Raw genomic sequence first — 56,636 nt, forward strand, 5'->3', positions numbered from 1 at the left:
CCTGCTCGGCACGAGCGTCGTGGTCGCCGCGCTGGTCCTGAACCGCTTCGACTGGAACCCCCAGGACGTGCTCAGGGCCGCCCAGCACGGCAGCGGCACGGGCCCCGCCTTCCTTCAGCAGGGCCTACAGCTGGGCACCTCGGCCGTGGACCGGCTGGACTTCATCGGTCTCCAGATCACCGTGGTCCTCGGCGTGGCCTGTCTGCCCCACATCACCATGCGTCTGTACTCCGCGCACGACGTGCCGGCCGTGCGTCGCTCGATGTCGTGGGCGGTCGGCACGGTCACCACCTTCTGCCTGCTCGTGATCATCGTGGGGACCGGAGCGGCGGCGCTGGTGGGGTCGCGGTCCATCACCGCGGCCGACGCCCACGGCAGGACGGCGCTGCTCATGCTGTCGCAGGTGCTCGGCGGGGCCCACGGCTCCGCGGGCGTGACGATGCTCTACTCGGCCGTGGCGGGCATGGTGTTCATCACCCTGCTGTCCTCGGTCGCCGGAATGACCCTGGCCGCGGCCTCCTCGCTCGCCCACGACCTGTTCGCCCACGCGGTGCGGCGGGGACAGGGGGAGCCGCAAACAGAGATGACGGTGGCGGCGTGGACGAGCGTGGCCGTGGGAACCGTGGCCATCGGGCTCTCCACCCTGGTCCAGGACTGGGACGTCGCCGTGCTGACCACTCTGGCCGTCTGCATCGGGGCGTCCGCGGTGGCCCCCGCGCTGACCTACTCCTTGTTCTGGAAAGGATTCACGCGCACCGGCCTGCTTGCCACCCTCTACGGCGGTACGGCCTGCGCGGTGGTGCTGATGGTCTTCTCCAAGGCCGTCTCGGGCACGCCGTCCGCCGTCTTCCCGAACACCGACTTCCACTGGTTCCCCATGCAGTCCACCGGACTGATCTCCATCCCGTTCGGTTACCTGGCGGGCTGGCTGGGCAGCCGTCTGGACCACCGGCGCCGCGCCGCGGACAGCCGGCAGAGCCGGCAGCTCTACGAGGAGAGCGAGGCACGCCTGCTCGCCGCCGCCGAGTGACCGGGCACGCCGCCGGGAACCGGCCACCCCATGGGTCTGCGACGGTCAGGTGAACGTGCCGGCCAGTGGTTGTTCGGTCCACACGGTCTTGCCGTCGCGCGTGTAGCGGGTGCCCCAGCGTTCGGACATCTGGGCCACCAGGAACAGGCCGCGCCCGCCCTCGTCGGTGGTACGGGCGCGGCGCAGGTGGGGTGCGGTGTGGCTGCTGTCGCTGACCTCGCACACCAGAAACCGTTCGCGAACCAGCCGCAGGGTCGCGGGGCCACTGGCGTACCGGTAGGCGTTGGTGACCAGTTCGCTGACGATCAACTCGGTACTGAACACCAGGTGTTCGAGAGCCCATTCGGACAGCTTGGCCGAGACCAGTGCGCGGGCCCGGGCGGCGACGGCAGGCTCCAGCGGCAGCTGCCAGGAGGCGACGTCGTCCGGTGGCAGCATGCGGGTGCGGGCGATCAGCAGCACGATGTCGTCGCTGGGGCGCGCGGGCACGAGCGCGTCGACCACCGCCTGGCAGGTCCGTTCCAGCGCGTCCGCCGGACGGGTGAGCGCCGCGCACAGCCTCGTCAGGCCGATGTCCGCGTCGATGCCGCGTTCGCCGATGACTCCGTTGGTGTACAGGCTCAGCAGGCTGCCCTCGGGCAGGTCGATCTCCCGGGCCTCGAACGGCAGGCCGCCCAGGCCCAGCGGTGGGCCGGCGGGCAGGTCGAGCAGGGCCGGGTGCCCGTCCGGAGCGGTCACCACCGGTGGCGGGTGGCCGGCGCGGGCCGCGGAACACCGCCCGGAGACCGGGTCGTACACGGCGTACACACAGGTGGCACCCACGACCTGCTCACCCACGGGCCGTTCGCCGGATGCTTCCTGCTCGGCCGCCAGCAGGGTGACCAGGTCGTCCAGGCGGGCCAGGACCTCGTCCGGTTCCAGGTCGAGGCTGGCGAGCGTGTGCACGGCGGCCCGCAGCCGGCCCATCGTGGCAGCGGCATGGATGCCGCGCCCCACCACGTCACCGACGACGAGGGCGACCCGGGCCCCGGACAGCGGAATGACGTCGAACCAGTCGCCGCCCAGGCCCGGGGCCGCGCTGGCCGGCAGGTAGCGCAGGGCCACCTCGACGGCCGACTGGTCCGGAACCGCCCGGGGCAGAAGGCTGCTCTGCAGGGTGAACGCGGTCTGCTGCTGCTGGGTGAAGCGTCGGGCGTTGTCGACGGCGACGGCGGCGCGCGAGCCGAGTTCCTGGGCGAGGGTGAGGTCGTCCGCCTCGAAGGGATCGGGGCGGCGCGAACGCCACAGGGTCAGCACGCCGAGCACCAGGCCGCGTGCGGCGAGGGGGACCACGATCAGCGAGTGGGCGCCCAGGTCCGGGGCTCGCGCCCCCTGGCGGCTTGCGGCGGAGAACGAGTCGGGCGGCAGGACCGGCTCCAGGACGGGCCGTCCTTCGGCCAGGCACAGCGCCTGGGGCGAGTCCGGCGGGAACTCCACCGGCGCGCCCTCGGGATGGGGCGGACCAGGTTGCTGCGGGCCGACGCCGCAGGTCCCCACGCGCACCACGGGTCCTCCCAGTGCCTGGGCTGGTTCGGCACCGCGTGTCACCGGCTGCAGCAGGTCCACGGACGCGTGGTCGGCGAGGTGGGGCACCATCACCTCGGCGAGTTCCCGGGCGGTCTCCCCCACGTCGAGCGTGGTTCCGATACGGCTGCCCGCCTGGTCGAGGAGCGCGAGCCGGCGCTGGGCCCGGTGGCGCTCGGTGATGTCCTCGATCATCTCGGCCACGCCCAGGACGCGGCCGGAGGGATCCTCCATCCGGAAGGACGAGACCAACGCGACCCGCTCTCGTGCCGGATCCCGCTCGAGGCGGGCGAACTGCTCGGAGTAGATCAGCGGTCTGCCCGTCTCCATCACCTGGCGTACCCGCTCCACGGCTCTGCGCGCGTCGTCCGGCAGGAGCATGCGGCCGGTCGGCAGCCCCCGAAAGTCGGATGCCGGGACGCCCGTGAAGCGTTCGATGGCTCGGTTGACCCGCAGAAGCCTCAGGTCGGGGCCGTGGACGACCAGGCCGATCGGGGACTGCCGGTACAGCCCGTCGAGGATCGCGCGGTCCCTCTGCCACTCCAGGACGTCGGCCGCGAGCGCCCCGGCGACCAGCCACTCACGGACCCCGTCGGCGCGGGAGAACGCGTGGACCGTGAGCCCCGCTTCCACACAACGTCCGTCGCGGTGCCGCACCGTGAGCACCCCGGACCAGCCGCCGGCTCTCCGGCAACGCGCCGCAGCCTCCCGGACGGAGCGGTCGCGCGGATCGGCCAGGATCCCGGATGCCGGGCGACCGACCACGGCCGGCCCCGGATGGCCGAGCAGGTCCTCGGCCGCCCGGCTCCATCCGACGACGGCACCCCGGTCGTCGAGCACCGCCAGCGGGGCGAACGGGTCGTCGTGGCCTGCGCTGAACTCCGTCATCCGCATCTCCACCGCTGGTGACCTGGTGATACGCGTAAGCCTAATGAACACGGTGCGGACGTGCCCGCGCCCGCCGCGGCGCATGGCGTGGCGGGCGCGGTGATCGTTCCGTTACGGCTCACTTCGCGACGGGGCCGAACTCCTTACGGGTGTCGACCGGCTTGCCGAACAACTGCCACCGCTCGCCCTTGAACCGCATCAGCTGCATGGCCTCGATCGGGAAGGCGTCGTCGGGTCCGGTGGAGAGGGTGACCCCGGGCAGCAGCATGTCCACCTTGACGTCCTTGAGGTCGCGCACCGCGTCCCGCAGCCCCTCCCTGGTCGGGCACTTCATCGTGTCCAGGGCCCTGTGCAGGCTGGAGGCGACGGCCCAGCCGTAGGCGTTGAACTGGTTGGCCGGGTCGCTGTCGGGCGCGTACGTGCGCAGCGCCTCCTTGTACGTCTTCACCTCCGGGTCGCCGGCCCACTGCGGGTCGGCGGGGTCCTTGAAGTAGGTCGCCGAGACGACGCCCTGCACGTTCCTGAACCCGACGGGCTTGAGCACGGCGGCGGACGACGCCACGTTGTTGACGATGTGCAGCGGGTTCCACCTGGTGTTCCTGGCGTCGGCGGCGAGTGCCTGGCTGCCGAACTTGGGCGTGGTGATGTCGAGCAGCACGTCCGCCTCGGAGCGGGCGAGGCTCGTCATCTGCGCCGAGACGGACGGGTCGGTGACCTCGTAGCTCTCCTCGGCGACGACCTTGACGCCGCTGCCGGCGACGGCCTGCTTGAATCCGCCGAGCAGGTCCTTGCCGAAGTCGTCGTTCTGGTAGAGGACCGCCACCTTGGCGTCGGGCCTGGCGTCCTTGAGGTACTTGGCGTACACCCGGGCCTCTGCCACGTAGTTGGGCTGCCAGCCGATGGTCCAGGGGTGCTTGTCGTCCGTGCCCCAGACGGAGGCGCCCGTGGCGACGAAGGGCTGCGGCACCTTCTGCTGGTTGAGGTAGTCCCACACGGCTGCCGTGGACGGGGTGCCCAGACTCTGGAACACGGCGAAGACCTTCTCCCGCTCGACCAGTCTGCGAGCCTCCTCGACCGCCTTGGGCGGCTGGTAGCCGTCGTCGCGGACGACGAACTCGACCTTGCGGCCGTCTATGCCGCCCTTGTCGTTGACGTAACTGAAGTAGGCGGCCACGCCCTTGCTGATCGTGCCGTACGCGGAGGCCGGCCCCGACAGCGGGTAGATCCCGCCCAGCTTGATGGTCTTGTCGGTGATGCCGGTGGTCTGCTGGCCCTTGCAGGCGCCGCCGGCGGCGCTGTCCTGGGCGTCCTGGCCTCGCTGGCTGCTGCAGGCGGAGGCGGTGAGCAGAGCGGCGGTCGCGGCCGCGGCCGCCCGCAGAGCGGTCGTCTTGCGCATGTGCTTCATTCCTTTTCCGTGCGGGGCGGTGCGCCCACGGGCTCGACATCGGCGACTGCGGGGTCCGCGGGGGTGGGGGTCGCGGAGGGCCCGCGACGGGCTTGGGGCTGCGGCTCCTCTTCGGCCGCGGATGCCGAATTCGGCTCCTGGTCGGCCGCGGAGGCGGATGCCGGCTTCGGCTCCTGGTCGGCCACAGCGGCGGACGAGGGCTTCGGCTCCCCTTCGGGTGCCGGTCCGGCTTCGGGCGTGCGGTCGGCGGCGGTCGTGGTCGTGCGGGGCAGGCGACGGGTGACCGCGCCCAGGACACGGCCCGGCAGACCGGCCAGTCCCGTCGGGGCCACGAACATCACGATGATGATCAGCAGGCCGAACACGACTCCGGGTGCCGCCTCGCTCACGTCCTGGGACACGCTCGGCACGTACATCACGAACGCCCCGCCCAGCAGGGGCCCGTACAGCGAGCCGAGCCCCCCGACCACCAGGCCGGCCAGCAGCGTGATGGACAGCACGAAGCTGAAGGAGTCGGGCGAGACGAAGCCGATCACCCAGGTGTACAGACACCCGGCGACACCCGCGAACATCGCGCTCCACGCGAAGGCCAGGGTCTTGTGCAGCGACAGCTGTACGCCCATGACCTCGGCGGCGGTCTCGTTGTCCCGCACGGCGAGCAGTGCCCGGCCGGCCCGGGACCCGAGCAGGTTGCGGGCGAGCAGCAGGACCACCGCGGTCACGGCGAGGACGACGAAGTACATCCACTGGTCCTCGGCCAGCCCGCTCCACACGGGCGGCCGCAACTTGTCCACGGTCAGCCCCATGGAACCGCCCGTCACCGGTTCGAGCCGCTTGAGCAGCGGCGGCAGGAACACCGCGAACGAGAGTGTGACCAGGGCCAGGTACAGCCCCCGCAACCGCAGCGCGGGAACTCCGAACCCGAGGCCCAGCAGGAAGCATCCGGCGGCCGCGACCGGCAGCGTGGCCAGGTGGCCGGTGCCGTACCGGTCGAGCATGACCGCCGCCGTGTAGGCGCCCGCCGCGAAGAAGGCGCCGTGCCCGAGCGAGATCTGCCCGCCGAAGCCGACCAGCAGGTTCAGGCCGGACAGCGCCACGGCGTACACGAGCACCATGGTCAGCTGGAAGACCTGGAAGGGGGCGAAGTAGAACGGTGCGCCGACGGCGACCGCCGCGGCGAGCAGCGGGGTGAGCGCGGCCCGCAGCCGCCGGGCGCGATCCGTGCCGAGGGTTGCGACCATCGTGCTCATGCGCGCTCCACCGCCGCCCGTCCGAACAGGCCCTGGGGCCGCGCCAGCAGCACCGCCAGGATGATCACCAGGGGGACGCCCACCTTCAGGTCGGCACCGATCACGTCCACGTACGCCCCGGTCAGCGTCTCGGCGACGCCCACGAACAGGCCGCCGACGACCGCGCCGGCCGGGCTGTCGAAGCCGCCCAGGGTGGCCGCGGCGAACGCGTAGATCAGCACCCCGCCCATCATGTTGGGCTCCAGGAACAGCAGCGGCGCGACGAGCACGCCCGACACGGCGCCGACCGTCGCGGCCAGCCCCCAGCCGAGCATCAGCACCCGGCCCACGCGGATGCCCGACAGCCGTGCGGAGGCCGGGTTGCAGGCGACCGCCCGCATCACCAGCCCGATGGAGGTGTGCTGGAACAGCAGGTACAGCAGGCCCATCACGACGGCCACCACGCCGATGATCCCGAGCGTCGACCAGTCCACGCGTACCCCGGCCAGGTCGAGCCCGCCGTCGGGGAAGGGCTGCGGGAAGTCCTTCACGGTGAACGACCAGATCAGGCCGGCCAGCGCGTTGACGAAGACGAACAGGCCGACCGTGACGATGACCACCGTCAGCTCGGGTGCGCCCTGCACGGGGCGGATGACGATCCGCTCGACCAGCATGCCGCCGGCGAAGGACACCGCGAGGGTGACCGGCAGCGCCAGCCAGAACGGCATCCCGGACGCCACCAGTTGCCAGGCGACGTAGGTCGAGAGCATGGCCAGCTCGCCCTGCGCGAAGTTGACGATCCCGGTGAACCGGTGGATCAGCACCAGGGCCAGCGCCAGGCTGGCGTACACCGCCCCGGAGCCCAGCCCTTCCGCCACTTGCTGGAGAAGATCGGTCACGGCGCTCACCCGCCCTTCCGGGAGAGGACGGAGACACCGAGGTACACCTCGGCGACCTGCCCGTCCTCACGGATCCGCGCGGCCGGTCCGGACAGCACCAGGCGGCCGGCCTCCAGTACGTGCGCCCGGTGCGCGATGTCCAGCGCGAGCTGGGCGTTCTGTTCGACGACGACCACGGTGGTGCGTTCCTCCTCGTTGACGGCACGGACGAGCTCGAACAGTTCGCGGGTGACGAGCGGCGCGAGCCCCAGGGACGGCTCGTCCAGGAGCAGCAGCGAGGGCCGCAGCATCAGCGCCCTGCCGATGGCGAGCATCTGCTGCTCCCCGCCGCTGAGGCTGCCGGCGGCCTGGCGGAACCGCTGACGCAGCTTGGGGAAGTAGCCGTAGATGCGCTCCAGGTCGGCCGCCACCGCCGCACGCTCGGCGCGGCCCCGCCTCGGGCCGGAGCGCAGGTGCGCACCGATGCGCAGGTTCTCCTCGACGGTCAGGTCGTTGAAGGTGCCCCGGCCCTCGGGAACGTGCGCCACGCCGAGCCGGGCGGCCTGCTCGGGCGAGCGGCCCAGCAGTTGTGCGCCGTTCAGGGTGACCGAGCCGCGGCCACGGACCATGCCGCACAGCGCCCGCAGCGTCGTGGTCTTGCCGGCGCCGTTGGGTCCGAGGATCGCGCACACCTCGCCTCGGGCGACGGAGAAGTCGAGGCCCTGCAGCACCCGGGCCTGGCCGTATCCGGCGTGCAGGCCGGACACCTTGAGGAAGTCCGGCTCGGCACTCGCCGTGGTCTCGGTGCGCTCGGTGGTGGGCTCGCTCACGCGGCCACCCCCAGGTACGCCTCGACGACCGCCGGGTCGCGCTGGATCTCCTCCGGCGAGCCCTCGGCGATGGTGCGCCCGAAGTCCAGACACACGATCTTGTCGCACAGGCCCATCACGAACCCCATGTGGTGTTCGACCACCACGAGCGTGAGGTCGAACTCCTGGCGCACCGAGCGGACCAGATCCGCGAATTGGTCGACCTCGCCGTGGCTGAGCCCGTTGACGGGTTCGTCGAGCAGCAGCAGCCGCGGCCGTACCGCGAGCGCCCGGGCGAGTTCGACGCGTTTGAGCGTGCCGAACGGCAGTCCGGAGGCGGGGCGGTCGGCGACGTCCGCCAGGCCGAGCCGCCCCAGCAGGTCGTCCGCGTGGTCACGTAGTTCTCTCTCCTCCCGCCGCACGCGGGGCAGCCGGAGCGCCGCGGCGAGGTGTCCGGTGCGCCCCCGGCTGTGGGCGCCGACCATGACGTTCTCCCGGACCGTGAGCCGCGGGAACAGGCCGAGGTTCTGGAAGGTGCGGGCGATGCCGCGCCCGGCCACGGCGTGCGGCGCGAGGGCGAGCAGGTCCTCACCCTCGAACCGCACCGTTCCCGCAGCGGGGGCGCAGCGCCTGGTGAGGCAGTTGAACAAGGTGGTCTTGCCGGCTCCGTTCGGTCCGATGAGCCCTACGGCGGTGCCCGGCTCGACGGTGAATGCGACACCGTCCAGTGCCGTGATCCCGCCGAAACGCACGGTGATACCGTCGACCGCGAGCATGGGTGACGCCCCTTCCGACGTGCTGGGGGGTGGGCGAGCGTCACAGTAGGTGGGGGCGTTGCGGGCACACATTGGGTGCGGGCACCCAACTTCCCTGTCGTCGGCTTGTGCGCCGCGCACAGGGGGCGGCAGATGTCTCACACCGGGCCTGTTGACGGAGCACGAGGCGGACGGCGACGATCGGCGTCATGCCTCACGGTGCCGCCCTGAGCACTCCCCCGCTGACCGAACCCCTCCGCCGGGAGCGGCGGCGGATCCTGCACGCCGTCCACGACCGGGTCGAGGAGGTGGCGGAGACCGCCGTCGAGGTGATGCGCGCGGAGATCCCGTCGTACGCGTTACAGGACGAGCGGTTCTTCGACGACGTGCGGGACCAGGTACTGGAGCACTACCGGATGCAGCTGGCGGCGCTGGCCGGCGACCGCGACATCGCCCCCGAGGACCTGGTCTTCAGCCGCGCGGCAGCCATGCGCAGGGCACGCGCGGGGTTCGCTCTGGAGGACTGGATCAGCGCTTTCCGGGTCGGCCGGCAGGTGCTGTGGGACGCGCTGCTGGACTGCGCGGGCACGTCCGCCGAGGCCCAGCAGGCCGCACTGTCCCTGGTCACCCCGCTGATGCGGTACGTCGACTACGCCAGCACCCATGCGGCGCAGGCCTATGTCGAGTACCAGCAGCACGTGGTGGCGGACGCGGACCGGGAGCGCCGGGATCTGCTGGACCAGCTCCTGTCCGGCGGGGCACCGACCCGCGGTCCGCTGTTCGCGGCGGCGCAGGCGTACGGCATCGGACCACGCTCGCCGATGATGGCGGTCGTGGCGGTGTGCGTCGGTGACACCCGCACCGGGGACCTCACCTCGGCCGAGCACGGGTACGCCGCCAGCGCGTCGATCAGCGTCGCCGGGCCCTGGGCCGGCCGAACCCTGGTCGTCGTGCGCCACGACGAGGTGGTGGCCGTGCCCGTGGTCCGGGCCGGCATGAACGCGGACGACATCTGCGCCCACTTCGAGGCCGTGCAGCGGCGGCTCGCGCGCGACGGAACCATGCTCTCCATGGGCATCAGCACGATCACCCGGGGCGCGTCCGAACTGCCACGCGCCTACCAGGAGGCGCGGGCCGCCCTCGACCTGGTGCCCGACGGGGGCGGGGTGGCGGCACTGCCGCGGCTGTCCCCGTTCGACTACCTGGCCCTGCGCGCCGACGACCTCGCCCGCCAACTCGTCGATCCCCGCGTCCGGTCGCTGCTGGAGGAGGACCACCGACGCGGCGACACCCTGGCCGACACCATACGGGCCTTCGCGGAGGCCGACCTCAATCTGCGGCTGGCCGCCGAACGGCTGCGGGTACACCACAACACGGCGCACTACCGGCTGCGCCGCATCGAGGAACGATCCGGCCGCAATCCGCGCCGGATCGCCGACCTCCTGGAACTACTGGTCGCCCTCGCCATCCGCGACGGGGCCACAGAAGGCGGGGACAGCCAGTGAGCGGCATCGTGGAGTCGGCCGGGACCGAGCCGGCGCGTCAACTGCCGGACGGTCAGGGCGGCGTGGGCCTGCCGGAGGGGAACGCCGCGCAGTACCCGACACTCAGGCGCGCGCTGCTGGACGCGGCGCTGGAGGTGTTCACCGAGCGCGGTTACACCGATGCCGGTCTCACCGAGATCGCGGCGCGCTCCGGCATCCCGGTGGGCAGCCTCTTCCAGCACTACGGCGGTAAGCGCGGGCTCTATCTCGCCCTGTGGGAGGAGTTCCGGGAGGAGCAGGAGCGCAGGACCGCGGCCACGCTGGCCGCCGAGCGCGGCCGCGGCGTGGCCGACCCCGTCGCCCTGTTCGTGGCGGGAGCCAGGGCGTACCTGGAGGGTGTCTGGGACAACCGGCGGCTCGGCAGACTCCTCGTGGAGGACGACTCCCCGGCGGGGTTCGACGCGCTGCGCCGCCAGTGGGACCGCGCCTGGGTACGGCGCAACGCCCGGCTCCTGGAGGTCGACGAGCGGCATCGCGCCGGCCGGGTCCGGGTGAGCGTGCTGACCACCGTCATCGGAGGGGCGGCGCGCGAGCTGGGCGACTGCGGCGACGAGACGGAGGCCCGGGAGATCGTGGACGAGGTGTGCGGCATCCTCATCCATCTGACGGCACCGCCTTCCACCTCACGCATGCCCTAGGTGTCGACACCCGTCCCCGGAACCCGACGCGTCCGGTTCCGGCTCGTCGGCACGGCCAACACCCGTGGCGCACCGGCCACTTCGGTCTCGTGCGGTGTGCCGTCTCTATTCGGTCATTCCCCTTCCGGCCGGTGGACACGGAATTCCCTGAATGGAACGCTCCCTACAGAGCGCGCACGGTTCACACTCCATCGCATTCCACCCCCCTGCTCCGGCCCGCCGCGCCGCTCCCGAGTCCCTTCCCCTTCCTCACCGAGAGGAGTCCCCGGATGGGCGTGCGAACCAGCCCCGCGGTACTCGTCATCGTCCTCGCCACGGCAGCGGCACTCGCCGCCCCCACAGCCGCAGCCGCCGCGCCCGCAGCCGCCGGGCCCGCGGAGTTCACGGTGGACACCGTGTCGGACGGGGTCGACGCCGACCCGTCGGACGGCCGGTGCCGCACCGCGTCGGGCGCGTGCAGCCTGCGCGCCGCGGTGATGGCCGCCAACGACCGCCCGGGCAGCACCATCACGCTGCCTCCGGGCCGCTACCGGCTGACCGTTCCCCCCGACCCCCGCCTGATCCTCGGCGACCACCCCGACCCGACCACGGGCGACCTGAACGTCCAGGCACCCACCACGATCCGCGGCTCGGGCGCGCGGGCCACCGTCGTCGACGCCAACCACCTGGACCGCGCCTTCCGCATGCAGGCGGACACCCGGCTGTCCGATCTGACGATCACCGGCGGAGTGGCCAGGGAGCGCGAACTGCCCTTCACCGACACCGGGGGCGGCGGCATCGCCAACGGACACCACATGACGCTGCGACGGGTCGCCGTGACCGGGAACTCGGCCGGCTACGGTGGCGGCGTCTTCAACGTCCCCGACTCGCACCTGGATCTGGTCGACAGCACCGTCAGCGGGAACAGCGCGGGCGAGGCCGGGGGCATCAGGTTCGACGACAGCGGCACCGTGACCAACTCGACGGTCGCCGGCAACCGGGTGACCGATCCCGGCGACCGCCCCGGCAGCCTCGCCGGCTACGGCGGCGGGATCGACATCCGCGGCCTGGGAGCCGTGGAGATCCTCAACTCGACCATCACCGGGAACAGTTCGAGCGACGGCGGAGGCGGCATCAACATCGCTCCCGCCTACCTCGACAGCCTGCCCTCCCCGATCCCCGACGTCCTCGACCTCCCGCTGGGGCGGCTGACGTTGCGCAACTCCATCGTCGCCGGCAACACCGTCGACGGCGAGGCCGCCGACTGCAAGAAGGCCTTCGCCACGATCGCGTCGGGCGGCCACAACATCGACGGTGACGGAAGTTGCCGGCTCACCGCCGCGGGCGACCTGCCCAGCCGTGCCCCGCTGACCGGGTCGCTCGCGGACAACGGCGGCCCTACGGACACCGTCGCCCTGTTGCCGGGCAGCCCCGCCCTGGACGCGGCGGACGGCTGCCCGGCCACCGATCAGCGCGGTGTCGCCCGCCCCATGGACGCCGCCTGCGACATCGGCGCGTACGAGCACACGCCATGACCACACCGCTGGCACCGGCATCATGGGAGACGCGATGAGCACGCCGAGTCCGCGCACCACCCTGACCCGCGCCCTGACCGCGGTCGTCGCCCTGCTGCTGTCCGCCCTCGCCGTTCCCCCGCTCCCGGCCCGGGCCGGTGCCGCTCACGACTCCCCGGTCGTGCGCACCGACCGCGGCTGGGTGCGCGGCGCGGCCGGCCCCGACGGCGGCCGGGTCTTCCAGGGCATCCCCTTCGCCGCCCCACCGACGGGCAGTCTTCGCTGGCGTCCCCCGCGCTCCGCCGCGCGATGGTCCGGCGTGCGGGACGCCACCGTACCGGCCCACCCCTGTCCCCAGCCACCGCTGACCCTGCTCCCCGACGGCGTCCCGTCCTGCCCGGCGAGTCCAACCGCACCGGCAGCACGACGGAGGACTGTCTGTACCTCAACGTGCGGACGCCCGCCCGCACCGGCGGCCGGCCCCTTCCGGTGCTGGTGTGGCTGCACGGCGGCGGCAACGCCTACGGCGCGGGCAGCGACTACGACGGTACGGCGCTGACCGCGCGCGGCCTGGTCGTCGTGACCGTCAACTACCGCCTGGGAGCGCTGGGGTTCCTCGCCCACCCCGCCCTGTCGGCCGAGAGCGGGGACCACGCCTCCGGCGACTACGGACTGATGGACCAGCAGGCCGCGCTGCGCTGGGTCCGGCGCAACATCGGCGCCTTCGGCGGCGACCGCGACCGGGTGACCCTCGGCGGCCAGTCCGCCGGATCGGCGGACACGTGTGCGCACATCGCCTCACCGACCGCCAAGGGCCTGTTCCAGCGGGCGATCCAGCAGAGCGGGAGCTGTGCCTCGGACGGCGGCCTGACACCGCTCGCGCTCGGCGCGGCCGAGCAGAGGGGAAGGGATTTCGCGGCCTCGGTCGGCTGCGCCGACCCGGCGACCGCGGCGGCCTGCCTGCGGGCCCTGTCTCCCACCGCGCTCCTCCGCGGCACCGGGACCGGTGCAGCCTCCTTGTGGGGCCCGAACACCGGGCCCCGGATCCTCCCGCGCCCTCCGCACAGGGCATGGGCCGAGGGACGAGTGAACGCGGTCCCGACACTGAGCGGCAGCACCCATGACGAGTACCGGTACTTCACCGCCCTGTACGTTGATCTGCTCGGCGGCGGTCCGCTGACCGCCGGCTCGTACGCCGCGCTGATCGAGGGCCAGTACGGCGGCCGCGCGGCTGCCGTCCTGGACGCGTATCCGGCCTCGGCGTATCCGTCCCCGAACCTGGCCTATTCCGCGGTCGACACCGACCAGCGGTTCGCCTGCCCCGCACGGTCCGACAGCCGGCTGTACGGCAGCCGGGCTCCCGTCTACGCCTACGAGTTCCACGACCCGCAGGCACCACCGTTCATCCCGGCACCGCACACACCGCAGGGTGCGTTCCACGCCTCTGAACTGGCCTATCTCTTTCCCATGGGCTCCTTGCCCCTGACGCCCGCCCAGCAGCGGCTGTCCGGCACGATGACCGCCTACTGGGCCCGTTTCACGGCCACCGGCGACCCCAATGGGCCCCGCACTCCCACCTGGCCTCGCTACACGGCCGATGGAGACCGCGTCCAGGTACTGGCTCCGGACCGGGTCGCACCGACCACCGGCTTCGCCACCGACCACCACTGCGTGTTCTGGCAGCCGTCCCCCGCTTCCCGGGCAGCCGTGCGCTGACACGGTCTGCCCACGGCTGCCACGAAAGCCTCAGCCGGGGACCCGGCGGCCCTCTCCGGTCTCACCGGAGGTTCCGCGCGCCAGGACGTCGTGGTGGGCCGCGAGCGCCAGCAGGGCGACGCGCAACGGCCCGGTCTCCAGGACGGCGTCCGGTTCGAACCAGCGGGCGACGGCTGTGCCACTGGCCATCCGGAGGGTGAAGCGCGCCAGTTCGTCGGCGACCTCCGGGTGGTCATGCAGACCGAAGACGGCGCTCAGCGCGTCCCGGGCCCAGGTCAGCAGCGCGTCGCGGTAGTGGTGCACCTCGGCCACGGCCGCGGCGCCGGCGTCCTGCTGGACCGTGCCCAGCCCCAACAGCAGCTTCACTCCGCGCGGATGGCGCTGGAACGCGGCCTCGACCTCCGCGAGGAAGGCGTCCAGGCGCTGCGCGACATCGACGCCGGGCACCTCAGCCGGGGGCAGGGCTGCCAGCAGCGTGGTCCTGGCGCGCTCCAGCACCGCGACGTAGATGCCGTCCTTGCTGCCGAAGTGCCAGTAGAGGGAACTGGCCGGCAGGCCGCACTCGGCGGAGATCATGGAGATGGACGTGGCGGCATAGCCGTACCGCGCCATCAGTTCGCCGGCGGTGTCGAGAATCGCGTCACGGGACCGTGCGCCGCGGTCCTGTGCCGGTGCCTGGGTCATGCAGCCGACTCTAGGCGACACACGGCGGTCCGCTCAGCCGATCCCCCGCGATGCGGAGCCACGGGTGATCACCGCCGGGACTTCCCGGAGTCCGGGACGGCCCTCAGCAACGTGTCGAGCACCGAGTCCAGACAGCGCCTGCCGTCCTCGCCGGCCGAAAGTGTCTTCCGCTTCGCCCCTGACGCAAGGAAGCTGAGGCGGCGTCGCAACAGTGGCCCGGCTGGAGACCGATGCCGGCTCCTTGTCTGAACGGGAGCGCGTCGCCAAGGAGTTGCCCGCCGTCGATGACCATGGTCTCGCCGGTGATCCAGCTCGCGGCGTCCGAGACGAGGAAGGCGACCGCCGAGGCGATGTCGGCGGGCTCCCGATGCGCCCGAGTGCCGAGCACCACTTGTCCTCCTCCGTCGCACCGGGCCGTCAAATGCCAGCGCGGCGGCGCCGCCGACCCGCACCAGCCGCGATTGAGCCCTTCCATAGGCGAGACCGGGCTACGCCTGCCCGCAACGCGCACACGGACGTGCGCACGTTGCGGGCCACGGCACCGGGCGCGCGAGTGGACAGCGCGAAGAGTGCCGGTAAAGCGGCCGGACCGCGGGACTGATCGACTCAGCCGCCGCTCTTGCGCCTGAACGACCGCTGGTTCGCAGCCGGGCCGTGCGCCGCACGCACCTTCGACGCATCCGGGTTGGCGGCAACATCGGCCGCGTCCGCCTGCGCACCGCGCTTGCGCGCCAGGGCTTCACGGAACTTGCGCTTGAGGTCGTAGTTGCCGTCGCTGTCCGGCGCCACAGCGGACGTCTCGGGAGCAGTCGGCTCCGAACCTTCCGTGGTTGCGGGCTCTGCGGTCATGGTGACCTCCTGGGTTCGGGGGGGCGGGCAAGCACAGCTTGTCATGCCGGGCCTGGTGCGGGGCGCGGCTTCGGGCCGGGCCGAGGGTGGTCGATCCCGTGGCCAGGAGATTCCCTGCCAGGGCAACGGCTCTCACCCGTTGCGGCGCACGAGGGCGGCCTTGCGGGCCGCGGCGAGCTTGCGGGCCTCGCCGGCCTTGCGGGACTTGGCGCCGGCACCGCGGGAGGGGTCCTTGGTGGTGCCGAGGCCGCGGAAGGGAGCGTTGGTGTTCTTGGGCCGCTGGACGGCGGGCCCGCCGTCCAGCGGGATGCCGGAGGGAGCCTTGGCGCCGGTGATCCGGCTCAGCTCCGCCTCGCCCGAGCGCACCTTGGTGACGGTCGGTTCGATGCCGGCCCCGGCCAGCATTCGGCTCGTCTCGCGGCGCTGGCCCGCCAGCACGAGCGTGACCACGCTGCCGGACTCACCGGCGCGGGCTGTGCGGCCGGCCCGGTGCACATAGTCCTTGGGGTCGGTGGGCGGGTCGACGTTGACCACGAGATCAAGGTCGTCGATGTGCAGGCCACGGGCCGCGACGTTGGTCGCCACCAGAACGGTCATCTGGCCGTTCTTGAACTGCGCCAGGGTCCGTGTGCGCTGTGGCTGGGACTTGCCGCTGTGCAGGGCCCCGGCGTGCACCCCGCTGGCCCGCAGATGCCGGGTGAGCTGGTCGACGGCGTGCTTGGTGTCGAGGAACAGCAGGACGCGGCCGTCGCGGGCGGCGATCTCCGTGGTGACGGCGTAGCGGTCAGGGCCGTGGACGACCAGAACGTGGTGCTCCATCGTCGAGGCGGTGCCCGCGGACGGGTCGATCGAGTGGACGACGGGCTCATGGAGGTAGCGGCGGACGAGCTGATCGACGTCGTGATCGAGGGTGGCCGAGAAGAGCATCCGCTGACCGTCGGGGTGTACCTGGTCGAGCACGTCGACAACCTGCGGCAGGAATCCCAAGTCGGACATCTGGTCGGCCTCGTCCAGCACGGTGATCCTCACCCGTGCCAGGCGGCAGGCGTTGCGCTCGATCAGGTCGTGCAGACGTCCGGGGGTGGCGACGACCACCTCGGCTCCCTGGCGCAGCGCGGCGACCTGCCGGCCGATGGACATGCCGCCGACGACCGTGGTCATCCGCAGCCGCAGTGCCTCGGCGTACGGCGCCAGCGCCTGGGTGACCTGTTGGGCCAGCTCCCGGGTGGGCACAAGGATCAGAGCGAGGGGTTGCTTGGGTTCGGCGCGCCGCCCGGCCGTACGTGTCAGCAGCGGCAGGCCGAAGGCGAGCGTCTTGCCCGATCCGGTGCGCCCGCGCCCCAGGACGTCGCGCCCCTTCAGGGCATCGGGCAGTGTGGCGGCCTGGATCGGAAAGGGTTCACGCACCCCCAGTCCGCTCAGTGTCCGCAGCACCTCCACCGGCAGTTCCAAGCCGGCGAAGGAGACGGCCGAGGGCAGCGCCGGAGTCGTGGCTCGGAACCGGGCGGGACCGCCGTGAGCGATGCCGGAGCCATCGGGATGCTTCATGAACAGCCTTCCGCAGGGAAACGTACCGAGGAAGGCCCGGCAGGATGGAACGGCCCACGCACAAACGGAACCGAACAGGCAGAATCGCCCACCGTGACGACCACGCAAACGCGCAACCCTAACACAGGGACGGACTGAGGCTTGGCACCGTCGACTCTGGTCCAGCGACACGTGGTTTCGGGAGGTCGGGGTCCAGGATGCGTGCCGCCTTCGTGATACTCCCGGACACCAGATGCCGGTAGGGGCGATATGTCTCCTCGAAGAAAAGCTGCTGCACGCGTCGGCGAGCCTGCAGATCCGGGCGTGCCCGGTGCCGGTGGCGGCGAGGATGCACGGCCACGCCAAGGGCGGCGGCACGGAGATCGCGGTCAGCGACCATGGCTGGGCCGGCGCTCTGCGGGACGCGACGCGGTGGAACAGCGCACGTCCTGTCTGCGCGGGGCCGGCGTAGGACTCCGCCCGCCCGCCGCAACCCGCCATCGGGTTCGGCTTGCGTCGGAAATCGGCAGGTGCAGAAGGACCGCCCCTTCTCTCACGTCTGTCATGCGGAGTGCTCTGCGTGTTTCATGGAAAGTGTGGTCTGCCGTGCACGGCCACACGGACGCGGCACAGCGCATTTTCCAGCCGGTGTGCGCCATGGCGCGCTGAAGGAACACCGATACAGGAAGAAGGACGGGCATGTCCGGCAGTGAAAGCGAGAATCCAGCAATCCCTTCACCGACACCCACGCCGGCTCGGCGGCCCAGGACGATCCGGGACTGGTGGCCGAATCAGCTGGACCTTCAGGTTCTCCACCAGCACTCGCCCCGATCCAATCCGATGGACGAGGACTTCGACTACGCCGAAGAGTTCGCGACCCTCGACGTCGACGCGCTGAAGCGTGACGTCTTCGAGGTGATGACGGCATCCCAGGACTGGTGGCCCGCCGACTACGGTCACTACGGGCCGCTCTTCATCCGGATGAGCTGGCACGCCGCGGGAACGTACCGCATCGAGGACGGCCGCGGCGGTGGCGGCAGCGGCGCACAGCGCTTCGCCCCCCTCAACAGTTGGCCGGACAACGCGAGCCTGGACAAGGCGCGCCGTCTGCTCTGGCCGGTCAAACAGAAGTACGGCCGGAAAATCTCCTGGGCCGATCTTCTGGTCTTCGCCGGAAACTGCGCCATGGAATCCATGGGGTTCAAGACGTTCGGCTTCGGTTTCGGGCGAGAGGACATCTGGGAGCCCGAGGAGATCTTCTGGGGCCCCGAGGACACATGGCTCGGAGATGAGCGCTACAGCGGCGACAGGGAACTCACCGGTCCTTTCGCCGCCGTACAGATGGGACTGATCTACGTCAATCCGGAGGGGCCCAACGGAAACCCGGACCCGATGGCTGCCGCCCGGGACATCCGAGAGACGTTCGGGCGCATGGCGATGAACGACGAGGAGACGGTCGCACTCATCGTCGGCGGCCACACCTTCGGCAAGTGTCATGGCGCGGTCGACGCCAGTTGTATCGGCCCGGAACCCGAGGCCGCCCCCATCGAGCAGCAGGGCCTCGGCTGGCGGAACACCTACGGCAGCGGCACGGGCCCTCACGCGCTCACCAGCGGTCTGGAGGGCGCATGGACCACTGAGCCGACCAAGTGGGACAACGGGTACCTGGACAATCTCTACGGGTACGAGTGGGAGCTGACGAGCAGCCCCGCCGGCGCCCACCAGTGGACTCCCTCGGATCCCGCGGCCAGGAACACCGTACGCGACGCCCATGATCCGTCGAAGCGGCACGCCCCCATGATGCTGACGACGGACCTCGCGCTGAAGGTGGACCCGGTCTACGGCCCGATCACCAAGAGGTTCCACGAGAGCCCGGACGAGCTCACGGTGGCGTTCGGCAAGGCGTGGTACAAACTGCTGCACCGCGACATGGGACCCCTCTCGCGTTACCTCGGCCCGTGGATTCCCGAGCCGCAGCTGTGGCAGGACCCCGTTCCCGCCGTCGAGCACGAACTGGTCGGGGACGAGGACATCGCTGCCCTCAAGGGCGGAATCCTCGCCTCGGGCCTTTCGATCTCCCAGCTGGTCACCACCGCGTGGGCCTCAGCGGCGAGCTTCCGCGGCACCGACAAGCGCGGTGGCGCGAACGGAGCACGCATCCGGCTCGCGCCGCAGAAGGACTGGGAGCTCAACGACCTCCCCGAGGTGACCGAGGTCCTGCGCACGCTCGAGCGGATCCAGCAGGACTTCAACCTCTCCCGGACCGGTGGAACGCGGGTCTCCCTCGCCGACCTGATCGTCCTCGGCGGGTGCGCGGCCGTCGAGCAGGCCGCGAGGAACGCCGGGTACGACGTCCCGGTTCCGTTCGCACCGGGGCGCACGGACGCCTCGCAGGAGCAGACCGACGCGGCGGCGTTCGCCGTGCTGGAGCCCAAGGCGGATGCCTTCCGCAACCACCTTCCGGCGGGCGAGAAGCTGTCGCCGGAGACCCTCATGCTGGACCGCGCCAACCTGCTGACGCTGACCGCTCCCGAGATGACGGTGCTGATCGGCGGCATGCGGGCCCTGAACACCGGCTTCAAGGGATGCCCCCACGGTGTCTTCACCCATCGGCCGGGAATCCTGACCAACGACTTCTTCGTCAACCTGCTCGACATGGGCACGGAGTGGAAGGCGTCGGCCACGGACGAGAACGTGTTCGAAGGCCGGGATCGCGCCACCGGCGAGGTCAAGTGGACCGCCACCGCCGTCGACCTGATCTTCGGTGCGCACTCCCAGCTCCGGGCCGTCTCGGAGGTCTACGCGTCCCGGGACGCGGGAGAGAAGTTCGCACGTGACTTCGTGGCAGCGTGGAACAAGGTGATGAATCTCGACCGGTTCGACCTCGCCTGAGCCAGGTGCGCGTTCAATCAGCGAGCCTTTTGAGCGCCGGCCACCGTCATGCGAGTAGCGCCGAAAATACCGCGCGGAAATCGTCTTGACAGGTTTATTGTGCGAACCACCTGAGATAGTCTGTAGATGCCATGATCTGGGAAATACTTGTCCTGGGTTTCGTACTCAGTCTCGACAATTTCCGGGTATCGATCGCGCTCGGCACCGTTCCATTCGGTTGGAAGCGCGCGGTGCAGGTGGCGCTGGCTTTCGGGCTGTGGGACGCGGTCATGCCCCTGGTCGGGCTGCTGATCGGTCACCAGATCGGGGAGTCCGTCGGGGCCGTCGCCGATGTGGTGGGCGCGGCCGCGCTCGGCGGGTACGGCCTCTACCTCGTCATCTCCTCCCTCCGGAAGCCGGAGCCGGACGAGTTGGACCACCCGTGGGCGCTGTTCGGCATCCCGTTGACGCTGAGCCTGGACAACTTGTTCGCCGGGGCGAGCCTGGGGGTTCTCGGACTCTCGCCGTGGTTCTCGGCCGCCGCCTTCGGTGCCATGACGGCGGTGTTGTCGCTGGTCGGGCTTCAGCTCGGACGGGCCGCGGCGCGCCTCATCAGGATCCGCTCGGACCTGCTGAGCGGGGTCACCTTGATCATCGCCGCTGCGGCGCTGCCGTTGTGGTTCGGCGACTGACCCGCTCCGCCGGGAGGCGGGGCGGCCTACGGGGCGGGGAACAGTGGAAGACCGCCGATCCGCGGGTCAGCCCGGGCGGCCCCGACCGCCCGGGCGAGCGGCTCGTGACCGGGCGACAGGGGGCGGACCGGGTCGGTGCGGGCGGGGGACCAGCGGAAGACCATCGTCCCGCGAGTCGGCGTTGGCGGCCTCGACCGCCCGGGCGACCAGGTCGTGGTCGGGCGACAGGTAACAGACCGGGTCGGTGCGGGCGGCGTCGCCGGTGAGCAGGAACGCCTGGCAGCGGCACCCGCCGAAGTCCACCTCCCGCCGGGGGCAGCTCCGGCAGGGTTCCGGCATCCAGTCGGTCCCGCGGAACGCGGTCATCACGGGGGCCTCGGCCCAGATCCGCTCCAGCGGGTCCTCCCGCACACTGGCCCGCGGCAACGGCAGGGACTGGGCGGCCGGGCAGGGCAGGACGTCGCCGTTCGGCGTCACGGTCAGCAGCCGGGAGGCCCAGCCACCCATGCAGGGCTTCGGGTAGCGGCTGTAGTAGTCGGGGATGACGTAGATGATGTCCATACGGTCCCGCAACCGCTCGCCGTTGGCCCGTACGACGGCCTCGGCCGCCTCGAGCTGGGCCCGGCTCGGCAGCAGCGCGGCACGGTTCCGCCAGGCCCAGCCGTAGTACTGGGTGTTGGCCAGCTCCACCCGGTCCGCGCCCACCTCCTCGGCCAGAGCGAGCACCTCGGCGACGCGGTCGATGTTGTGCCGGTGCAGCACCACGTTCATGGTGAGCGGCCAGCCCAGCTCCTTGACCACGCCCATCGCCTCGATCTTGCGTCGGAACGACGGGATCCCGGCGATCCGGTCGGACGCGGTCGCTTCGTCAGCCTGGATGCTGATCTGCACGTGGTCCAGGCCGGCGGCCCGCAGTCGCTCGGCCCTCGGACGCGAGAACCCGAGGGCGCTGGTGATGAGGTTGGTGTAGAGGCCCAGGGCATGGGCGTGCGTCACGAGCTCCACCAGGTCCCGCCGCAGCAGCGGCTCCCCGCCGGACAGGTGGCACTGGAGAACCCCCAGCTCCTCGGCCTCGGTCAGCACCCGCAGCCACTCGTCGGTGGTCAGCTCGTCCTGGTAGTCGGCCAGGTTCAGTGGGTTGGAGCAGTACGGGCAGGCCAGCGGGCAGCGGTAGGTCAGCTCGGCGAGCAGCCCGAAGGGGCTATCCATCGGTGAGCTCCATCCAGCGCCGGGCGACGAGCCGGGCCAGGAACTGCCGGACCTCGTCGTCGGGCACGGTCTCATAGCGCGCGCCCAGTTCGGCCACGATCTCGGCCACGGTGTGGTGCCCGTCGCACAGTTCGAGGATGGCCGCGCCGCTGCCGTTCAGAACCACCACCGTCTCGGGGTGCAGCAGGACCTTACGCTGCCTGGTCCGGCAGAAGGTGAGCCGGACGTGGGCCGCCAACCGGGGCCGGTGCGAGCCCGACACCTCGACGCCGGGCCGGGTCGTGCTGGTGGTCTGGGTCGTTCCGGTGGGGGTCGGGTCCATGGTGGTCACTCCCGGTAGGCCTGGTCGATGGAGTCCATCAGGCTCCACAGGACGTCGCACTTGAACGACAGCGCGTCGACGGCGCGTGCCTGGGACTCGGCGGAGAGGCAGTGCGCGGTGACCACCTCGAGGGCGTGCTCGCTGTCACGGGGGGCCTGTTCCAGGCGGGCGCGGAAGTAGGCAAGGCCCTCGGGATCGATCCACGGGTACCACCGCTCGAACGCGGCGAGCCGCGCCGCCATCAGGTCGGGCGCGAACAGCTCGGTGAGCGAGGACGCCACCGCCTCCACCCACGGGCGGGTCCGGGCGAAGTTCACGTAGGCGTCGACGGCGAACCGCACCCCGGGTAGCAGGTGCCGGTGGTCCCGGACCTCCTCACGGGTCAGCCCGGCGGCCTCCCCGAGGCGCAGCCACGCCTCGATGCCGCCCTCGCCCGCGGCAGTGCCGTCGTGCTCGACGATCCGTCGGATCCAGCGGCGACGGACCTCGAGGTCGGGGCAGTTGGAAAGGATCGCGGCGTCCTTGCGGGGGATGTTCTCCTGGTAGTAGAAGCGGTTGGCCACCCAGCCCCGGATCTGCCGGCGGCTCAGCCGGCCGGCGTTCATCCGGACGTGGAACGGGTGCTGGTCGTGGTATCGCCGCGAGTGGGAACGCAACGTCTCGACGAAGCCGTCGGCGCCGGTCGTGGTGGTCGTCGTCGTCACGGCTCTACACCCCCCGGCCCAGCACTCGCAGCAACACCTCGGCACTCCGTTCACCGTTCATCGAGGGCCCGGGTCCGTCGCCGGCCCGGCCGTCCGTGGGCCCCCCGAGCCGTCGGGCGGCGCCGGACCGGGTCCGGCGCCGCCCCACATCCGCTAGTCCTCCAACCGAGCGAGGTACATGGTCACCTCGGCCGCGACTGCGATCTCGTCGAACTCGGGCGTCTCCCACACAGCGAGCTGAGACTCCATGGATTCACCTCCTCTCTGCCGGGATCACGGCAGGCTCTGGTCACGCGCTACGACGGTTCCGGGAGGGCGAAGGCGATCAGGGCGCTTCCGTGCCCCGCGCCGAGCATGCCGGGGAGGAATCCCTCGGCCCATCCGCCCCAGCCGACCGGCACGGCCACGTACTGCCTGCCGTCGACCATGTAGGTGGTCGGGCTGCTGTGGTGGCCGCTTCCGCACTGGAACTGCCACAGCAGCTCCCCGGTGCGGGCGTCGAGCGCGTTGAACTCCCCGGAGGCCTCGCCGGCGAACACCAGGTCACCGCCGGTGACTAGCGTCGAGGCACACATCGGGAGTTCGTTGCGCCAGCGCCACTTCTCCTCGCCGCCCGCGTCGAACGCGCTGACGGACCCGGCCATGTCCTCGATGTCCACCTGCACGCCCGCGCCCCAGTAGGGAATGCTCTCCTTGAACTCCCGGCGCCGCCGGGTGGCCGTGGCACCGGTGTCCTGGACCGGGACGTAGAAGAGCCCGGTCTTCGGGCTGTAGGACGCATGGGTCCATTCCTTGGCACCGGCCGGACCCGGGTAGAAGTGGACCGGTTCTCCCTCCTTGTCCGGGTACACCTTCGCCGTCACCTGTCCGTCCCTCGTGATCGCGCCCCATGTGATGCGGTCGACGAAGGGAGTGATCGAAACCCTCTCGCCGTTCGTGCGGTCGAGGACGAAGAAGTAGCCGTTCTTGTCGAAGTGCCCGAGCAGTTTGCGCCCGTCCTGCTCGAACAGGATGCACTCGGCGATGCTGTCGTAGTCCCACACGTCGTGCGGGGTGCACTGGTAGTGCCAGCGGATCTGACCGCTGTCCGCGTCCACGGCGATGATGCTGTCGGTGAAGAGGTTGTCGCCCTCGCGGACCGCTCCGTCGAAGTCGGGCGCCGGGTTGCCGGTGCCCACGTACAGCAGGTTCGTCTCCGGGTCGAAGGTGCCGGTGACCCAGCAGTTCGCCCCGCCCCGTGCCCAGGCCTCGCCGTCGGCGGGCCAGGTCTCCGAGCCGGGTTCCCCGGGCTTGGGCACCGTGTAGCAGCGCCACTGGTGCTCTCCGGTTTCGAGATCGAACGCGTCCAGGTGGCCGCGTACGCCGAACTCGCCGCCGGAACTTCCGACGATGACCATGTTCTTCACGACCAGCGGGGCGAGCGTGGCGCTCTCCCCGGCTCGGACGTCTCCGTAGGTCTTGTCCCAGACCCGCTTGCCCGTGGTGGCGTCGAGCGCGAGCACGCGGGCATTCGCCGTGACGAAGAAGACCTTCCCCTGAGCCACGGCGACCCCACGGTTCACGTTCCCGCAGCACAAGGACACGTCGAAGGGGACCGCGTGCTTGTACCGCCAGATCTCCACACCCGTCTTCGCGTCGAGGGCCCAGACCCAGCCGTCCCAGCCGGAGAGGAACATGACCCCGTCGACGACGATCGGGGCGGCCTCGAACGAGTAGGTCGACGCGCCCGCGATCAGGCCGGTCGTGCCGGCCTGGAAGACCCAGGCGGGGACCATGCGCTTGACGTTGTCCGTGTTGATCTGGTCCAGCGGGCTGTACCGCTGCCCGTTGTAGGCGCCGTAGTAGGTGAGCCAGTTATGGGGTTCCTCGCGGGCATTGAGTATGCGCTCGTAGTCGACGCCCGCCACTACCGGCGGCGCGACGTCTCCGCCCGGGGTCTTGTAGTTCAGCGTTCCCTGGTCGACAGCCTCACCCGCGTCGACGTAGTCGGCGTAGTCGACGGTCATGTCCTCCACCTCCTACTTCTGCTACGGCCGCGGCTGTTCGGGACGGTCGAGGCGGGCCTCCGGCGGAGCGTCCCCCAGGACCACGATGGAGCCGGTCAGCCCCCGGCCCTCGTCATTTCCCGTGGGTGAGCCGAACCAGTAGTAGCCCGGACCGTCCAGGTTGAGGTGCGCATGTCCGTGCGAATGGTTGACCAACCAGATGAACTTCCTGTCGCCATTGCTCGGCAGAAGTGCGCAGTGCGTGTTCATGTCGTCATTGACGAGCTCCAGCTCGATATCGCCTCCGTGGGGCATGACCAGAATAGAAGGATCCCAGGTCAGCTCATCCGGGTGGATACGAATTGTGGCCTGCATGCGGCCGTCCGGTCCCTCGGTGGCCTGCCCGATACTTCCGGTTCCCAGCACTTGCCCCAGCGCTGCTTTGTTCTGTGCGGCCAACCCCAGCTTGTCCAGCAGGTCGGCTCGCTCATGCGCGGTCGTCATCGGGGCTTCTCTCCCCTCATCCGAATTGCCCGGCTGTAATCGGTACTCAAGGTGCGCGCCACACCGAATGAATAACACCGGAAAGGATGAGAAATCAGTAGTCAAGAAACACGCTACGCCGGGCCTATCGCACCGACAAGGTGAGTCCTGGCTCGGGCCTGCTCATGCCGTTCGTCCGCGACCAGCTGCCGTTCGTACCCGATGTGCCACCGTTGAGAGCGGCCGGGCCACACCGCGACGCGTCGGTCAAGCGAGGTCGTAGCGATCGAGGTTCATGACCTTCGCCCATGCGGCGACGAAGTCCCGCACGAACTTCTCCCGGGCGTCGTCGCTCGCGTAGGCCTCCGCGACGGCACGCAGCTCGGAGTTCGAGCCGAAGACGAGGTCGACGCGGCTCCCGGTCCACTTGACCTCGCCGGTGGCGCGGTCGCGCCCCTCGAAGGTTTCCGCGGTCGCGGACGCCGGCTTCCATTCCGTGCCCGGGTCGAGCAGATTCACGAAGAAGTCGTTGGTCAGCGACCCGGGGGCCGAGGTGAGGACGCCCAGCGGCGACTGCCGGTGGTTGGCGCCCAGCACCCGCAGGCCACCCACGAGGACGGTCATCTCGGGCGCGCTCAGGTTCAGCAGGTTCGCGCGGTCGACCAGCAGGTGCTCCGGCGGCAGCCGGCTGCCCTTGCCGCGGTGGTTGCGGAACCCGTCCGCAGTCGGCTCGAGCGGGGCGAAGGACTCCACGTCGGTCCACTCCTGGGTGGCGTCCGTGCGTCCCGGACTGAAGGGGACCTGGACGTCGTGGCCGCCGGTCCTGGCGGCCTGCTCGACGGCGGCGGCTCCGCCGAGCACGATGAGGTCGGCCAGCGAGATCTTCTTGTCCCCGGTCCGGGAGCTGTTGAAGGACTCCTGGATCCCCTCCAGGGTGCGCAGCACCTGTGCCAGCATGTCGGGGTCGTTGACCTCCCAGCTCCTTTGCGGTTCGAGGCGGACGCGCGCGCCGTTCGCCCCGCCACGCCTGTCGCTGGCGCGGAACGTCGAGGCCGACGCCCACGCGGTCGAGACGAGCTGGGAGACGGACAGCCCGGAGGCGAGGATCTGGCTCTTGAGCGCGGCGATGTCCGCCTCCCCGACCAGCTGGTGGTCCACGGCAGGGACCGGGTCCTGCCAGAGCAGCGTCTCCCGGGGGACCAGCGGTCCGAGGTAGCGCTGGATCGGGCCCATGTCGACGTGGGTCAGCTTGAACCAGACCCGGGCGAACGCGTCCGCGAGCCGGTCCGGGTTCTCCAGGAAGCGTCGCGAGATCGACTCGTAGACCGGGTCCGACCGCAGCGCGAGGTCCGTCGTCAGAATCGTCGGGGCGTGTGTCACCGACGGGTCGTGGGCGTCCGGCACGGTGCCGGCCCCGCCGCCGTCCCTCGGGATCCACTGCCACAGACCGGCGGGGCTCAGCTCCAGGTCCCACTCGTAGCCGAACAGGGTCTCGAAGAAGCTGTTGTCCCATCTCGTCGGGGTGGGTGTCCACGTCCCTTCCAGCCCGCTGGAGATGGCGTCCGTGCCCTTTCCGGTGCCGTAGCTGTTCCTCCAGCCCAGGCCCTGCTCCTCGAGAGGGGCGCCCTCCGGTTCGGGGCCGAGGTGGGCGACCGGGTCGGCCACGCCGTGGGTCTTGCCGAACGTGTGGCCGCCCGCGATGAGCGCGACGGTCTCCTCGTCGTTCATTCCCATCCGCCGGAACGTCTCGCGGATGTCCCGGGCCGCGGTGAGCGGGTCCGGGACGGTGTTCGGTCCCTCCGGGTTGACGTAGATGAGGCCCATCTGGTCGGCGGCCAGAGGCTCCGCCAGCGCGCGGACGCCGGCGTGGCGTTCATCGGCGAGCCAGGCGTGCTCGGGACCCCAGTAGACGTCCTCGTCGGGCTCCCAGACGTCCGCCCGGCCGCCGGCGAAGCCGAAGGTCGTGAGGCCCATCGTCTCCAGGGCCCGGTTGCCCGCGAAGACCATCAGGTCGGCCCAGGAGATCTTGCGGCCGTACTTCTTCTTCACCGGCCAGAGCAGCCGGCGGGCCTTGTCGAGGTTGCGGTTGTCCGGCCAGCTGTTCAGCGGCGCGAAACGCTGCATGCCGGCGCCCGCGCCACCCCGGCCGTCGCGGACGCGGTACGTACCCGCGCTGTGCCACACCATCCGGATCATGAGCGGCCCGTAGTGGCCGAAGTCGGCCGGCCACCACTCCTGCGACGTCGTGAGCACCTCGTCGACGTCCCGCGCCAGAGCGTCGAGGTCGAGCGTCAGGAACTCCGCGGCGTAGTCGAAGTCCTCGCCCATGGGGTCGGCGACGGCAGGGTGCTTCCGGAGAATCGCCAGGTTGAGCCGGTCCGGCCACCAGTCGCGGTTGCTCGCGCCCCCCATCGCGTGACTGCGGTGCCCGGCCGGGGCAGAAAGGCCGAGGCCGCCCCCGCCCCCGACGTTCATCTCGCCGGCAACGGCGTCCGGACTGTCAGACACGGGACTCTTCCTTCCGGGAGCAGAGGTCGTGTGCCATGGGGCACTCAGATGTCCAGCGCGCGGCGCACGGCCGGCGCGTGCCGCCGGGAAACCGGCACCATCTCGTTCGCCGGGTCGTCCATGACCAGGGACAGCTCGCCCTTGAGCCCGCGCTCTATCTCCCTGATGCGGCTGAGATTGACCACATACCGGCGGTGCACCCGCAGGAAGCCGACATCCGCCAGCTCACCTTCGAGCTTGTCCAGACTCAGAGAGGCGGCTCGCAACCGCCCCTGATCGGTGGAGAGCCACACGTCGTTTCCCTGCGATTCGGCGAAGGAGACTTCCGGCAGTCGCAGCAGCACCATCCGGTTGTCCCGCATCGCGACCAGTCGGCGCGGCTGGGCCCGAAGGTGTGCCACCCCCTCCGTCTGGGGCAACTGCGCCCCGTCGGAGGCACCGAACGAGACCAGGTTCCCGATCAGGCGTCCGGATGAGAAGACGGGTCGGATGCCGATCGATGTCGGCTCGTCGGCGAGGTGGGCGAAGATCTGCGTCGAGCCGACCCAGTCAGGATTGTGGGCCGCCTGCCTAGTGGCATACCGGGCGGCGGTGATCAATTCGGGCAGCCCGGGGTTCCATCGCAGCGTGGGGTCGACCGCCGGGGTGCGTGCCGGGACGCCCAGGAGCACGCTGGCCATGTCGTCGGCTATCACCACCTTGCCCGCGGTGTCCACCGCGGCGAGTGCCGCACCGGAGCGTGCCCTGGCCTGGGTGTAGGCCGCGACCAACTCGGCACCGCTGTCCCGGGCGCGCCTCTTCAGGGGGCACTGGGTCATGGTGGCCGCGTTCGCCAGCCAGCTTTCCGTGGACGCGGGTAGCCGGCTGCGCCAGCGGCAGATGCTCAGGACCGCGATCGGTTCCCTGGTCACCACGTCGCGCACCGCGATGCCCGCGCCGACCCAGTCGTGGAGCGCCTGGCACCAGTGCTCCGCGCCCCTGATCGATACCGGGCCGTGCGCCTCGAGCGCCGTGCCCATGCCGTTCGTGCCGACCGCGCACTCGGACCAGCTGAACCAGGGCGCCAGATTGAGGTCGCCGGCTCTGGCGAGCGTGGCCTGGTCACCCCACTCGGCCACGATCCGGCCGGTGGCATCGGTGACCGTGACGACACCACCGAGGCTGCCCACTTCGTGGGCCACTGAGGCGGCACGAAAACCCAGTTCGGCGAATACGACATCGTGCTCGGGCGTATGGTCGAGCTCCGCGACGGCCACCGGAGCCTCTGAGAGGTGAGGATCGACCCGGTACTGCTCTCGGCAGCGGTGCCAGGAGATCGCGACCAGGGGCCGGACGTCCGGAACCTGGTCCTCGCCCTGCACGAACCGTTCCCACGCCGCGAGCACGGCACCGCCGTCAAGGTTCGCCGAGCTGGGCTCGAGCCGGTGTACGTCCCTCATGGTTCAGAACCACCTTCGGTCCATCCCCAACGCCCGACGGCATGAGCGCCGTCCGCGCCGGCCGCCGCTCGTCGCGGCGGGGCCCGCGGCGGACCGGGCCCTGCGTCGCGCGTCCTCCTGCTTCGTCACTCGTTCCAGGCTGTGGCTGTGTCACAGACCTGCACTCCCCACCCTAGGTACCGTTGGCGGCCTGCGCACCTACCTCTCCGGACCGCGTGCGTGCAAGCGGTCGGCGGGCTGCCATGAACGCCGACGGCGTGATCACGGCCCCACACCCGCCGCCGTACTCCGATCGGCTGCTCAGGTCACGTACGCCCGCTCCGCGCCCGGGTCAGCTGCTTCAGTTCGATGATGGTCGCGACGGCGTGCAGCCAGGTGGCCGCCGTGTCGTCGGCGGCGATTCCGCCCATGAGTTCGGTGCCGGCCCGCAGCCACTCCCGTACGAGGACGGCCGCCTCCCGGCGGGGCAGGGGCTCGGGCAGCTCCGCGGCGCGGGCGAGTCCGCCGGCGCGCACGGTGTCGGCGAGGAAGGCGACCGAGCGCGGCTCGGTGCCGAGGCGGTCGAGGACGACGGCCGCGGCCGCGGCGCCGTCGCCGAACAGAGCGGTGCGCCGGGTGCCGGGCCCGGCGGTGAGGCCGTACCGCAGCAGGACGGTGATGTCGAGCCGGGCCAGCTCGTCGTCCGTGCGGTCCGGCGGGTACGGGGCGTCGTCGTTCATGGCGGGGCCTCGGGTGTCTCGTCTCGTCGCTCAGTCGACGGTGACGGTGTAGGTGATGCGCTCGGGGGCCTGGGAGGGAGTGGCCGCCCCCGTGGCCGGGGTGGCGGAGGGTCCGGTCGTCTTGGGGGGCAGGGTGGAGGTGTTGCCCTGGCAGGTGGTGAACGTGCAGTGCAGCAGCGTGAACCGGGTGGTCCCCTTGCCCTTGGCCTCGAAGGCGAAGGTGAGCCGGCCGCCGGCACCGGGCATCGGCTCGTCGCCGGAGTCCGACGCGTGGTCCTGGCCGCGGCTGACCAGCACCGAGCTGTCTGGCTTGGGGTCGACCAGGTACCAGTACTCACGGGTGGAGGCGTTCTGGTGGACGGTGATCGTGAATCGCTCACCCGGCTCGGCGGTGATGCTGGTGTCCTTCACCGGGTGGCTGGTCGGACGGCCCGCGGTGCTCGTGGAGCCGCCGGCCGGTTCGTCGGTGCCCGAGCCGCAGCCCGTGGCGAGGGCGAGGAGCGCGGCCGCCGCGATCGCGGCACCGCCCCTGCTACCGCGGAAGATAGACGCTGTACGCGTTGGGGAGATCACTGGTGGAAGCCTTGCCCATGTGGCCGTTGATGAAGTCGTCCTCGCTGACCCAGGTGGTCGAGCCCCAGGGGTTGTACACCTGAAGCATGTCACCCTCCTGGGCGATGATCGTCATCGCGTGGGCGCCCTCCTTGCCCGAGACGTCGACCGGCACCGGCCGCCCCTGCGCCACCGACTTCTCGACCTCGGTGAGGACCGCCCTGCGGTCGGCGGCGCTGTTCAGGTCCTGGCGCTCGTAGTCACTGCCGGTGGCACTGCCGACGGCGGTGTCGTTGATCCGTTCCTGCCCCTCGGGTCCCATGCCGCCCCAGTTCTCGCCGCCGTCGCCTTCGGTGTGCAGCCGGTGCTGTTCGGCCACCAGGCGTTGCTTGAAGGCGTCGGGGTCGTCCTGCTGCCCGTCGGGGCCGCCGGTGAGGTCGAGCGCGTACAGGGGGTCGACCATGGCGCGGGACGTGACGGTGGACGAGGCCACGCAGGTGCCCTCGGAGCCGTCGCCGCCCTGGATCCAGCGCTGGCCGTCGAACGTGACGTAGTCCTTGTTGTTGTTCGAGCCGTCCGGCGCCAGGCCCTCGTCCTTCATGCTGTCCGCGCCGGTGACCACCGGAGTGAGGTGCCGGCGCAGCCAGGCGGGGTCCTTGCCGTGGATCTTGTTCTGGAACGTCCCGATCTCGGCGACGCTGTGGCCGGCGGCCAGGGCCTTCATCAGGTAGGCCCGCTCCTGGGGGCTGTCCGACTTCGCCAGCATCCGCTCCATGGCCATCTCGTCGTCGAGGCTCAGCAGGTCCATCCGCGCCGAAGCGCGCTCCAGGTCGCCGGCCTTGAGGATCTCGTTCAGCTCGGCGTCGGCGCCCGCGACGCCGGTGTCGGCGAGCATCACCTTGTCGGCGGCGGTGAGTTCGCTGGTCTCCATCTTCCCGGCCCGTGCCTCGGCGGCCCACTTGTTCAGGTCCCGGGCCGCGACGCGGGTGGCCTCCTGCGCGTCGGCCACGGCGGCGTGCATCAGGTCGACCGCGTAGGAGCCGAAGTGGGCGGCGTTCTTGCGGTCCCACTCCTCCTCGTCACTCTCGTGCAGGTCGTCGAAGAAACCGTCCTTGCCGCCGAGCGTCCTCTTCTGCTCCAGCAGCTGTCCGCGGCCCTGCTCGTCCTTGCGCTGCGCGGCGCCGATCGCGTCGGCCAGCGTCAGCAGCACCGTCGCGCACCCCTGGAACGCCTCGCTCATCTGGGTCACGGACCGCCCGACGGCGTTCACCACGTCGGAGGCGAGGACGCTCGTGTCGCCGACCCACACCTCCGGAAGACCCTTGCGACCCACCCGGTCGACCTGGTCGAAGACGCTGCCGACCTGGTCGACCTGGCCGCGGTAGAGCATTGCCAGGCCCTCCAGCACGCCCGGGTCGCCACCCGGTTCGGGCACCGAGAGGGCGTCGTCGATCAGGTCGAGAAGCTCGTTCTTGCTGCCGGCACCGAGCATCTTCTTGGACAGTCCGGCGAGCCACGCGAGGCGGAAGGAAGGGGAGTCGAGGGGAGAGGAGAAGAACGACACCGGCCCGTTCCTCAGTAGCTCGACAGGGCCGAGGTGCGCCCGCCCTGCGTCGATGTGTCGGTGAGGCCGCTCGTGCCGCCGACGGGGACGCTGTCCGCGTTCGCCTTCACCAGGCCGTCGGTGCCGTGGTAGGTCTTCTTGGCCAACTGCACCTTGCCGCCCAGCTCGTGCAACGCCGACGCCAGTGTCTTGGCCTCCGCCTCCCAGGCCTTGACGAACGCGTTCAGGGCCGAGGCGGCGTCGTCGCCGCCGACATCGCCGTACGAGTAACTCGTGCGGGACCTGACGGCCGAGCTGACGCCGTCCATGTCCGTGCCGGCGCTGTCGAGTTGCTGGGCCTGGCCGGTCATGCCTGCCTTGACCTGGTAGCCGTCCGAGCCCACCGTGTCTCCCCCGTATGCGTGCGATCGTGACCGCGGGCAGGCTAACACGCACTGTATACAGGGAGATCACACGTCGTCCGCCACACACATCTCCTGCACATCGTCAGTGGAGGAGGCGGGACCGCCGGTCCACGCCGAGTGAGCGGCTGATGCGTACCGCTTCGTGTCCGGTTCCCTCGCCGGACCGTTGTCCGACCGCTCAGGAAGGCGGTTCCGTGCCGGACTGTTCGCTGACCATGTACCGCGCGTACCAGTCCGGCCAGTCCGGGTCTTCCGTGCCGGTGCGGGCCTCGTGTTCGCCGTGCGCCGCCGCGGCCCGACGCAGGGCGCGGGCAAGGTCGTCGGCCGAGGAGAACGAGGTGGTCGCGGGGTCCAGCCGGCCCGGGAGCCGGGTGGTGACCTCCTGGAGGAACCAGCCGTTGCCGTCCGGGTCGCTGAAGGTCAGGTAGGAGGCGTAACTGCTGCGTTCGGGATCAGGACCGGGAACCCTGCCTTCGGTGCCGGCGTGGTGGAAGATGCCGCCGGCGTCGTGGAACACGTCGCTCGGGTCGGCGCCGCGTCGTGTCAGTTCGTCATGGGCGGCCTCGATGTCGTCGACGATCAGGTACAGGCCGTGGGCCGAGCCCGGGGGCCGATCGGTGACCGACGCGCCGAAGATGACCGACGCCGGGGAACCCGGAGGGGTCACCTGCACCACCCGGAAGTCCTTCTCGGGGGCGAAGTCCGCGTCGAGCCTCCAGCCCAGGGCGGTGTAGAAGTCCTTGGCCCGGTCGACGTCGGACACCGGCACCACGACGATCTCGAGTTTCATGTCCATGGCTTGCGCTTCCCGTCTCGGAGCGGATAACGGTGACCGGAGTCGGGGCTGGGGGGGGAGACATTTCCCGGCACCCGGAACGGGCTGCGAGCGCGTCGTCCCACGCCCGGCGTGGCGGCGCCCTGATGCCACGACGCCCTGACGTCCTGACGTCCTGACCGACCGGCTGTGCCGTGTTCCAGCTTAGACACGCGCGCGAGCGGGCCGCATGTGGACGTTCGCCCGGTGGCCGACAGATGTCAGCGTGCTACCAGTTGCTGGCCGCCGTCGATGTCGTACGTCGCGCCGGTGAGCGCCCCGTTGGTCATGATGTGCAGCGCGAGGGCGGCGACGTCCGCCGGTCCGACCACCCGGCCGATGGGCAGTGTCCTTCTCAACTCCTCGCGGCGAGCCTCCAGTCGGTCACCGAGGAGGGAGGCCGACAGCGGGGTGTCCACGAACCCGGCCGCGATCAGGTTGACCCGGACCGGGGCGACCTCCAGTGCCAGGTTGGCGGTCAGCGCCGGCAGCGCCGCGGTGAGGGCGCCCGTCACGGCCATCCCGGCGGCGGGCCGGCGACCGCCCGTGCCGCCGATGAACAACAGCGTTCCCCCGGCCCTGACCTTTTCCCGGCTCGCCCGCGCCACCGCCAGCATCATCGCGAGACGCCCGCCGAAGTCACGCCTCGCGTCGGTCAGGTCGAGTTCGGCGAGAGGGGTGTACGACGGGTTGCCCGCCGTGACCATCACATGGTCGACCTGACCGGGCAGCTCCCCGAGAAACCGCTCCAGGCGGTCGGTGTCCTGGGCGTCGAACGCGGCCGTGCTCAGGGGGTTCAGTTCGTCCGCCGCCCGCCGCAGACGTTCGGGGCCGCGCGCCACGAGCACCAGCTCGCCGTCGGCCGCGCGCACCTGGCGCGCGGTCTCCAGGCCGATGCCCGCGCTGCCTCCCACCACCACGACCGTCTGCCCGGCCAGTGCTCCGCGCGCTGCGCCGGACCGGGGTCCTTCTTCGGTCACGCTCACAGGCTGTCACCGCCGTCCGCGCCTGGTTCCCGTACGGCCTTCCGTTCGCCGCCGCACATGTCGCCTCCGCACATGTCGCCTCCGCGTTGTCCCGCCTCTGCTCTTCCTACGGGGAGTCGAGGTCGGTGTTCGCGAAACCGCGTGACGTAGTCGTTCGCCGTCGTCTGGTGGTGGGGCACGCTGAAGACGCGGAAGCCCTGGCCGCGGGCCGTGGCCAGCATGGTGCGCATGTGGTCGAGCAGGCCGACGCCTTCCGCGACCTCCTTCGTCCGCGGCCACAGCTTGCCGCCCTCGGACAGGAAGTCGTTGTACGGGTCGATGATCAGAAGAGCGGTTCCGTCCGGGGAGTACAGCGCTTCAGAAGTCTGAGAAGTCATGGACAGTTTCCATCCGGCCGGCGAACGGGCAGGCCCCCAGCCGGCTGCCGCGGGCCTCCGGCTCCGAGGCTTCAGTCTGGCACTCGCCCCGCGGAACGGCATCCGCGCCGATGGGCCAGGTGAGCCGGACCGGGGGAACGCCGACTGCGGAGGGTGGGCAGCGGAGGGGAGCCACCCGGGCACTCTCCGTCACCGGCGGCGCGCTCCCCCGGCGACGACCCTCCCAACGCCAAGCTGTGACACGAGGGCGTCCGGACGTGGTGGTGGCACCGGTCGGATGACCCGGTACCGGGTCTCAGGACCGGACGTGCAGGCCCCGGTGGCGGTCGGGGTTCACGACCGTGGACAGCCCGTTGAGCAGTAGGCGCGTGCCGCCGCGGAGGTGGGCGATGTCCTGGGTGCCGTCCCCGGTGGGCACGAGCCAGGTGTACTGCTCGGTCCAGGTCATGCGGGAGCCGGCGGGCTCGTCGGCGAGTTCCACGGTGACGAGGGAGATCCAGCGGCGGCTGCCGTCGACCTCGGCCTCGTAGACGTAGACGATCCGGGTGTCCGGGACGATGTCCAGGAACCGGGAGCGGTAGGCGAGGTGCTCCTCGGTGTCACCGGAGACGAAGACGTTGCGGGCGGTCTCGCCGGCGCCGACCCGGAAGTCGAGTGCGTGCTCGGCGGTGGCGGACCCGCCGGGGAGGCGGAACCAGCGGCGCCGCAGGGACGGGTCGGCGAAGCCTCGGAAGACCTCGGACCGAGGCACCGTGAAGTCCAAGTCCAGGGAGAACGAGCCGTGTTGGGCGCTCATGGGACGAACCTAACACGCGTGGCAGTGTCGACAAGCGACGGCGCTCCCCGCACCCGGCCCCGCCGAAACGTCCGCGTGACCTTCGCTCAGCGCATCCGGCCCGTCGCGCGGCCCGCCAGCAGATCGCGGAGTTCGCGGGCGTTGCGGCGGCTGACGGCGAGTACCCGGTCACCGATGCGGACGCTCACGTTGCCGCCGTCCAGGCGGAGTTCCTCGATCCGGCCGAGGGCGACGAGCCGGCTGCGGTGGATCCGGACGAAGCCGCGCGAGCGCCACTGCTCCTCCAGGGTGGACAGCGGTATCCGCACCAAGTGGCTGCCCTGGCCGGTGTGCAGCCGGGCGTAGTCGCCCTGCGCCTCGACATGGGTGATGTCGGCGAGGGGCACGAACCGGGTCACCCCGCCCAGTTCCACGGGCACCTGGTCGCCGGGGGCGGGTGCCGCGGGCCCGGGCGGGGCGGGGGCGGCCGGGCGGGGGCCCTGTCCGGCCCGGACCAGCTCGGTGACCCGCCGTACGGCCTCGGCGAAGCGCTCCTTGCGGAGCGGCTTGAGCAGGTAGTCCACCGCCTTGAGGTCGAAGGCGCGCACGGCGAAGTCCTCGTGGGCGGTGACGAAGACGACGAGCGGCGGAGCGGCGAACCCGCCCAGCAGCCGGGCCAGTTCGAGGCCGCTCAGGCCGGGCATGTCGATGTCGAGGAAGACGACGTCGAAGCCCTCCGTGCCGTCCGGGCTCTCCGCCATGGCCCGGCTCAGCCGGCGCAGCGCCTCGGTGGCCTCCAGGGCGGGCACGGCGGTGCCGACCCGCGGGTCCTCCCCCAGCAGGTAGACCAGCTCTTCGAGTGCGGGTTCCTCGTCGTCCACGGCCAGGACGCGCAAGGGCACGTCGGTCACCCTCATGTCCGGCGGCTCCTCTCGTCCTCGACCGCTCTCCCATGGTGGTCCCGCCGACGGGCGCCGTCGAGATCGCGGACGGCGGTGTGTCCCGGCCGTGACCCGGCCATGATCCCCTTGTCCGTGTATCGACCGGCACGAGGAGGTCCGGTGGCACATCTCAAGCCCGAGGAGTGGGACGCGCACTACGCGCGCGGCGGCCGGTTCCGGCCCCTGGGTCCCGCCGAGCGCCGGCTGCTCGCCGAGCACGTCCCGGCACCGGCGGGCGGGCGCTGCCTGGACGTCGGCTGCGGGCTCGGCGAACTCGCCCGCCACCTGGCCGCGTCCGGGTACCTGGTGGACGCCGTCGACTGGTCCGCCGTCGCGCTCGCCGAGGCCCGCGGCGCCGCCGGGACCGGGGTGACGTACCGGCGGCTGGACATCGAACGCGACAGCCTCGGCCGACTCCCGCACGACACGTACGACTTGATCACCGTCCGGCTCGGCTGGGCGTTCGTCCGCGACCGCACCCGGGTGCTCGGCCGGCTGCGGGAGCGGCTGCGTCCCGGCGGCGCGCTCTGCGTGATCACCCCGGTCGTGGACGCCGTACCGGAGCGGGAGCGGGGCGTGGCCCTGGACGAGGAGGAGATCGGGCTGCTGTGCGCGGGCTGGGAGTCCGCCGGGCGGTACGACGCCGACGGCCTGGCCATGCTCGTCCTGCGCGGCCCCGCTCCCGCCGCGCTGGTCTGCGCCGGCAAGGGCCGGCCCGCTCCGCACGCGCTGACCGGTGCCGGTGTCGTCGTCACGGACGCGGCGGGACGCGTGTTGCTCGGCTGGTCGGTGCGGGGTGTCTGGGAGCTGCCCGGCGGCAAGAACGAGCCGGGCGAGGACTTCGCCGCCGCGGCCGTGCGGGAGCTGGAGGAGGAGACGTCCCTGAAGGCCGACCCCGGCGGCGCGCGGGTGCGGGCCGTCCTGATGGACTCCGTGGACGGCATGCCCCGGGTGACGGCCGCCGTCCAGGTCACGGCGTTCACCGGCGAGCCGGTCGTCACCGAGCCGCGCCTGATCCGCCGCTGGGAGTGGCACGAGGTCGCCGACCTTCCCGGCCTCGCCCGACCGCTGTTCACGCCGAGCGCGCATGTCCTGGACACGGTGTGGCCGGAACTGCTGCCGGGCCTGCCGCCGGTACACCGATACCCCCTCGCCGAGGGCTGAGTTCACCCCCGCGCGCATGCCCCGGGGCCGCCCCGGCGCACCGGTGCCCGGTCGTCGAGGGCTGGGCCTCAGTCCGGTAGCACCAGCCGTGCCGTCTCCCCCGGTCCCACCGGTACCACGCGGTCGCGCAGGCGGACGTCGATGGGTGAGCGGCCGGAGTCCGGTACGGCGATCTCCAGCAGGCCGCTGCGCAGGCGCAGCCGGACGCCCCAGTGGCCGCGGTAGCGGATGCTGAAGCCGTAGGAGGACAGTTCGGGCAGCGGGACCGGGTCGAGGCACAGTCCGCCGCCACGGGTCTCCAGGCCGGTCAGTCCGCGCTGGACGAGGTCGAGCGTGCCGGCCATCGCGCCGAGGTGGATGCCCTCGCCCGTGGTGCCGCCCTGGAGGTCGGCGATGTCGCCGCGCAGCGCCTCCTGGACGAAGCTCCAGGCGTCGGAGCGGCGGGCGCGGGCGAGAATCCAGCCGTGGACCAGTCCGCTGAGGGTGGAGCCGTGGCTGGTGCGGTGCAGATAGTGGTCCACGGTCGCGAGCCAGATGTGCTCGTCCAGGTGGTACCCCAACTGCTGGAAGAGGGAGCGCAGTTCGGGCGGCGAGAAGAGGTAGCCGAGCATCAGTACGTCGGCCTGTTTGGACGCCTTGTAGCGGTTGACGGTGTCGCCCTCCGCCTCCAGGATGCGGTCCAGGCGCCGGATGTCGTCGTACCGCCCCCGGTAGCCCGCCCAGTCCAGTTCGGCGAGGTCGCCGTAGCCGTCGAACTGGCTGATCACCCCGTCGTGGAAGGGGATGTGCAGACCACGGGAGACCTCCGCCCAGCGGTCGGGTTCGTCCTCGCCGACGCCGGTCAGCTCGGTGAGTTCCCGGCGGCGCGGCTCGGGCAGGTCGTGCAGCAGTTCCAGGGCGCGGGTGAGCACCCAGGCGGCGGTGACGTTGGTGTACGCGTTGTCGTCCAGGCCGGGCCGGGCCGCGCCGGGGTAGGCGTCGTGGTACTCGTCGGGGCCGACGACGCCCCGGACGCGGTACCGGCCGAGGTGGTCGTCCCAGGTCGCCGACTGCCCCCAGAAGCGGGCGATCTGGAGGAACACCTCGGCGCCCTCGCCGTGCAGGAACTCGATGTCGCCGGTCGCCTCGCAGTACTGCCAGACGTTGTAGGCCACGGCCGAGCCGACGTGGTGCTGGAGCCGGGAGTGGTCCGGCAGCCAGCGGCCGGAGCGCGGGTTGAGGTGCAGCTGCTGGGTCTCCTCGCGGCCGTCGCTGCCGCTCTGCCACGGGTAGAGCGCGCCGCAGCGGCCGAGTTCGCTGGCCGCGTGGCAGGCCGCGTCCAGGCGGCGGTGGCGGTAGCGGAGCAGGGCGCGGGAGACCTCGGGGAGGTGGAGGTTGAGGTAGGGCAGGACGAAGAGTTCGTCCCAGAAGACATGGCCCCGGTACGACTCGCCGTGCAGGCCGCGGGCGGGCACGCCGACGTCGAGGTCGGCGGTGTGCGGCGAGAGGGTCTGGAGCACGTGGAACAGGTGCAGGCGCAGGATGCTGCCCGCCTCACCGGGCACGTCGAGCGCGGTGCGCCGCCACAGCTGTTCCCAGGCCGCGCGGTGGGTCTCGCGCAGTTCGTCGAAGCCGGGCGCGTCGCCGACCCGGTCCACGGCGGCGCGCAGCGGGTCGCTGATGGCCGGGTCGTGGGAGGTGTGCAGGGCGACGGTCTTGTCGACGGTGACGGTCCGGCCGGGCGCCAGGGACAGCTCGAGCCGCTGGACGGCGCGGTGCGCCTCGTTGGCGTGGGTGACCGGCACCCCGGCGGTCAGCCGGGCGGCCAGGCCGAAGCTGATGTCGGAGGTCCGGGTGCGGCAGCGCAGCCAGACCGTGCCGGGCGCGGTGGTGCCGACGGCGATGTGGGTGAGGTGCCGGCCGTCCAGGTCCCGGTAGCGGGCGACACCGTGGTTGGTGACGCGCCCGTCGAGCGCGGCCTCGACGTCCAGCTCGACGGTGCGGCCCTCGGCGGTGAACTCGGTGCGGAGTGCGGCGAGATGAGGGTCGGCCAGGTGGACCAGGCGCACCTGCCGGACGAGGAGGGTGGCGTCCGGGCCGATCGGGTAGCGGGTACGGCGTTCCAGCAGGCCGGGATCGAGGTGGAGCATCTGGTGGTGCTCGGTGACCGGGACGGTGTCCGGGGTGAGCCAGTCCCCGCCGGCCGGCCGGAAGCGCAGCGGCAGCCAGTTGGGCAGGTTGACCATGTCCTCGTTCTCGATCCGGCGCCCGGCGACCTCGGAGGTGAGCCGGTTGTAGCAGCCGGCCGCGTAGGTGCCCGGGTAGTGCACGTCGTCCGCGGTGCACTCGGGCAGTGCCCCGCGGGTGGCGAAGTAGCCGTTGCCGAGGGTGCACAGGGACTCCCGCAGGCGTTCCTCCGCGGGCCGGTAGCCGTCGTACTCCCAGACGTACTCCCAGGGCGACTCCCAGGGATGCTCCCACGCGGGTCCCGTCACCGTCACCCCTCGGACAGCAGGCCGGCGAGGATCCGGTCGGGGGTCAGGGGGAGTGTGCGGAAGCGGATGCCGGTGGCGTGGTGGACGGCGTTGCCGAGGGCGGCGGCGGTGCCGACGATGCCGATCTCGCCGATGCCCTTGCTGCCCATGGGGTTGAGGTGGGTGTCGTGTTCGTCGATCCAGTCGGCCTCGATGTCGGGGACGTCGGCGTGCACGGGCACGTGGTAGGAGGCGAGGTCGGCCTCGGGGAAGTCGCCGAACGCCGGGTCCAGGGTGCTGTGCTCGGTGAGGGCCATGCCGAGGCCCATGACCATGGCGCCGGTGAACTGGGAGCGCGCGGTACGGGCGTTGAGGATCCGTCCGGCGGCGAAGATGCCGAGCAGCCGGCGCACCCGGATCTCTCCGGTGACGGTGTCGACGGCGACCTCGGCGAAGTGCGCGCCGAACGCGTGCCGCGCGTAGGGGCTTTCGGCGTCGGCCGTCCCGGTGGTGTCGGCGCGGACGACGTGGCGCTCGCCGGACGGCGGGCCGGGGTCCGCGGCGAGCCGGGTGCACGCCTCGTGCACGGCCCAGCCCCAGGAGGCGGTGCCCATGGAGCCGCCGGCCAGCGGGGCCGGCGGCAGATCGCTGTGGCCGACCTCGGTGCGCACCCGCTCCAGGGGCACGCCGAGGGCGTCGGCGGCGATCTGGGCGAGGACGGTACGGGCTCCGGTGCCGATGTCGGCCGCGTTGACCCGGACGACGAAGGTGCCGTCGGGCCGGGCCTCGGCCGTGGCGGTGGACGGGGCGATCTGCACGGGGTAGGTGGCGGCGGCCACGCCGGTGCCGATCAGCAGCGGGCCCTCGCGACGCACGCCGGGGCGCGGGTCGCGGCCGGCCCAGCCGAAGCGGCGGGCGCCCTCGCGCAGGCACTCCACGACGTGCCGGCTGCTGAACGGCTTGCCGCTGCCCGGTTCCCGCGCCGGTTCGTTGCGCACGCGCAGTTCCACCGGGTCCAGGCCGAGCCCGTCGGCGAGTTCGTCCACCGCCGACTCGAGCGCGTACATGCCGGGTGACTCGCCGGGGGCCCGCATCCAGGACGGGCTGGGCACGTCCAGCGGCACCACGTGGTGGACGCTGCGCAGGTTCGGGGTGGCGTACATGACGCGGGAGACCACGGCCGCGTACTCCACGAACTCCTTCACGTGGGAGGTGTGGGTGGTGACGTCGTGCAGCACGGCGGTGAGCCGGCCGTCCGGGTGCGCGCCGAGCCGCAGCCGCTGCACGGTCGGGGCGCGGTGGCCGACCACGGTGGGCAAGTACCGGCGGGGGTAGGCCACGGTGACGGGCCGGCCGGTGTGCCGGGCGGCCAGCGCGGCGAGGACGACGTCCGGGCGCGGGGTCCCCTTGGAGCCGAAGCCGCCGCCGACGTGCTCGGCGACGACGGTGATCCGCTCCTCGGGCAGCCGGAACAGCTGGGCGAGCACGGACCGTACGGTCGTGCCGCCCTGGCTGGAGGTGTACGCGGTGAGCCGGTCGCCGTCCCAGTGGGCCGTGCTGGCGTGCGGCTCCATCGGGTGGTTGTGCAGCGGCGGCACCCGGTAGGTGACGTCGACGCGGACCTCGGCCGCGGCGAAGGCGGCCTCGGGGTCGCCGTGCTCGACCCGGCCGGGCTGGCCGCCCGCTTCCTGCGGTTCGTAGGCGCCCGGGTGGCCCTCGACGGGGCCGGTGTCGTGGGGTGCGGTGGCGTACGCGACCCGGACGGCCCGGGCGGCGGCGCGGGCGGTCTCCAGGGTCTCGGCGACGGCCAGGGCCACGCACCAGCCCCGGTGCGGCACGTCCGGGCTCTGGAGCACGGCGAGCGTGCCGTCCTCGGGTTCGGCGAGCCGGGGCGCGTCGAAGGGGGTGAGGACGGCGAGGACGCCGGGCAGGGCGAGGGCGGCCGAGGTGTCGACGGCGGTGACCCGGCCCCGGGCGACCGCGGCGGGCACGGGCCAGGCGTGGACGCGGCCGGGCAGGGTGTACTCGGCGGCGTAGCGGGCGGCGCCGGTGACCTTCTGGCGCCCTTCCCGGCGCTCGGCGGGGGCGCCCAGGGCGGTGCCGGTCGTGCCGGTCATGGGATCCTCCTGCTCCTCCTGTGAAGGCTCAGGCCACCGCGGGGGCCGGGGCGAGACGGTTCAGGACGTCCAGGGCGAGGTTGCGGGCGAGGGACACCTTGTAGGCGTTGTCCCGCAGCGGCTCGGCGTGCGCGAGTTCGAGGGCCACGGCTCCTTCGAAGGCGGCGGGGCCGGCGGGGGCGCCCAGCAGGGCCAGCTCGGTGTGCCGGGCCCGCCAGGGCCGGTGGGCGAGCCCGCCGAAGGCGACGCCCACCTGGTCGACGACGCCGTCCGCGACCCGCAGCAGGACGGCCACGGAGGCGAGTGCGAAGGCGTACGACGCCCGGTCCCGGGCCTTGCGGTAGGCGGACGGGGCACCGGCGGTGGCGGCCGGGAGGAGCACGCCGGTGATCAGTTCGCCGGGGCGGATCCAGGTGTCCCGCTCGGGATGCTCGCCGGGCAGCCGGTGGAAGTCGGCCACGGGCAGGCGCCGGGTGCCGTCGGTGCCGTACAGCTCGACCTGGGCGTCGAGAGCGGCGAGGGCGACGGCCATGTCGGAGGGGTGGGTGGCGATGCAGTGCGGGGAGTGGCCGAGGACGGCGTGGTCGCGGTGGACGCCGTCCCGGGCGCCGCAGCCGCTGCCCGGCTCCCGTTTGTTGCAGGGTTTGTCCAGGTCCTGGAAGTAGGGGCAGCGGGTGCGCTGGAGCAGGTTGCCGCCGGTGGTGGCGGCGTTGCGCAGCTGTGCGGAGGCGCCCGCGAGGAGCGCCTGGGACAGGGCCGGCCAGCGCGCGCGGACGCGCGGGTCGGCGGCGAGGTCGCTGTTGCGGACGGTGGCGCCGACGCGCAGGGAGCCGTCGGGCAGCTCCTCGATGCCGTCCAGCGGCAGCCGGCCGATGTCGATGAGGAGGGCGGGCCGCTCCACGCCGAGTTTCACCAGGTCGACCAGGTTGGTGCCGCCGGCCAGATAGCGGGCGCCGGGCTCGGCGGCGTAGGCCTCGACGGCCTCCTGGACGCTGCCGGGCCTGAGGTAGCCGAAGCCGTTCACTCAGATCACGTCCTCGATCGCCTCGACGATGCGCGGGTAGGCGCCGCAGCGGCACAGGTTGCCGCTCATCCGTTCGCGGATCTCGGGCCGGTCCAGCGGTACGGGCCCCTGAGTGGGGGCCGCCGGGTCGGTGACGTGGGAGGGGTGGCCGGCCGCGGCCTCGGCGAGCATGCCCACGGCGGAGCAGAGCTGGCCGGGGGTGCAGTAGCCGCACTGGAAGGCGTCGCGGTCCAGGAAGGCCCGTTGGAGCGGGTGGGGTTCCTCGCCGTCGCCGCCGAGGCCCTCGACGGTGGTGACCTCGCTGCCGTCGAGGGTCACGGCGAGCAGCAGACAGCTGTTGAGGCGGCGCCCGTCGACCAGCACGGTGCAGGCACCGCACTGGCCGTGGTCGCAGCCCTTCTTCGAGCCGGTGAGGTCGAGGTCCTCGCGCAGCAGGTCCAGCAGGACGCGCCGGTGGTCGACGCGCAGGGTATGGAGTTTGCCGTTGACCCGGAGGGTGACCTCGGAGTGGCGGGATGCGCTGGTCATGGCGGGGATGACCTTCCGGACGGACGGTGGAGCCGTGCAGACCGCGTATCCAGGTCACGCCGGGTCACACGTCCGGAAGGTCATCCCCTTCGCTCACGGGTAGCGGACGAGGTTCGCGACGTTGGTCGTCGCGTTGGACGGTCCTCCGGTGTTGTTGATGACGTGACTGATGGTGCCGGTGCCGCCGAGGGAGACGGTCACCATGCTGGTGAAGCGGACGTTCGGGTTGTTCGGTGCCTCGATGGCGCGGGCGGCCGTCACGCTCGGGTTGACGTTGAAGTAGCAGTAGCTGCCGAGCCCGTACGCCTCGTGGCTGGTGACCGAGTCGGCGACCTTGTAGGCGGCGTAGCCCTGCGTGGAGCCGTTCATCCAGGCGGCCTGGTTCGGCGGGTCGTACGGCATCTCGTTCTGGAAGAAGTAGGTGCGGCCGCCGTTGCCGTTCCAGACGGTCTGGTACTTCTGGAAGTGCTCCACGAACAGCCCGTACATGGTCACGTCGTCGCCGTTGACGACGAGGCCGGTGTCGGCGGTGTTGCTGGTCCAGCCGACGCCGCTGCCGTGGTCGGCGCGCCAGATCCACATGTGGTCGCCGATGACGTTGTCGCTGTTGACGACGAGGCTCGTGGCGGCCTTGCCGACGCCGGCGCCGCCGACGCGGAAGTACACGTCGTGCAGGGAGGTCGGGTCGGCCGCGTGGGAGGCGGTGGAGCCGGCCGGCCCGACCTCGACCAGGGTCTTCGAGCTGGTGGTGCCGGCGTCGAAGAGCAGGCCCGCGATCTTCACGCCGTCGACGTCGGCGACGGACATCGCGGTGATGCCGTTGTCCGGGACGAAGGTGGCGAGGCCGAGGCCGAGGACGACCGTGTCCGGCCGGGTCACCTTCAGGGTCTGGTCGAGGTGGTAGACGCCGGGGGTGACCAGCAGGTTCTGGCCGGCCGCCAGGGCGGCGTTGATCTGTGCGGCGGTGGCGCCGGGCTTGACGACGTAGAACTGGCTGAGCGGCAGCGAGCTGCCGGCCGGGCTGCCGCCCGCCCAGCTGGTCGCGGTGGAGTTGGTGCGCGTACCCGGCACGAACACCTGGTAGTTCCCGGAGCCGTCGACGTACAGGAACGGCTTCTCCCGGGTGACCGGGCTCTGCGCGACGGTGGTGTACGGCGGGTTCGGGAAGCTGGTGGCCGGGACGCCCTGGCTGCCGACGAACACCATGTTCCAGTTGGACCCGGTCCAGCTGCCGAGCTGGGAGTTGCGGGTCAGCCACTGCTGCTGGCTGCCGGAGTTGACCTGTCCGTCGACCTTGCTGTCGGCGAGGTAGCCGCCGGACGACCAGCCGCCGTCGTCCAGGGCGAGGTTGCCGCGCAGATGCATCCGGCGGTACGCCGCCGCCTGGGAGACCGCCCAGCGGTCGCCGCCGCCGGTGGGGTTGACCGACAGGTTCTCGGCGCCGCGCCAGAAGTTCTGGGTGGCGTTGCCCTGGAACCAGTCGGCCTCGGCGTGCACGGCGCCGTTGACCGTCACCGCGTCCGGGGTCAGGCCGAGGCCGAGCACCTGGGTGTAGAAGCCGACGTTGACGTTGGCGTTGTAGGCGCCGGGCTTGAAGAGGACGGCGTAGCGCTGGGAGCCGAACTGGTTGGTCTCCTGCTGCTTGAAGATCGTGTCCAGCTTGCCCTGGATGGTCGACGAGGACATCGACGGGTCGAAGACGACGACGTTGGGGCCGAGGTCCGGGTTGCTCGTCGACTGGGTCACGGGGACCACCTGGAACCGCTGGGCGGCGGTGCCGTTGCAGGTGTACTGCACGAACTGCACGCTGTCGGCGAGCGAGGCGCCGGGGTCGTCCAAGCACTTGCCGCTGTTGCGGTTCACGAAGTGGAAGGCGCCGCCGCCGTCGTCCACGGGCAGCCACTGCTGGTTGGCGCCGCCGCCGTAAGTCCACAGGTGCACGGGCGCGTTGTCGGCCGTGGAGACGTCGGCGACGTCGGCCACCTGGTTGGTGTCGTTGCGGTTGTTGATGCGGACGTAGCCGTCGCCGGTGTCGGTGAAGCTCCACTGCTGGGCCGTGGTGCCGTTGCAGGCGTACTGCTGCACGGCGGTGCCGTTGGCGGTGGCGGCGGCCTTGGCGTCCAGACACCTGCCGCTCGCGGCGTTCACGACCGTGGCGAATCCCGAGGGCAGGGCGGCCGCCCCGGAGGTGGCGGCGGGCGCGGGGGCCGCCGTGAGCAGGGTGGCGGCAAGGGACAGAGCGGCGAGCGAGCCCGCCGCCGGGAGGGGTCTGGCCATGTGCGCGGGTGGCCTTTCGGGTGGGGGGACCGCAGACCCAACAGCCGGGGGACATTCGGCCGTTGGGACCTGCGGGGCTTTGTTTAAGGCGTGAAACTAAAGGTACGGACCACTGGCGTCAAGAGGCGGAACCGGAACCGCACCCACAGACCGGTGCGCCGGCCGGTGTCGGTAGGGTCGGGCCCATGGGGGACGAACCGCAGGCCCTGGAAGCCGTCGACTGGGTCGCGTTGCAGCACAACTACGGGTCCGCCGGGGACGTGCCGGACCTGTTGCGGCGGTGCGCCGGCCCGGACCCGGACGATGCCGAGGACGCGTCGTCCGAGTTGCTCAACCTGCTCTTCCACCAGGGCGGCTGGATCTGCTCGGCCGCCCCCGCCGCGCTGCCGTTCCTGCTCCGCCTGGCCGCCCGGCCGGACGTGCCGAGCCGGCGCGGCCTGCTGGACCTGGTGGCCATGCTGGCGCACGAGGCCGGCCAGGTCGCCGACCGGTTCCTGGACCCCGGCTGGCCGCCGGCGTGGGAGGCGGCGCTCCCCGACGTACTCGCCCTGCTGGACGATCCCGACCCGGCGATCCGGCGAGCCGCCGCCGACGTGGTGGGGTCCTGCACCAGCCCGGGTGAGCTGACCCTGCCCGCGCTGCTGCGGCGCTGGCGGGCCGAGGACGATCCGGTGACCCGCCTGGACCTCGTCCTCGCCCTCGGCCCGGCGGCCCTGCGCGAACCGGCCGGAACGCACGCCGACGAGGCCCGCCGTCTCCTGCGCGACCTCCTCGACGCCCCCGAGGCCCAGCTCCGGCTGGCCGCCGTGCACGCCCTCGCCCCGGCCGATCCGGGGCTGCCCGAGCGTTCGCTGGACCTGCTGCTGCACGCGGTACGGGACCCGGGCGTCACGCTCTGGCGCCACAGCAGCACGGTGGAGGCCGGAGTCCAGGGCGTCCACCACTGGACCGCCGCGCTCTTCGCCGGAGCGGCCCCCGACTTCACTCTCGGCCTGCTCGCGGACCATCCCGACGACGAACAGCGCATCGGCGCCCTGGCCCAGGCCGGCGCGCAACTGGCCCGTCGGCGCTCCCCGGCCGCCGCGCTGCTGCCGGCCGTCGCCGCTCGGCTGGGCGACCCCTCCCCCGAGGCCCGGTACCGGGCGGCCGAACTGCTCGCCTGTCTCGGCCCGGCCGCCACGGCGTACGCGGACGAGGTCGCCGCGCTGCTCGGCGACACCGGCACCCGGACGACCCGGTGGCGGGAGACCGTCGGCGAGGCCGCCGTGTGGGCGCTGGCCCGGATGAACGACCCCCGCTGCGTGCCGGGCCTGACCGGGCTGCTGACGGGCCAGCGGCCCGGATTCGCGTCCGCCTCCGCGTACTTCCCCGCATCGGACTGGCACACCGTGGTGCTGCCGGCACTGGACGAGGTCCTGGTGCTTCTCGTGGACCACGCCGAGGCGCTGCTGCCGGCGCTCCGCGAGAGGCTCGACACCGCGACGGACCCCCGACTGCTGCGCCCGCTCTGCCAGGTCGTCGCCGCGTGGGGCCCGGTGGCGGAGGCGGCGGTGCCACGGCTGCTCGCCCTCCTGGCGGACGACCGGACCTGGCCGGCGGCCGCGACGGCCCTGGCCGGCATCGGCCGGGCGGGCTCCCCGGCGAGGGAACCGCTGGCGGCCCGGGCGGCCGGCGGCGGCGCGGACGCGGACCTCGCGGCCTGGGCGTACTGGAAGGTCACCGGCGAACCCGGCCCGTTCCTGGAACGGCTCGGCCCCACCGGCACGGGGCACCTCCCGCACCCCACCCTGCGCCGACTGGCCGACCTCGGCCCGCACGCCGCCCCCTGGGCGGACCGGCTCCGCGCGCTGACCACCGACCGGGAGCCCTGGGTCCGCGTGGAGGCGGCCCACGCCCTGTGGGCGGCGACCGGCGACACCGCGCACACGGTCCCGGTGCTGACCTCGGCCGTGCGGGGTCTCGCCGAGGGCACCTACCTGCCGGTCATGCTCCCCGCGGTACGGCACCTGGCCCGCATCGGCCCCGCCGCCCGGCCCGCCGCCGATCTGCTGCGCGGGGTGCCGGACCGCGACGAGCGGCTGCGCGGCTCCGGCGGCTGGCGCGGCTTCGTCCAGGACGAGGAGATCCGGGACGCGGTCGACGCGCTGCTCACCGAGGGGTGCGGGGGATGAGAACCGCGGGGGCGGTCCGCGTGCCGACCTCGGCCGTGCGGGGTCTCGCCGAGGGCACCTACCTGCCGGTCATGCTCCCCGCGGTACGGCACCTGGCCCGCATCGGCCCCGCCGCCCGGCCCGCCGCCGATCTGCTGCGCGGGGTGCCGGACCGCGACGAGCGGCTGCGCGGCTCCGGCGGCTGGCGCGGCTTCGTCCAGGACGAGGAGATCCGGGACGCGGTCGACGCGCTGCTCACCGAGGGGTGTGCGGGCTGAGAAGCGCGGGGGCGGTCCGCGAGGTCAGGTGCCGGTCGGCGCTGCCGGTGCGTCGTCCGTCTCCCGGGGGCATCCGTCTCCCGGACATCCGTCTCGCGGAGGGAGGCCGACAGGGCGCGGACCTCGTGTTCGGTCATCCGGGAGGTGTCGTACGGCGCGGCGTCGACCGGCGCCGAGTCAGCCGGGCGGTCCGCTCGCCGTACCGCTCCGCGGTGACCGACCGGTGACAGCACCGGGGCCGAGGACGCCCGTGGCCTGACCGGCGGGCCTCACCCGACCGCCGTCGACCCCGCCTCCGCCCTCCCGCGACAACCCGGGCGCTCCCTCACCCCACCGTCGGCACCCCCGCCTCCACGGCCCCCGGCGCGACCGCTCCCGCCTCCGCCGTCTCGCCCCGTCCCGCGAACTGCGTGCGGTACAGCTCGGCGTACCGGCCCTCCCCGGCCAGCAGTTCCTCGTGGGTGCCGCGTTCCACGATCCGGCCGGACTCCACGACCAGGATCTGGTCGGCGGCGCGGACCGTGGACAGGCGGTGGGCGATGACCACGGCCGTGCGGCCCTCCAGGGCCTCGGTGAGCGCCTCCTGGACGGCCGCCTCGGAGGTGTTGTCCAGGTGCGCGGTGGCCTCGTCCAGGATGACCACGCGCTGGCGGGCGAGCAGCAGCCGGGCGATGGTCATGCGCTGGCGTTCGCCGCCGGAGAGCCGGTAGCCGCGCTCGCCGACGACCGTGTCCAGGCCGTCGGGCAGGGACCGTACGACGTCGGCGAGGCGGGCGCGGCCGAGGACGTCCCACAGCTCGTCGTCACCCGCGTCCGGGCGGGCCAGCAGCAGGTTGGCGCGGACGGTGTCGTGGAAGAGGTGGCCGTCCTGGGTGACCATGCCGAGCGTGGCCCGCAGGGAGGCGAAGCTGAGGTCGCGGACGTCGGCCCCCCCGATCCGGACCGCGCCCGCGTCCACGTCGTACAGGCGCGGCAGCAGCTGGGCGATGGTCGACTTGCCGGCGCCGGAGGAGCCGACGAGGGCGACGGTCTGGCCGGGTTCGGCCCGGAAGGAGATGCCGTGCAGCACCTCGGTGCCGCCGCGGGTGTCGAGCGCGGCGACCTCCTCCAGGGAGGCGAGGGAGACCTGGTCGGCGGCGGGGTAGGAGAAGCGGACGTCGTCGAACTCGACGGCGACCGGGCCGTCGGGGACCTCGCGGGCGTCCGGCTTCTCGGCGATGAGCGGCTTGAGGTCGAGCACCTCGAAGACCCGCTCGAAGCTGACGATCGCGCTCATCACCTCGACCCGGGCCCCGGCGAGCGCGGTCAGCGGGGCGTACAGGCGGGTCAGCAGCAGGGCGAGGGAGACGACCGCGCCGGGCTCCAGGGTGCCGCGCAGCGCGAACCAGCCGCCGAGGCCGTAGACGAGGGCCAGGGCGAGGGCGGAGACCAGGGTGAGGGAGGTGATGAACACCGACTGGGCCGTCGCCGTGCGGACACCGATGTCCCGGACCTGGGCGGCCCGCGCCGCGAACTCCGCCGACTCCTCCTCCGGGCGTCCGAACAGTTTGACCAGGGTGGCGCCGGGGGCGGAGAACCGCTCGGTCATCCGGGTGCCCATGGCCGCGTTCAGCGCCGCCGCCTCGCGCTGCATGCGGGCCATCCGGCTGCCCATGCGGCGGGCGGGCAGCACGAACACCGGCAGGAGAACGAGCGCGAGCAGGGTGATCTGCCACGAGAGGGTGAGCATCACGGCGAGCGTCAGGACCAGGGTGACCAGGTTGCTGACGACGCCGGAGAGGGTGTTGGCGAAGGCCCGCTGGGCGCCGATCACGTCGTTGTTGAGACGGCTGACCAGCGCGCCCGTACGCGTACGTGTGAAGAACGCGACGGGCATGCGCTGCACATGATCGAACACGGCCGTTCTGAGGCCGAGGATGAGTCCCTCCCCGAGCGTCGCCGACAGGCGGCGGCCGAGGATACCGAGCCCCGCCTCCGCGAGCGCAACGAGCGCGATCAGCAGGGACAGCCGGACCACCGTGCCGGAGTCGTGCCCCGCCACGATCGCGTCGACGACGCGGCCGGCGAGCACGGGGGTCGCGACGGCGAGGAGGGCGGTCACCACCCCGAGCAGCACGAACCGGACGATGCCGGCGCGGTGCGGACGGGCGAAGGCGGCGATACGGCGCAGGGTGGCGCGTGCGAAGGGGCGACGCTCGGACTGCGCGTTCATCACGCTGTGCAGCTGCGCCCAGGCGGTGGTCTCCATGCTCATGGAAGAGACCGTAGAACCTCAAGGTTCGTTGAGGTCAATGTCCGCGACGGTTCACCCGTACCGGCACCCTCCTTCTCCGAGCCGCCACCCGCTGTTGGGCCGCCCCGGAGAGCCTGTGCGGATGTGACTTCCGTCTCCCTCCCCCGCCGGCGCCTGCCCCGCCGCGTCCCCGTCCGCCAGGTGCTGTGCCTGGTGCCGCTCGTGCTCGTGGCCGTGGCCGCCGTGCGGCACCGCTCGGTCCTCGCCGAGGGCTTCGGCCAGCTGCGGACCGCCTCCTGGCCGTGGCTGCTCGCGGCGGCCGCGGCGACCTGTCTGACCTGGGTGGCCGCCGCCTTCACCCGGCAGGGCGCGGTGCTCCAGCCGCTGCCCAAGGGCCGGCTGCTGGCCACCCAGTTCGCGGCGGGCGCGGCCAACCATCTGCTGCCGACCGGGCTCGGCGCGGGCGCCGTGAACCTGCGCTTCATGACCGTGTGCGGGGTGCCGCTGGCGCGTTCCTCGGCCGCGCTCGCCCTGTACCTGCTGGCGGAGTGCGTGGGCCGGCTCGGGCTGCTGGCCGTGCTGCTGATCGCGTTCCCGGACGCGCTGCGGCTCGGCCCCCTGCTGCCGGACGGCTCGGCGCTGCCGCTGATGCTGGGCGCGGCCGGCCTGCTGGTCGTGGCGGGGGCCGTGGCGGCGTTCGTACGACCGCTGCGCACGCGGGTGTCCGCGTTCGCGCGGGACGCCCTGGGCGAGGCCCGGTCGGTGCACACCCGCCCGGCCCGGGCCCTGGCGCTGTGGGGCGGCTCGCTGGCCTTCCCCGCGCTCCAGGCGGCCGGGCTCGCGGCCGTCGGGCAGGCGCTGCGGCTGCCGGTGCCGCCCGCGCACATGGTGCTGGCCTACCTCGCCGCGACGGTCGCGGTGGCCCTGGTGCCCACACCCGGCGGGCTGGGTTCCGTGGAGGCGGCGCTGATCGTGGCCCTGGTGGCGGTGGGCGGCCCGGCGGCGGTGGCGACGGCGGTGGTACTGGCGTACCGGATCATCACCGTGTGGCTGCCGCTGGTGCCGGGGGCGCTGACGCTGGGCGCGCTGGTGCGGCTGAAGGTCATCTGAGGCACAGTGGCCCTTCGAGCCCCCCGGAGAAGGAGCACCCGTCGTGCCGGTCCGCACAGAACGCGAGGAGTACGTCACCACGGTCGTCCTCTCCCGGCCGGAGGCCCGCAACGCGGTGGACGGTCCGACGGCCGCCGAACTGGCCGCCGCCTTCCGGGCGTTCGAGGCGGACGACCGTGCCCGGGTGGCGGTGCTGTGGGGCGAGGGCGGCACCTTCTGCGCGGGCGCGGACCTGAAGGCGATCGGCACCGAGCGCGGCAACCGGGTGGCGGAGGACGGCGACGGGCCGATGGGGCCGACGCGGATGCGGCTGTCGAAGCCGGTGATCGCGGCGGTGGCCGGGCACGCGGTCGCGGGCGGCCTCGAACTCGCCCTGTGGTGCGATCTGCGGGTCGCGGAGGAGGACGCGGTGTTCGGGGTGTTCTGCCGCCGCTGGGGCGTGCCCCTGATCGACGGTGGCACGGTACGGCTGCCCCGGCTGATCGGCACCGGCCGGGCCCTGGACATGATCCTCACCGGCCGCCCGGTCCCGGCCCGCGAGGCGTACGAGACGGGTCTGGTGAACCGGCTGGTCCCCACCGGACGGGCCCGCGCCGAGGCGGAGGCGCTGGCGGCACAGATCGCCCGCTTCCCGCAGGCCTGCCTGCGCGGTGACCGGGCGTCGGTCCTGGACCAGGAGGGGCAGGACGAGGAGACGGCGCTGCGCGGCGAACTCCGGTGGGGTATGGGGGTGCTGGCCGAGAGCGCGGAGGGCGCCGCCCGGTTCGCGTCGGGTGCCGGACGGCACGGGTCGTTCGCGGACTCGTGAACCGCTGCTCCTCCGGCGGTCCCGCGCTCAGCCGGTGCTCACCCGTACCGCCCCGCCCCCGGGGTCGACGCGGTCGTGCCAGCGGGCGGTGAGGGTCAGGGTGCGGTCGGGCAGGGCGGTGGCGCGTCGCTCCCGGTGGAGGAGGCGGCCGTCCTGGTGGACGTACAGGACCGGGCGGTGCAGCGGGGTGCCGGTGCGCAGCACGTGGTGGGCGGGCGGGGTGGACGGGGTGACGCGGTTCGGGGCGATCCAGCGCAGCGGCGGCTCGACGGTCACGGGTACGCCCGGGGCCGGCCAGGGTGCGCCCGCCAGGAAGTCCAGCACCGCGCCGGCCGCCCGGGCGCCCTCGCGGGCCGCCGTGCGGGCGGGCTCCACGGGGTGCAGGAGGTTGCCGGCGGCGAAGACACCGGGGCGCGAGGTGTGCGGGGTGGCGCCGACGGCGGGGCCACGGGTGCCGGGGTCCAGGGTGAGGCCGCCGCGCCGGGCCAGTTCTTGGTCGGGGACGAAGTCGCCGGTGAACACCACGGTGTCGCACGGGAGTACGGTCGTACGGCCGTCCCGGTGGCGGACGCGGACGCCGGACAGGCGTCCGTGGCCGAGGAGTTCGGTGACGGTGGTGCCGGTCAGCAGCGGAACGCCGTGACGCAGCCGTTCCGCCTGGGCGCGGGCGCGGCCGGTCTGGGCGCGCGGGTGTTCCGTGACGAGGGCGACGACCTCGGCGCCGGCCGCGCGGACGGTGCCGGCCGCCGCGTAGGAGACGTCCGCCGCGCCGACCACGACGGCACGGGTGCCGATGCGCTGCCCGAACAGGTGGACCGCCTGCTGGAGTTCGCCGGTGGTGTAGACGCCGGCGGGGCGGGTGCCGGGCACCAGCCGGGCGGTGCGCGGGCGTTCGCGGGCCCCGGTGGCGAGGACGACCGCCCGTGCCTGGATGGTCTCCGGGCCGCCGGGGCCGACGGCGGTGAGCACGGGTCCCGTCGGCGCCCAGTCCAGCGCCGTCACACCGGTCCGGACGGTGGCGCCCGCGCGCTCGGCGGCCTCCGTGAGCAGGCGGGCGTACCCGGAGCCGGTCAGCGGGTGCGTCCAGGTGCCGAAGCCGCCGTGCGCGCAGTGCCGGGGCACTCCGCCGGGCCGCGCCTCCCGCTCCAGCACCTCCACGCGGCCGGCACCGGCGGCGGCCAGCCGCGCGGCGGCGGCGAGCCCGGCGGGACCGGCGCCGACGACGAGGACGTCCACGTGACGCGGGGCCGTCATGGCCGCATCCCCCGCTCGAACAACTCCCGTACCGCCGCCCCGCAGTAGAACCCCTGGCAGCGGCCGGCCCGGGCGCGGGTGCGGCGGCGCAGGCCCTCCAGGCTGCGCGGCGGGACCGTACTGGCGAGGGCGTCGCGGATCTCGCCCCGGGTGACGCGCTCGCAGTGGCAGACGAGGGTGCCGTACTCGGGGTCGGCGGCGATGAGGTCGGGCCGCTGGTAGGGGCGCGGGAAGGCCTCGCCGAGGTTGGGCATGGTCACCGGCTCCGGCTCGCGTACCGGTCCGAGGTCGAGGCCGCCGTCGGCCAGCAGGCCGGTGACGTGGGCGGCGATGGCCAGGGACGCGGTCAGGCCGGTGGAGCGGATGCCGCCGACGGTGACGTACGCCTGGCCGGGGTGCTCGGTGATGCGGTAGTCCTCGTGCCCGGTGGCCGCGCGCAGCCCGGCGTAGACGGCGGTGACCTCCTCCTCCAGCAGGGCGGGCAGGACGCGCCGGCCCTTGTCCCGGAGGGCGGCCAGCCCGTCGGCGGTGGATCCGGTGGCCCGCTTGTCGCGCAGGTCCTCGGCGGTGGGGCCGAGCAGGACGTTGCCGTGGACGGTGGGGGCGACCAGGACGCCCTTGCCGAGGGCGGTCGGCACGGGGAGCAGGATGTGCCGGACGAGGGGGCGGGCGAGCTTGTCGTGGACGAGGAGCTGGCCGCGCCTCGGGGTGACGGTGAAGTCCTCGTGGCCGAGCGCCCGGTCCAGGGTGTCGGCGTGCAGTCCGGCCGCGTTGACCAGGTGGCGGGCGCGCAGGGTGCCCCGGCTGGTGGTCAGCACGTGCCCGTCCGACGGACTCACCTCGTGCACGGCGGCGTTGAGGTGCAGGTCGGCTCCGGCGCGGACCGCCTGGGTGGCGTACGCGAGGGTCGTCGTCCAGGGGCAGATGATGCTCTCGCCGGGGACGTGCAGGGCGCCGAGCGCGCCGGGGCCGAGGTGGGGCTCGCGGGCGTACAGCTCGTCGGGGCCCAGCAGGGCCGTGTCGTGGCAGGCGTTGCGCTCGGCCTTCTCGGCCAGCCGGGGCAGCGCGGCGAGCTGTTCCTCGTCCCAGGCGACCAGCAGCGCGCCGACCCGTTCGACGGGGATGCCGGTCTCGGTGGCGTAGGCGCCGAGCCGCGCGTATCCCTCGCGGACCAGACGGGCCTCCAGGGTGCCGGGGGTCGCGTCGAAACCGGTGTGCAGGATCGCGGTGTTGGCCTTGGAGGTGCCCTGGCCGACGTCGTCCTGGGCCTCGACGAGGGCGATGCGCAGGCGGGGCCGGCGGGCGAGTTCGCGGGCGATGGCGCAGCCGACGACGCCGGCGCCGACGATCGCCACGTCGTACGGCGTCCTGGGCAGCGGCCCGGCCGCGGTGACGGTCACGGGACGAGGAGGGCCGCGACGGCCTCGCGGAACCCGGCGCGGCGTTCGGCGGCCCGGTCGGCCGGGATGCGGGGCTCGTACACGGCGGCGGGTTTCCCGTCGGGCAGGGCGGCCTCGACGCTCAGGCCGGGGTCCGCGCCGAGGCGGGCGAGGGCGGCGGCGCCGAGCGCGGTGGCGTCGGGCAGCGCGGACACCTCGACGGGGCGTTGCAGCAGGTCGGCCTGGGTCTGCATGAGGAGCGCGGAGCGGGTGAGGCCGCCGTCGACGCGGAGCGTGGTCAGGGGCGCGCCCAGGTCGCCGGCGGCGGCTTCGGCGAGTTCGGCGACCTGGGCGGCGATGCCCTCGCACAGGGCGCGCACCAGATGGCCGGCGGTGGTGTCGAGGCCGAGTCCGGTGAGGGAGCCGCGCAGGTCGCCGCGCCACCAGGGGGCCGCGAGTCCGGCGAGGGCCGGGACGAAGGTGACCCCGCCGCTGTCGGGGACGGTGCCGCCGACCGCGTCGAGGTCGGCGGCGGAGGAGAGGACGCCGAGGTCGGTGAGCCAGCGGACGGCGGAGGCGGCGGTGTAGACCTGGCCGTCCAGGCAGTAGCTGGTGTGTCCGGCCAGCCGCCAGGCCACGCAGCTGACCAGGCCGGACTCCCCCCGCCGGGGGCGGTCGCCGGTGTGGGCGAGCAGGAACGCGCCGGTGCCGTAGGTGCACTTGGCGGCGCCGGGCCCGGTGACGCGCTGGGCGAGCAGGGCGGCCTGCTGGTCGACGATCAGTCCGGTGAGCGGGATCTCGGGGCCGAACGCGCAGGTTGTGCCGACCTGTTGCGCGGCGTCGGTCACCTCGGGGAGGCGTTCGCCGGCCAGGCCGTACAGGTCGAGGGCGCGCGGAGACCACTCGGCGCGGTCCAGGTCGAGCAGTTGGGTACGGCCGGCGGTGGCGGCGTCGGTGGCGAAGGCGCCGGTGAGGCGGTGGACCAGCCAGGCGTCGGACGTGGTGACGACGCCGTCGCGGGTGAGGTGGCGCCGAATCCAGGCCATCTTGGGGGCGGCGAAGTACGGATCGAGGGGCAGGCCGGTCAGCTCCCGCAACTCGTCGGCGTGTGCGGCGAGTTCGGCGCAGACGGTCTCGGCCCGTCGGTCCTGCCACACCAGGGCGTCGGTCAGCGGGCGGCCGGTGGCAGGGTCCCAGGCGAGCACGGTCTCGCCCTGGTTGGCGAGGCCGAGCGCGACGACGTGCTCACCGGCGTCGGCGAGCGCGCGCCGGCCGGCCTCGACCACCGAGTCGTACAGCCGCGCCGGGTCCACCTCGACCAGGCCGCCGGGCAGATGGCGCGGGCGCACCTCGGCGAATCCGGTGCCGAGGACGCCGCGTTCGGGGCAGACGACGAGCGCCTTGGTGCCGGACGTGCCCTGATCGACGGCGAGCACCGGCCCGGTCATCGCGCGTCCTCCGCACGAGCGGGGCGACCGTCTTCCGCACGGGCAGGGCGAGCGCCTTCC

At 72.5% G+C, this 56,636-nt stretch carries 49 protein-coding genes (1 of these 49 cut by a window edge); 13 read left to right on the forward strand and 36 right to left on the reverse strand.

The window, feature by feature from the left end; genetic code table 11:
- Window positions 1–1,030, forward strand: partial view of a sodium/solute symporter gene (locus ACZ4WH_RS16875; protein ID WP_468181014.1) — the 3' portion only. Its footprint begins 593 nt before the window's first position; the window shows 1,030 of its 1,623 coding nt (coding positions 594–1,623); its start codon lies off the left edge, out of view; it ends in the stop codon at window positions 1,028–1,030.
- Window positions 1,031–1,075: 45 nt separating this feature from the next.
- On the opposite strand, the gene ACZ4WH_RS16880 is transcribed toward ACZ4WH_RS16875, so the two are convergent.
- From ACZ4WH_RS16880 to ACZ4WH_RS16905, 6 genes are all read right to left on the reverse strand, one after another.
- Window positions 1,076–3,481 carry a SpoIIE family protein phosphatase gene (locus tag ACZ4WH_RS16880; RefSeq protein WP_468181016.1) on the reverse strand — a complete coding sequence of 802 codons (2,406 nt, stop codon included), beginning with the start codon at window positions 3,479–3,481 and terminating at the stop codon, window positions 1,076–1,078.
- Between the two features lie 118 nt (window positions 3,482–3,599).
- On the reverse strand, window positions 3,600–4,877 hold the full coding sequence (locus tag ACZ4WH_RS16885; protein WP_468181018.1) for an ABC transporter substrate-binding protein: 1,278 nt from the start codon (window positions 4,875–4,877) through the stop codon (window positions 3,600–3,602).
- 5 nt (window positions 4,878–4,882) lie between these two features.
- Window positions 4,883–6,136 (reverse strand): branched-chain amino acid ABC transporter permease, encoded by a 1,254-nt coding sequence (locus tag ACZ4WH_RS16890; RefSeq protein WP_468181020.1) that lies wholly within the window; start codon window positions 6,134–6,136, stop codon window positions 4,883–4,885.
- Window positions 6,133–7,014, reverse strand: a complete 882-nt coding sequence (locus ACZ4WH_RS16895; RefSeq protein WP_468181021.1) for a branched-chain amino acid ABC transporter permease — start codon at window positions 7,012–7,014, stop codon at window positions 6,133–6,135. The genes ACZ4WH_RS16890 and ACZ4WH_RS16895 overlap by 4 nt, the downstream gene beginning before the upstream one ends.
- 5 nt (window positions 7,015–7,019) lie before the next feature.
- Window positions 7,020–7,823: an ABC transporter ATP-binding protein gene (locus ACZ4WH_RS16900; protein WP_468181023.1), complete on the reverse strand. Its 804-nt coding sequence runs from the start codon at window positions 7,821–7,823 to the stop codon at window positions 7,020–7,022.
- Window positions 7,820–8,578: an ABC transporter ATP-binding protein gene (locus tag ACZ4WH_RS16905; protein WP_468181025.1), complete on the reverse strand. Its 759-nt coding sequence runs from the start codon at window positions 8,576–8,578 to the stop codon at window positions 7,820–7,822. The genes ACZ4WH_RS16900 and ACZ4WH_RS16905 overlap by 4 nt, the downstream gene beginning before the upstream one ends.
- A 188-nt stretch (window positions 8,579–8,766) precedes the next feature.
- Here ACZ4WH_RS16905 and ACZ4WH_RS16910 point away from each other — a divergent pair, with 188 nt between their 5' ends.
- From ACZ4WH_RS16910 to ACZ4WH_RS16930, 5 genes are all read left to right on the forward strand, one after another.
- On the forward strand, window positions 8,767–10,062 hold the full coding sequence (locus ACZ4WH_RS16910) for a PucR family transcriptional regulator (RefSeq protein WP_468181027.1): 1,296 nt from the start codon (window positions 8,767–8,769) through the stop codon (window positions 10,060–10,062).
- Window positions 10,059–10,739 carry a TetR/AcrR family transcriptional regulator gene (locus ACZ4WH_RS16915; RefSeq protein ID WP_468181029.1) on the forward strand — a complete coding sequence of 227 codons (681 nt, stop codon included), beginning with the start codon at window positions 10,059–10,061 and terminating at the stop codon, window positions 10,737–10,739. Before ACZ4WH_RS16910 ends, ACZ4WH_RS16915 begins: the two co-directional genes overlap by 4 nt.
- 269 nt (window positions 10,740–11,008) lie before the next feature.
- Window positions 11,009–12,253, forward strand: a complete 1,245-nt coding sequence (locus tag ACZ4WH_RS16920; RefSeq protein ID WP_468181031.1) for a choice-of-anchor Q domain-containing protein — start codon at window positions 11,009–11,011, stop codon at window positions 12,251–12,253.
- A gap of 34 nt (window positions 12,254–12,287) precedes the next feature.
- Complete coding sequence (locus ACZ4WH_RS16925; RefSeq protein ID WP_468181033.1) at window positions 12,288–12,791, forward strand: carboxylesterase family protein; 504 nt, start codon at window positions 12,288–12,290, stop codon at window positions 12,789–12,791.
- Entirely contained in the window at window positions 12,683–13,948 is a 1,266-nt protein-coding gene (locus ACZ4WH_RS16930) for a carboxylesterase/lipase family protein (RefSeq protein WP_468181035.1), read from the forward strand. The genes ACZ4WH_RS16925 and ACZ4WH_RS16930 overlap by 109 nt, the downstream gene beginning before the upstream one ends.
- A gap of 30 nt (window positions 13,949–13,978) precedes the next feature.
- Here the strand turns inward: ACZ4WH_RS16930 and ACZ4WH_RS16935 are convergent, their stop codons facing one another.
- The 4 genes from ACZ4WH_RS16935 to ACZ4WH_RS16950 all read right to left on the reverse strand — a co-directional run bounded on the left by ACZ4WH_RS16935 (window position 13,979) and on the right by ACZ4WH_RS16950 (window position 17,029).
- Window positions 13,979–14,632 (reverse strand): TetR/AcrR family transcriptional regulator, encoded by a 654-nt coding sequence (locus ACZ4WH_RS16935; protein WP_468181037.1) that lies wholly within the window; start codon window positions 14,630–14,632, stop codon window positions 13,979–13,981.
- Window positions 14,633–14,735: 103 nt separating this feature from the next.
- Entirely contained in the window at window positions 14,736–15,107 is a 372-nt protein-coding gene (locus ACZ4WH_RS16940) for an SDR family oxidoreductase (protein WP_468181039.1), read from the reverse strand.
- Window positions 15,108–15,238: 131 nt separating this feature from the next.
- Window positions 15,239–15,481, reverse strand: coding sequence for a DUF5302 domain-containing protein (locus tag ACZ4WH_RS16945; protein WP_468181042.1), 243 nt, complete (start codon window positions 15,479–15,481; stop codon window positions 15,239–15,241).
- Between the two features lie 132 nt (window positions 15,482–15,613).
- Window positions 15,614–17,029 (reverse strand): DEAD/DEAH box helicase, encoded by a 1,416-nt coding sequence (locus ACZ4WH_RS16950; protein WP_468181044.1) that lies wholly within the window; start codon window positions 17,027–17,029, stop codon window positions 15,614–15,616.
- A 678-nt stretch (window positions 17,030–17,707) separates the two neighbouring features.
- On the opposite strand from ACZ4WH_RS16950, the gene katG (ACZ4WH_RS16955) reads away from it, so the two are divergent.
- Complete coding sequence (gene katG, locus ACZ4WH_RS16955) at window positions 17,708–19,900, forward strand: catalase/peroxidase HPI (RefSeq protein WP_468181046.1); 2,193 nt, start codon at window positions 17,708–17,710, stop codon at window positions 19,898–19,900.
- A 131-nt stretch (window positions 19,901–20,031) separates the two neighbouring features.
- On the forward strand, window positions 20,032–20,571 hold the full coding sequence (locus ACZ4WH_RS16960) for a manganese efflux pump MntP (protein ID WP_468181048.1): 540 nt from the start codon (window positions 20,032–20,034) through the stop codon (window positions 20,569–20,571).
- A gap of 66 nt (window positions 20,572–20,637) precedes the next feature.
- On the opposite strand, the gene pqqE is transcribed toward ACZ4WH_RS16960, so the two are convergent.
- The 17 genes from pqqE to ACZ4WH_RS17045 form a co-directional block, all read right to left on the reverse strand.
- A complete protein-coding gene (pqqE, locus tag ACZ4WH_RS16965; RefSeq protein ID WP_468181050.1) occupies window positions 20,638–21,780 on the reverse strand; it encodes a pyrroloquinoline quinone biosynthesis protein PqqE in 1,143 nt (380 codons plus the stop codon).
- Window positions 21,773–22,102, reverse strand: coding sequence for a pyrroloquinoline quinone biosynthesis peptide chaperone PqqD (gene pqqD, locus ACZ4WH_RS16970; protein WP_468181052.1), 330 nt, complete (start codon window positions 22,100–22,102; stop codon window positions 21,773–21,775). Before pqqD ends, pqqE begins: the two co-directional genes overlap by 8 nt.
- Before the next feature lie 5 nt (window positions 22,103–22,107).
- The gene (pqqC, locus tag ACZ4WH_RS16975; RefSeq protein ID WP_468181054.1) at window positions 22,108–22,806 is read right to left on the reverse strand and encodes a pyrroloquinoline-quinone synthase PqqC; all 699 of its coding nucleotides are present in this window, start codon (window positions 22,804–22,806) and stop codon (window positions 22,108–22,110) included.
- Between the two features lie 153 nt (window positions 22,807–22,959).
- A complete protein-coding gene (gene pqqA / locus ACZ4WH_RS16980) occupies window positions 22,960–23,055 on the reverse strand; it encodes a pyrroloquinoline quinone precursor peptide PqqA (protein WP_100829469.1) in 96 nt (31 codons plus the stop codon).
- A gap of 47 nt (window positions 23,056–23,102) precedes the next feature.
- On the reverse strand, window positions 23,103–24,812 hold the full coding sequence (locus ACZ4WH_RS16985; protein ID WP_468181056.1) for a PQQ-dependent dehydrogenase, methanol/ethanol family: 1,710 nt from the start codon (window positions 24,810–24,812) through the stop codon (window positions 23,103–23,105).
- Between the two features lie 21 nt (window positions 24,813–24,833).
- Window positions 24,834–25,295 (reverse strand): MSMEG_3727 family PQQ-associated protein, encoded by a 462-nt coding sequence (locus tag ACZ4WH_RS16990; protein ID WP_468181058.1) that lies wholly within the window; start codon window positions 25,293–25,295, stop codon window positions 24,834–24,836.
- 246 nt (window positions 25,296–25,541) lie between these two features.
- The gene (gene katG, locus ACZ4WH_RS16995) at window positions 25,542–27,782 is read right to left on the reverse strand and encodes a catalase/peroxidase HPI (protein ID WP_468181060.1); all 2,241 of its coding nucleotides are present in this window, start codon (window positions 27,780–27,782) and stop codon (window positions 25,542–25,544) included.
- Window positions 27,783–27,826: 44 nt separating this feature from the next.
- Window positions 27,827–29,221 carry a LytTR family transcriptional regulator DNA-binding domain-containing protein gene (locus ACZ4WH_RS17000; protein WP_468181062.1) on the reverse strand — a complete coding sequence of 465 codons (1,395 nt, stop codon included), beginning with the start codon at window positions 29,219–29,221 and terminating at the stop codon, window positions 27,827–27,829.
- Window positions 29,222–29,526: 305 nt separating this feature from the next.
- Entirely contained in the window at window positions 29,527–29,940 is a 414-nt protein-coding gene (locus ACZ4WH_RS17005; RefSeq protein ID WP_468181064.1) for a hypothetical protein, read from the reverse strand.
- Between the two features lie 30 nt (window positions 29,941–29,970).
- Window positions 29,971–30,351, reverse strand: a complete 381-nt coding sequence (locus ACZ4WH_RS17010) for a protease inhibitor I42 family protein (protein ID WP_468181066.1) — start codon at window positions 30,349–30,351, stop codon at window positions 29,971–29,973.
- 121 nt (window positions 30,352–30,472) lie between these two features.
- Window positions 30,473–32,056 (reverse strand): peptidoglycan-binding protein, encoded by a 1,584-nt coding sequence (locus tag ACZ4WH_RS17015; RefSeq protein WP_468181068.1) that lies wholly within the window; start codon window positions 32,054–32,056, stop codon window positions 30,473–30,475.
- Window positions 32,057–32,067: 11 nt separating this feature from the next.
- Window positions 32,068–32,439 carry a hypothetical protein gene (locus tag ACZ4WH_RS17020; protein ID WP_468181070.1) on the reverse strand — a complete coding sequence of 124 codons (372 nt, stop codon included), beginning with the start codon at window positions 32,437–32,439 and terminating at the stop codon, window positions 32,068–32,070.
- A 199-nt stretch (window positions 32,440–32,638) separates the two neighbouring features.
- The gene (locus ACZ4WH_RS17025) at window positions 32,639–33,256 is read right to left on the reverse strand and encodes a VOC family protein (protein WP_468181072.1); all 618 of its coding nucleotides are present in this window, start codon (window positions 33,254–33,256) and stop codon (window positions 32,639–32,641) included.
- A gap of 239 nt (window positions 33,257–33,495) precedes the next feature.
- Entirely contained in the window at window positions 33,496–34,254 is a 759-nt protein-coding gene (locus ACZ4WH_RS17030) for an SDR family oxidoreductase (protein WP_468181074.1), read from the reverse strand.
- Window positions 34,255–34,256: 2 nt separating this feature from the next.
- On the reverse strand, window positions 34,257–34,637 hold the full coding sequence (locus tag ACZ4WH_RS17035) for a hypothetical protein (RefSeq protein ID WP_468181076.1): 381 nt from the start codon (window positions 34,635–34,637) through the stop codon (window positions 34,257–34,259).
- Window positions 34,638–34,932: 295 nt separating this feature from the next.
- The gene (locus ACZ4WH_RS17040; RefSeq protein WP_468181078.1) at window positions 34,933–35,433 is read right to left on the reverse strand and encodes an SRPBCC domain-containing protein; all 501 of its coding nucleotides are present in this window, start codon (window positions 35,431–35,433) and stop codon (window positions 34,933–34,935) included.
- An 86-nt stretch (window positions 35,434–35,519) separates the two neighbouring features.
- A complete protein-coding gene (locus ACZ4WH_RS17045; protein WP_468181080.1) occupies window positions 35,520–36,329 on the reverse strand; it encodes a LytR/AlgR family response regulator transcription factor in 810 nt (269 codons plus the stop codon).
- 144 nt (window positions 36,330–36,473) lie between these two features.
- Here ACZ4WH_RS17045 and ACZ4WH_RS17050 point away from each other — a divergent pair, with 144 nt between their 5' ends.
- Complete coding sequence (locus tag ACZ4WH_RS17050; protein ID WP_468181082.1) at window positions 36,474–37,517, forward strand: bifunctional class I SAM-dependent methyltransferase/NUDIX hydrolase; 1,044 nt, start codon at window positions 36,474–36,476, stop codon at window positions 37,515–37,517.
- Between the two features lie 68 nt (window positions 37,518–37,585).
- On the opposite strand, the gene ACZ4WH_RS17055 is transcribed toward ACZ4WH_RS17050, so the two are convergent.
- From ACZ4WH_RS17055 to ACZ4WH_RS17075, 5 genes are all read right to left on the reverse strand, one after another.
- Window positions 37,586–39,997 (reverse strand): glycoside hydrolase family 65 protein, encoded by a 2,412-nt coding sequence (locus tag ACZ4WH_RS17055; RefSeq protein ID WP_468181084.1) that lies wholly within the window; start codon window positions 39,995–39,997, stop codon window positions 37,586–37,588.
- Window positions 39,994–42,087 carry a xanthine dehydrogenase family protein molybdopterin-binding subunit gene (locus ACZ4WH_RS17060; RefSeq protein WP_468181086.1) on the reverse strand — a complete coding sequence of 698 codons (2,094 nt, stop codon included), beginning with the start codon at window positions 42,085–42,087 and terminating at the stop codon, window positions 39,994–39,996. Before ACZ4WH_RS17060 ends, ACZ4WH_RS17055 begins: the two co-directional genes overlap by 4 nt.
- Window positions 42,088–42,115: 28 nt before the next feature.
- Entirely contained in the window at window positions 42,116–43,111 is a 996-nt protein-coding gene (locus tag ACZ4WH_RS17065) for an FAD binding domain-containing protein (protein WP_468181088.1), read from the reverse strand.
- Entirely contained in the window at window positions 43,112–43,639 is a 528-nt protein-coding gene (locus ACZ4WH_RS17070) for a 2Fe-2S iron-sulfur cluster-binding protein (RefSeq protein ID WP_468181090.1), read from the reverse strand.
- Window positions 43,640–43,732: 93 nt separating this feature from the next.
- On the reverse strand, window positions 43,733–45,916 hold the full coding sequence (locus ACZ4WH_RS17075) for an RICIN domain-containing protein (protein ID WP_468181092.1): 2,184 nt from the start codon (window positions 45,914–45,916) through the stop codon (window positions 43,733–43,735).
- Window positions 45,917–46,101: 185 nt separating this feature from the next.
- Here ACZ4WH_RS17075 and ACZ4WH_RS17080 point away from each other — a divergent pair, with 185 nt between their 5' ends.
- Both ACZ4WH_RS17080 and ACZ4WH_RS17085 read left to right on the forward strand, forming a co-directional pair.
- Window positions 46,102–48,087 carry a HEAT repeat domain-containing protein gene (locus tag ACZ4WH_RS17080; protein WP_468181094.1) on the forward strand — a complete coding sequence of 662 codons (1,986 nt, stop codon included), beginning with the start codon at window positions 46,102–46,104 and terminating at the stop codon, window positions 48,085–48,087.
- Window positions 48,084–48,344, forward strand: coding sequence for a hypothetical protein (locus ACZ4WH_RS17085; RefSeq protein WP_468181095.1), 261 nt, complete (start codon window positions 48,084–48,086; stop codon window positions 48,342–48,344). The genes ACZ4WH_RS17080 and ACZ4WH_RS17085 overlap by 4 nt, the downstream gene beginning before the upstream one ends.
- 325 nt (window positions 48,345–48,669) lie before the next feature.
- Here ACZ4WH_RS17085 and ACZ4WH_RS17090 read toward each other — a convergent pair whose 3' ends face one another.
- Window positions 48,670–50,598, reverse strand: a complete 1,929-nt coding sequence (locus tag ACZ4WH_RS17090; protein ID WP_468181096.1) for an ABC transporter ATP-binding protein — start codon at window positions 50,596–50,598, stop codon at window positions 48,670–48,672.
- A 123-nt stretch (window positions 50,599–50,721) separates the two neighbouring features.
- Here ACZ4WH_RS17090 and ACZ4WH_RS17095 point away from each other — a divergent pair, with 123 nt between their 5' ends.
- On the forward strand, window positions 50,722–51,687 hold the full coding sequence (locus ACZ4WH_RS17095; protein ID WP_468181098.1) for a lysylphosphatidylglycerol synthase transmembrane domain-containing protein: 966 nt from the start codon (window positions 50,722–50,724) through the stop codon (window positions 51,685–51,687).
- Between the two features lie 43 nt (window positions 51,688–51,730).
- The gene (locus tag ACZ4WH_RS17100) at window positions 51,731–52,495 is read left to right on the forward strand and encodes a crotonase/enoyl-CoA hydratase family protein (protein WP_468181100.1); all 765 of its coding nucleotides are present in this window, start codon (window positions 51,731–51,733) and stop codon (window positions 52,493–52,495) included.
- 27 nt (window positions 52,496–52,522) lie between these two features.
- Here ACZ4WH_RS17100 and ACZ4WH_RS17105 read toward each other — a convergent pair whose 3' ends face one another.
- From ACZ4WH_RS17105 to ACZ4WH_RS17115, 3 genes are read right to left on the reverse strand one after another with little or no spacing between them, the layout of a single operon-like run.
- On the reverse strand, window positions 52,523–53,749 hold the full coding sequence (locus tag ACZ4WH_RS17105) for an NAD(P)/FAD-dependent oxidoreductase (protein WP_468181102.1): 1,227 nt from the start codon (window positions 53,747–53,749) through the stop codon (window positions 52,523–52,525).
- Window positions 53,746–55,149, reverse strand: coding sequence for an FAD-dependent oxidoreductase (locus tag ACZ4WH_RS17110; protein ID WP_468181104.1), 1,404 nt, complete (start codon window positions 55,147–55,149; stop codon window positions 53,746–53,748). The genes ACZ4WH_RS17105 and ACZ4WH_RS17110 overlap by 4 nt, the downstream gene beginning before the upstream one ends.
- The gene (locus ACZ4WH_RS17115; protein ID WP_468181106.1) at window positions 55,146–56,576 is read right to left on the reverse strand and encodes an FGGY family carbohydrate kinase; all 1,431 of its coding nucleotides are present in this window, start codon (window positions 56,574–56,576) and stop codon (window positions 55,146–55,148) included. The genes ACZ4WH_RS17110 and ACZ4WH_RS17115 overlap by 4 nt, the downstream gene beginning before the upstream one ends.
- Between the last annotated feature and the right edge of the window lie 60 nt (window positions 56,577–56,636).

This window comes from Streptomyces sp. NPDC029138 (assembly GCF_055564375.1).

Excerpts from the sequence above, each read along its gene's own strand:
- ACZ4WH_RS17075 (WP_468181092.1), bottom strand. The coding sequence starts at position 45,916 with ATGGCCAGACCCCTCCCGGCGGCGGGCTCGCTCGCCGCTCTGTCCCTT.
- pqqD (WP_468181052.1), bottom strand. The coding sequence starts at position 22,102 with ATGGACCCGACCCCCACCGGAACGACCCAGACCACCAGCACGACCCGG.
- ACZ4WH_RS17000 (WP_468181062.1), bottom strand. The coding sequence starts at position 29,221 with ATGAGGGACGTACACCGGCTCGAGCCCAGCTCGGCGAACCTTGACGGC.
- ACZ4WH_RS16910 (WP_468181027.1), top strand. The coding sequence starts at position 8,767 with ATGCCTCACGGTGCCGCCCTGAGCACTCCCCCGCTGACCGAACCCCTC.
- ACZ4WH_RS17070 (WP_468181090.1), bottom strand. The coding sequence starts at position 43,639 with ATGACCAGCGCATCCCGCCACTCCGAGGTCACCCTCCGGGTCAACGGC.
- ACZ4WH_RS17080 (WP_468181094.1), top strand. The coding sequence starts at position 46,102 with ATGGGGGACGAACCGCAGGCCCTGGAAGCCGTCGACTGGGTCGCGTTG.
- ACZ4WH_RS17025 (WP_468181072.1), bottom strand. The coding sequence starts at position 33,256 with ATGGACATGAAACTCGAGATCGTCGTGGTGCCGGTGTCCGACGTCGAC.
- ACZ4WH_RS16905 (WP_468181025.1), bottom strand. The coding sequence starts at position 8,578 with ATGCTCGCGGTCGACGGTATCACCGTGCGTTTCGGCGGGATCACGGCA.
- ACZ4WH_RS16990 (WP_468181058.1), bottom strand. The coding sequence starts at position 25,295 with ATGACGACCGCGCATGAGCGAGCCGACCTGCTGGACAAGCTGGGGTTG.
- ACZ4WH_RS16880 (WP_468181016.1), bottom strand. The coding sequence starts at position 3,481 with ATGACGGAGTTCAGCGCAGGCCACGACGACCCGTTCGCCCCGCTGGCG.
- ACZ4WH_RS17035 (WP_468181076.1), bottom strand. The coding sequence starts at position 34,637 with ATGACTTCTCAGACTTCTGAAGCGCTGTACTCCCCGGACGGAACCGCT.
- ACZ4WH_RS17060 (WP_468181086.1), bottom strand. The coding sequence starts at position 42,087 with ATGACCGGCACGACCGGCACCGCCCTGGGCGCCCCCGCCGAGCGCCGG.
- ACZ4WH_RS16925 (WP_468181033.1), top strand. The coding sequence starts at position 12,288 with ATGAGCACGCCGAGTCCGCGCACCACCCTGACCCGCGCCCTGACCGCG.
- ACZ4WH_RS17105 (WP_468181102.1), bottom strand. The coding sequence starts at position 53,749 with ATGACGGCCCCGCGTCACGTGGACGTCCTCGTCGTCGGCGCCGGTCCC.
- ACZ4WH_RS17005 (WP_468181064.1), bottom strand. The coding sequence starts at position 29,940 with ATGAACGACGACGCCCCGTACCCGCCGGACCGCACGGACGACGAGCTG.
- ACZ4WH_RS17045 (WP_468181080.1), bottom strand. The coding sequence starts at position 36,329 with ATGAGGGTGACCGACGTGCCCTTGCGCGTCCTGGCCGTGGACGACGAG.
- ACZ4WH_RS17040 (WP_468181078.1), bottom strand. The coding sequence starts at position 35,433 with ATGAGCGCCCAACACGGCTCGTTCTCCCTGGACTTGGACTTCACGGTG.
- ACZ4WH_RS16985 (WP_468181056.1), bottom strand. The coding sequence starts at position 24,812 with ATGACCGTCGACTACGCCGACTACGTCGACGCGGGTGAGGCTGTCGAC.
- ACZ4WH_RS17115 (WP_468181106.1), bottom strand. The coding sequence starts at position 56,576 with ATGACCGGGCCGGTGCTCGCCGTCGATCAGGGCACGTCCGGCACCAAG.
- ACZ4WH_RS16950 (WP_468181044.1), bottom strand. The coding sequence starts at position 17,029 with ATGAAGCATCCCGATGGCTCCGGCATCGCTCACGGCGGTCCCGCCCGG.
- ACZ4WH_RS16960 (WP_468181048.1), top strand. The coding sequence starts at position 20,032 with ATGATCTGGGAAATACTTGTCCTGGGTTTCGTACTCAGTCTCGACAAT.
- ACZ4WH_RS16945 (WP_468181042.1), bottom strand. The coding sequence starts at position 15,481 with ATGACCGCAGAGCCCGCAACCACGGAAGGTTCGGAGCCGACTGCTCCC.
- pqqA (WP_100829469.1), bottom strand. The coding sequence starts at position 23,055 with ATGGAGTCTCAGCTCGCTGTGTGGGAGACGCCCGAGTTCGACGAGATC.
- ACZ4WH_RS17090 (WP_468181096.1), bottom strand. The coding sequence starts at position 50,598 with ATGAGCATGGAGACCACCGCCTGGGCGCAGCTGCACAGCGTGATGAAC.
- katG (WP_468181046.1), top strand. The coding sequence starts at position 17,708 with ATGTCCGGCAGTGAAAGCGAGAATCCAGCAATCCCTTCACCGACACCC.
- ACZ4WH_RS16940 (WP_468181039.1), bottom strand. The coding sequence starts at position 15,107 with ATGGAAGGGCTCAATCGCGGCTGGTGCGGGTCGGCGGCGCCGCCGCGC.
- pqqE (WP_468181050.1), bottom strand. The coding sequence starts at position 21,780 with ATGGATAGCCCCTTCGGGCTGCTCGCCGAGCTGACCTACCGCTGCCCG.
- ACZ4WH_RS16890 (WP_468181020.1), bottom strand. The coding sequence starts at position 6,136 with ATGAGCACGATGGTCGCAACCCTCGGCACGGATCGCGCCCGGCGGCTG.
- ACZ4WH_RS17085 (WP_468181095.1), top strand. The coding sequence starts at position 48,084 with ATGAGAACCGCGGGGGCGGTCCGCGTGCCGACCTCGGCCGTGCGGGGT.
- ACZ4WH_RS16935 (WP_468181037.1), bottom strand. The coding sequence starts at position 14,632 with ATGACCCAGGCACCGGCACAGGACCGCGGCGCACGGTCCCGTGACGCG.
- ACZ4WH_RS16920 (WP_468181031.1), top strand. The coding sequence starts at position 11,009 with ATGGGCGTGCGAACCAGCCCCGCGGTACTCGTCATCGTCCTCGCCACG.
- ACZ4WH_RS16885 (WP_468181018.1), bottom strand. The coding sequence starts at position 4,877 with ATGCGCAAGACGACCGCTCTGCGGGCGGCCGCGGCCGCGACCGCCGCT.